The sequence below is a fragment of the Acinetobacter sp. CIP 101934 genome (assembly GCF_000369585.1).
Lineage (GTDB): Bacteria > Pseudomonadota > Gammaproteobacteria > Pseudomonadales > Moraxellaceae > Acinetobacter > Acinetobacter schindleri.
In genome coordinates this window covers 621,352-679,022 of the sequence record NZ_KB850094.1, presented here as the reverse complement: position 1 = coordinate 679,022, position 57,671 = coordinate 621,352, and the positions used below count along the sequence as shown (strand labels likewise).

Annotated in this window: 43 protein-coding genes (2 of these 43 only partly in view); 26 read left to right on the top strand and 17 right to left on the bottom strand. The window is 43.5% G+C overall.

The window, feature by feature from the left end; translation table 11 throughout:
• The 6 genes from leuS to F899_RS03625 all read left to right on the top strand — a co-directional run.
• Positions 1–2,200: the 3' portion of a leucine--tRNA ligase gene (gene leuS / locus F899_RS03650; protein ID WP_005220939.1), read on the top strand. Its footprint begins 422 nt before the window's first position; only the last 2,200 of its 2,622 coding nucleotides appear in the window; the start codon falls outside the window, past its left edge; its stop codon occupies positions 2,198–2,200.
• Between the two features lie 307 nt (positions 2,201–2,507).
• Positions 2,508–3,041, top strand: a complete 534-nt coding sequence (locus F899_RS03645; protein WP_004813132.1) for an LPS-assembly lipoprotein LptE — start codon at positions 2,508–2,510, stop codon at positions 3,039–3,041.
• A gap of 9 nt (positions 3,042–3,050) precedes the next feature.
• Positions 3,051–4,037 (top strand): DNA polymerase III subunit delta, encoded by a 987-nt coding sequence (gene holA, locus F899_RS03640; protein ID WP_005220938.1) that lies wholly within the window; start codon positions 3,051–3,053, stop codon positions 4,035–4,037.
• A gap of 117 nt (positions 4,038–4,154) precedes the next feature.
• A complete protein-coding gene (locus tag F899_RS03635) occupies positions 4,155–5,528 on the top strand; it encodes a MacA family efflux pump subunit (RefSeq protein WP_005220935.1) in 1,374 nt (457 codons plus the stop codon).
• Between the two features lie 2 nt (positions 5,529–5,530).
• Positions 5,531–7,507: a MacB family efflux pump subunit gene (locus tag F899_RS03630; RefSeq protein WP_005220934.1), complete on the top strand. Its 1,977-nt coding sequence runs from the start codon at positions 5,531–5,533 to the stop codon at positions 7,505–7,507.
• A gap of 10 nt (positions 7,508–7,517) precedes the next feature.
• Positions 7,518–8,936: an efflux transporter outer membrane subunit gene (locus F899_RS03625; protein ID WP_005220933.1), complete on the top strand. Its 1,419-nt coding sequence runs from the start codon at positions 7,518–7,520 to the stop codon at positions 8,934–8,936.
• A gap of 41 nt (positions 8,937–8,977) precedes the next feature.
• On the opposite strand, the gene F899_RS03620 is transcribed toward F899_RS03625, so the two are convergent.
• A complete protein-coding gene (locus F899_RS03620) occupies positions 8,978–10,810 on the bottom strand; it encodes a tetratricopeptide repeat protein (RefSeq protein ID WP_005220932.1) in 1,833 nt (610 codons plus the stop codon).
• Positions 10,811–10,909: 99 nt separating this feature from the next.
• A complete protein-coding gene (locus tag F899_RS03615) occupies positions 10,910–11,680 on the bottom strand; it encodes a tRNA threonylcarbamoyladenosine dehydratase (protein WP_005220931.1) in 771 nt (256 codons plus the stop codon).
• Positions 11,681–12,106: 426 nt separating this feature from the next.
• Between F899_RS03615 and F899_RS03610 the strand changes: the two genes are divergently transcribed.
• Positions 12,107–12,355, top strand: coding sequence for a hypothetical protein (locus F899_RS03610; protein WP_005220930.1), 249 nt, complete (start codon positions 12,107–12,109; stop codon positions 12,353–12,355).
• Positions 12,356–12,390: 35 nt separating this feature from the next.
• Here F899_RS03610 and orn read toward each other — a convergent pair whose 3' ends face one another.
• A complete protein-coding gene (gene orn / locus F899_RS03605) occupies positions 12,391–12,945 on the bottom strand; it encodes an oligoribonuclease (protein WP_004813140.1) in 555 nt (184 codons plus the stop codon).
• 124 nt (positions 12,946–13,069) lie between these two features.
• On the opposite strand from orn, the gene rsgA reads away from it, so the two are divergent.
• The 4 genes from rsgA (at position 13,070) to secB (ending at position 15,403) form a co-directional block, all read left to right on the top strand.
• Positions 13,070–14,128 (top strand): small ribosomal subunit biogenesis GTPase RsgA, encoded by a 1,059-nt coding sequence (rsgA, locus tag F899_RS03600; protein WP_005220929.1) that lies wholly within the window; start codon positions 13,070–13,072, stop codon positions 14,126–14,128.
• A 93-nt stretch (positions 14,129–14,221) separates the two neighbouring features.
• Positions 14,222–14,629, top strand: coding sequence for a rhodanese-like domain-containing protein (locus F899_RS03595; protein ID WP_004813143.1), 408 nt, complete (start codon positions 14,222–14,224; stop codon positions 14,627–14,629).
• Positions 14,630–14,651: 22 nt separating this feature from the next.
• Positions 14,652–14,906: a glutaredoxin 3 gene (gene grxC, locus F899_RS03590; protein WP_004813145.1), complete on the top strand. Its 255-nt coding sequence runs from the start codon at positions 14,652–14,654 to the stop codon at positions 14,904–14,906.
• A gap of 38 nt (positions 14,907–14,944) precedes the next feature.
• Entirely contained in the window at positions 14,945–15,403 is a 459-nt protein-coding gene (gene secB, locus F899_RS03585) for a protein-export chaperone SecB (RefSeq protein WP_004813149.1), read from the top strand.
• A 61-nt stretch (positions 15,404–15,464) separates the two neighbouring features.
• Here secB and F899_RS03580 read toward each other — a convergent pair whose 3' ends face one another.
• From F899_RS03580 to F899_RS03555, 6 genes are all read right to left on the bottom strand, one after another.
• On the bottom strand, positions 15,465–15,860 hold the full coding sequence (locus tag F899_RS03580) for a cytochrome b562 (RefSeq protein WP_005220927.1): 396 nt from the start codon (positions 15,858–15,860) through the stop codon (positions 15,465–15,467).
• Positions 15,861–16,039: 179 nt separating this feature from the next.
• The gene (locus tag F899_RS03575) at positions 16,040–16,846 is read right to left on the bottom strand and encodes an enoyl-ACP reductase FabI (protein ID WP_004890043.1); all 807 of its coding nucleotides are present in this window, start codon (positions 16,844–16,846) and stop codon (positions 16,040–16,042) included.
• A gap of 129 nt (positions 16,847–16,975) precedes the next feature.
• Positions 16,976–17,797, bottom strand: a complete 822-nt coding sequence (locus F899_RS03570) for a TatD family hydrolase (protein ID WP_005220925.1) — start codon at positions 17,795–17,797, stop codon at positions 16,976–16,978.
• On the bottom strand, positions 17,794–18,747 hold the full coding sequence (locus F899_RS03565) for an RsiV family protein (RefSeq protein ID WP_005220923.1): 954 nt from the start codon (positions 18,745–18,747) through the stop codon (positions 17,794–17,796). Before F899_RS03565 ends, F899_RS03570 begins: the two co-directional genes overlap by 4 nt.
• 51 nt (positions 18,748–18,798) lie before the next feature.
• A complete protein-coding gene (locus F899_RS03560; RefSeq protein WP_005220921.1) occupies positions 18,799–19,635 on the bottom strand; it encodes a hypothetical protein in 837 nt (278 codons plus the stop codon).
• Positions 19,636–19,725: 90 nt separating this feature from the next.
• Positions 19,726–21,318: a peptide chain release factor 3 gene (locus tag F899_RS03555; protein WP_004813164.1), complete on the bottom strand. Its 1,593-nt coding sequence runs from the start codon at positions 21,316–21,318 to the stop codon at positions 19,726–19,728.
• Positions 21,319–21,621: 303 nt separating this feature from the next.
• On the opposite strand from F899_RS03555, the gene F899_RS03550 reads away from it, so the two are divergent.
• The gene (locus tag F899_RS03550; RefSeq protein WP_004890119.1) at positions 21,622–22,086 is read left to right on the top strand and encodes a PaaI family thioesterase; all 465 of its coding nucleotides are present in this window, start codon (positions 21,622–21,624) and stop codon (positions 22,084–22,086) included.
• Positions 22,087–22,124: 38 nt separating this feature from the next.
• Here F899_RS03550 and F899_RS03545 read toward each other — a convergent pair whose 3' ends face one another.
• Together F899_RS03545 and F899_RS03540 are read right to left on the bottom strand one after the other, a co-directional pair.
• A complete protein-coding gene (locus F899_RS03545; protein WP_005220918.1) occupies positions 22,125–24,185 on the bottom strand; it encodes a bifunctional diguanylate cyclase/phosphodiesterase in 2,061 nt (686 codons plus the stop codon).
• A gap of 450 nt (positions 24,186–24,635) precedes the next feature.
• Positions 24,636–26,825 (bottom strand): carboxy terminal-processing peptidase, encoded by a 2,190-nt coding sequence (locus tag F899_RS03540; protein WP_004890124.1) that lies wholly within the window; start codon positions 26,823–26,825, stop codon positions 24,636–24,638.
• Between the two features lie 200 nt (positions 26,826–27,025).
• Between F899_RS03540 and nagZ the strand changes: the two genes are divergently transcribed.
• Positions 27,026–28,051, top strand: coding sequence for a beta-N-acetylhexosaminidase (nagZ, locus tag F899_RS03535; protein ID WP_005220916.1), 1,026 nt, complete (start codon positions 27,026–27,028; stop codon positions 28,049–28,051).
• 115 nt (positions 28,052–28,166) lie between these two features.
• The gene (locus F899_RS03530; protein ID WP_005220914.1) at positions 28,167–29,033 is read left to right on the top strand and encodes a class I SAM-dependent methyltransferase; all 867 of its coding nucleotides are present in this window, start codon (positions 28,167–28,169) and stop codon (positions 29,031–29,033) included.
• A 53-nt stretch (positions 29,034–29,086) separates the two neighbouring features.
• Here F899_RS03530 and F899_RS03525 read toward each other — a convergent pair whose 3' ends face one another.
• Complete coding sequence (locus F899_RS03525; RefSeq protein ID WP_005220912.1) at positions 29,087–30,424, bottom strand: alpha/beta fold hydrolase; 1,338 nt, start codon at positions 30,422–30,424, stop codon at positions 29,087–29,089.
• 325 nt (positions 30,425–30,749) lie between these two features.
• Between F899_RS03525 and F899_RS03520 the strand changes: the two genes are divergently transcribed.
• The 3 genes from F899_RS03520 (at position 30,750) to pta (ending at position 35,892) form a co-directional block, all read left to right on the top strand.
• Positions 30,750–32,012: a glutamate-5-semialdehyde dehydrogenase gene (locus tag F899_RS03520; RefSeq protein WP_004890133.1), complete on the top strand. Its 1,263-nt coding sequence runs from the start codon at positions 30,750–30,752 to the stop codon at positions 32,010–32,012.
• A 461-nt stretch (positions 32,013–32,473) separates the two neighbouring features.
• Positions 32,474–33,697 carry an acetate/propionate family kinase gene (locus F899_RS03515; RefSeq protein WP_005220910.1) on the top strand — a complete coding sequence of 408 codons (1,224 nt, stop codon included), beginning with the start codon at positions 32,474–32,476 and terminating at the stop codon, positions 33,695–33,697.
• Positions 33,698–33,750: 53 nt separating this feature from the next.
• Positions 33,751–35,892 carry a phosphate acetyltransferase gene (pta, locus tag F899_RS03510; RefSeq protein WP_005220908.1) on the top strand — a complete coding sequence of 714 codons (2,142 nt, stop codon included), beginning with the start codon at positions 33,751–33,753 and terminating at the stop codon, positions 35,890–35,892.
• A gap of 188 nt (positions 35,893–36,080) precedes the next feature.
• On the opposite strand, the gene F899_RS03505 is transcribed toward pta, so the two are convergent.
• Positions 36,081–36,320, bottom strand: coding sequence for a DUF2171 domain-containing protein (locus tag F899_RS03505; protein ID WP_004890153.1), 240 nt, complete (start codon positions 36,318–36,320; stop codon positions 36,081–36,083).
• Between the two features lie 656 nt (positions 36,321–36,976).
• On the opposite strand from F899_RS03505, the gene F899_RS03500 reads away from it, so the two are divergent.
• A complete protein-coding gene (locus F899_RS03500) occupies positions 36,977–38,503 on the top strand; it encodes a fumarate hydratase (RefSeq protein ID WP_004813196.1) in 1,527 nt (508 codons plus the stop codon).
• A gap of 70 nt (positions 38,504–38,573) precedes the next feature.
• On the opposite strand, the gene F899_RS03495 is transcribed toward F899_RS03500, so the two are convergent.
• The 4 genes from F899_RS03495 to tig form a co-directional block, all read right to left on the bottom strand.
• Positions 38,574–39,287: a DUF2846 domain-containing protein gene (locus F899_RS03495; RefSeq protein ID WP_005220906.1), complete on the bottom strand. Its 714-nt coding sequence runs from the start codon at positions 39,285–39,287 to the stop codon at positions 38,574–38,576.
• 164 nt (positions 39,288–39,451) lie between these two features.
• Positions 39,452–40,762 (bottom strand): ATP-dependent protease ATP-binding subunit ClpX, encoded by a 1,311-nt coding sequence (gene clpX, locus F899_RS03490; protein ID WP_005220905.1) that lies wholly within the window; start codon positions 40,760–40,762, stop codon positions 39,452–39,454.
• A 29-nt stretch (positions 40,763–40,791) separates the two neighbouring features.
• The gene (gene clpP, locus F899_RS03485) at positions 40,792–41,397 is read right to left on the bottom strand and encodes an ATP-dependent Clp endopeptidase proteolytic subunit ClpP (protein ID WP_004813202.1); all 606 of its coding nucleotides are present in this window, start codon (positions 41,395–41,397) and stop codon (positions 40,792–40,794) included.
• A 194-nt stretch (positions 41,398–41,591) separates the two neighbouring features.
• Positions 41,592–42,923 carry a trigger factor gene (gene tig, locus F899_RS03480; RefSeq protein ID WP_004890158.1) on the bottom strand — a complete coding sequence of 444 codons (1,332 nt, stop codon included), beginning with the start codon at positions 42,921–42,923 and terminating at the stop codon, positions 41,592–41,594.
• A gap of 263 nt (positions 42,924–43,186) precedes the next feature.
• Between tig and F899_RS03475 the strand changes: the two genes are divergently transcribed.
• The 8 genes from F899_RS03475 to metX all read left to right on the top strand — a co-directional run.
• Entirely contained in the window at positions 43,187–45,364 is a 2,178-nt protein-coding gene (locus tag F899_RS03475) for a TonB-dependent receptor domain-containing protein (protein ID WP_005220904.1), read from the top strand.
• A 291-nt stretch (positions 45,365–45,655) separates the two neighbouring features.
• Positions 45,656–47,986, top strand: coding sequence for a TonB-dependent receptor (locus tag F899_RS03470; RefSeq protein WP_005220903.1), 2,331 nt, complete (start codon positions 45,656–45,658; stop codon positions 47,984–47,986).
• Between the two features lie 383 nt (positions 47,987–48,369).
• The gene (locus F899_RS03465) at positions 48,370–50,625 is read left to right on the top strand and encodes a catecholate siderophore receptor Fiu (RefSeq protein ID WP_005220902.1); all 2,256 of its coding nucleotides are present in this window, start codon (positions 48,370–48,372) and stop codon (positions 50,623–50,625) included.
• Positions 50,626–50,704: 79 nt separating this feature from the next.
• Entirely contained in the window at positions 50,705–51,388 is a 684-nt protein-coding gene (locus tag F899_RS03460; RefSeq protein WP_005220901.1) for a Fe2+-dependent dioxygenase, read from the top strand.
• Entirely contained in the window at positions 51,388–52,494 is a 1,107-nt protein-coding gene (locus F899_RS03455; RefSeq protein ID WP_005220900.1) for an alpha-hydroxy acid oxidase, read from the top strand. The genes F899_RS03460 and F899_RS03455 overlap by 1 nt, the downstream gene beginning before the upstream one ends.
• 314 nt (positions 52,495–52,808) lie before the next feature.
• On the top strand, positions 52,809–55,139 hold the full coding sequence (locus F899_RS03450; protein WP_034433876.1) for a TonB-dependent receptor: 2,331 nt from the start codon (positions 52,809–52,811) through the stop codon (positions 55,137–55,139).
• A 467-nt stretch (positions 55,140–55,606) separates the two neighbouring features.
• Entirely contained in the window at positions 55,607–57,304 is a 1,698-nt protein-coding gene (leuA, locus tag F899_RS03445) for a 2-isopropylmalate synthase (protein ID WP_034433873.1), read from the top strand.
• Between the two features lie 112 nt (positions 57,305–57,416).
• A protein-coding gene (gene metX / locus F899_RS03440; RefSeq protein ID WP_005220897.1) for a homoserine O-succinyltransferase MetX crosses the window boundary here: on the top strand, positions 57,417–57,671 show its 5' end (the start). The gene runs 906 nt beyond the window's last position; 255 of the gene's 1,161 nt are visible here — the first part of the coding sequence; its start codon is at positions 57,417–57,419; the stop codon falls past the right edge of the window.

The following is a 57,671-nucleotide window of genomic DNA, read 5'->3' as shown; positions in this document are numbered from 1 at the left end:
ATGGTTATTTGTTCAGCTTTATAAAAAAGGCCTGATCTACCGTAAACTTTCAACCGTGAACTGGGATCCAGTCGATCAAACAGTTCTTGCCAACGAACAAGTTGAAAATGGTCGCGGCTGGCGTTCAGGTGCATTGGTAGAAAAACGTGATATTCCAATGTACTACTTCCGCATCACAGACTATGCGCAAGAATTATTGGATGACCTAGACACACTTAAAGATGGTTGGCCACAACAAGTCTTGACCATGCAACGTAACTGGATTGGTCGCTCGCAAGGTATGGAAATTACCTTCCCTTCAGCAAATCCTGAAGTTTACTCAGATGGTCTAACTGTATTTACCACACGTGCCGACACCTTGATGGGTGTGACTTATGTTGCTGTTGCAGCAGAACACCCAATGGCGCTAAAAGCGGCTGAAACGAATCCTGAATTAAAAGCATTTATTGAAGAATGCCGTATGGGTTCTGTGGCAGAAGCGGATCTTGCCACTGCCGAGAAGAAAGGCATGGCAACAGGTTTGTCAGTTAAGCACCCTGTAACAGGTGAACAAGTTCCAGTTTGGATCGCAAACTATGTGTTGATGTCATACGGTTCAGGTGCGGTGATGGCAGTACCTTCACACGATGAACGTGACTTCGAATTTGCCAACAAATATGGCTTAACCATCAAGCAAGTGATTGATGCCAAAGGCGCAGATGATGCGGACTTTGATGCAACACAATGGCAAGAATGGTACGGTTCGAAAGAAGGCAAATTGGTCAATTCAGGCGAATTTGACGGTTTAGATTTCCAAGGCGCATTTGATGCATTCTTAGCGAAACTTGAGCCACAAGGTCTTGCAAATGTAAAAGTTCAATTCCGTTTACGTGACTGGGGTGTCTCTCGTCAGCGTTATTGGGGTTGTCCAATTCCAATGATCAACTGCCCAACGTGTGGTCAAGTGCCAGTGCCTGAAGATCAACTTCCTGTTGTACTTCCAACTGATGTGGTGCCAGACGGTTCAGGCAACCCATTGAACAAAATGCCTGAGTTCTACGAAACTAAATGTCCTTGCTGTGGTGGCGACGCACGTCGTGAAACCGATACGCTAGACACATTCGTAGAATCATCTTGGTACTATGCACGTTATGCATCTCCAGACTTTACAGATGGCATGGTGAAACCTGAAGCGGGTCAAACCTGGCTTCCTGTCAACCAATACATCGGTGGTGTTGAACACGCGATTCTGCATTTGCTTTATGCACGTTTCTTCCACAAATTGATGCGTGATGAAGGCGTGGTACAAGGTAACGAACCATTCACTAACCTTTTAACACAAGGTATGGTGCTTGCTGATACCTATTACCGTGAAGCAGAGTCAGGCAAGAAAACATGGTTTAACCCTGCGGACATCGAGCTTGAAAAAGACGAAAAAGGTCGTATCACTTCTGCGAAATACAAAGAAGATGGTCAAGACGTTATCGTTGGCGGTCAAGAGAAGATGTCGAAGTCGAAAAACAACGGGATCGACCCTCAAGCGATTATTGACCAATACGGCGCAGACACTGCACGTGTATTCATGATGTTTGCTGCTCCACCAGATCAATCTTTAGAATGGTCGGATGCAGGTGTGGAAGGTGCAAACCGCTTTTTGAAACGTGTATGGCGTTTGGCAACGGGCTTCCTTGAACAAGGTAATGCTGCTGTAACTATCGACAAAGCATCGCTTTCAACTGCTGCACAAGACTTACGCCGTAAGACGCATGAAACCATCCAAAAAGTGGGTGATGACATTGAACGTCGTCATGCATTTAACACTGCCATTGCAGCGATGATGGAACTTCTGAACGCAAACAACAAGTTTGAAGCGAAAGATGACAATGACGTGGCTGTTGCTCGTGAATCGATCATTACGCTTTTAACGTTGCTTGCACCGTTTGCACCACACTTAAGCCAGACTTTATTGGCGCAGTTTGGTATTGAGTTAACTTCTGCTCAATTCCCAAGCGTTGATGAATCTGCATTAACCCGTAATACGCAAACCATCGTGGTTCAGGTCAACGGTAAACTTCGTGGCAAGCTTGAGGTGTCTGTTGATGCATCTAAAGACGACATTCTTGCACAAGCGAAAGCATTGCCAGAAGTTCAACAATTCTTGACGGGTCCAACTAAGAAAGAAATTGTGGTACCGAATAAATTAGTGAATTTGGTGGTTTAAATCCTGAGGAATTGTTTAAGCACTGCTTTAAACAATTCCGCAAGGGGCGATGTGGGCAATTAAATCTATTAACCTCATCCTCTTGCGGAATATATTTCTCATCCCGAAAAAGAAAGTTTTAAAAGCCCCTCATCCTAACCTTCTCCCAGAGGGAGAAGGGACTTTAAGGAATAATCCCTCCTCACATAAAGGTAGAGATTAAAAAACAATTCCCAAACAAAGCCCGTTGCCAGTCAACGGGCTTTGACTTTACAATCCCCTACAGAATTTCAATATTTTCCCATTTTGGAAAAACAGAGGACAGCGCATGCATTTGGGCAAACGTTTAGCAGTAATTGTTTTAACTTGTGGCCTGAGTGCAGGCCTAGTCGGCTGTGGCTTCCATCTTAAAGGTAATAATCCAAGCTCAGTACCTGTGGCTTATTCAGTAATGAGTCTGGCTTTACCTGCCAATACCGAGGAGCTTCAGGAAAAACTGGCAATTTATCTGGGTGCGGCTGGCGTACAATTGTCAAATTCACCAAATGCCTATGTACTACGTGTGCTGGACTATACTCCGCGTCGTCTGGAATTAAACGGTAAACTGGTAGAAACATTATTACGTCTCAATGTGACCTTCCGTATTGAAGATGCACAAGGTAATCCTGTGACTGAACCGCGTACGATCGTCGCGACCCGCACCTATCAATATGATATCGAGACAGTAAATACTGATGACCAGGAACAGGTTTTCCTGAAACAGGTTCTCATTGATGATGTAGCACAACAGATTGCGCGTCAGATTTCGTCGAACCGTCTACCTTTGGCAAAACCTGAAACTCCTACTCAACCGGCACAATAAGACTGAACCATGAAACTTGATTACCTTCAGGCATTAAAACGTGTCTCCGATGCTCGCGGTGCCTGGGTGTTACATGGTCAGGAACCTCTGCTTGAGCAGAACCTGATGGATGCTTTTCGTGCTAGCTGGCAACAGCGGGAAGTTGAACGTCAGCGCTATGATGTCAGTTCGGTCAGTGACTGGAAAAATGTCTTTAATGCATTAAATAGTTTGTCTCTGTTTTCGACTCAATTAGCGGTTGAAGTACATGGCAACATCAAGCCGGACGCTAGTGGCATCAAGCTATTAAAAAGCTATTTGCAGCAGGACAGTGACAATTTATTGCTGATCATCATGCCTAAACAGGATAGTAGCAGCCTGAAATCCAGCTTTTTCCAGGTCATGGATGCCAATGGCGTCAATGTCTCTCTGACAGCCAATTATCCGCGCGACCGTCAGCAAATTTTGTCAGTTGAGGCAGAAAAGCTCGGCATTAAACTTGCCAATGATGCCTGGGTATGGCTGGAACAACACCATGAGCATAACCTGCTGGCAGCCAAAAATAGTCTGATGCGTGTTAGTGATACCTTTGCTGAGATCGATGTAATCCAGGTGGATCATCTGTATGCCTGCCTGCAAGATCAGTCGCGTTATAGTACCTATGACCTGAGTGATGCCCTGCTAAATGGTAATCTGGCACAATCGATTAAAATTTTTCAGTATCTGATTGCTTCTGGTGAGCCATTGAGCTTAATTCTGTGGAGTATCAGCAAGGAAATGCGTTTGTTAATGCAGCTGTTTGAACAGCCACAAAATGCGCTACAGATCGGTATCTGGAAAACCAAAGTTAGCCTATATCAACAGGCTTTACGTCGACTTAGCCCACAAACCTTTTTAGCTTGGCCGGCCCTGTTATTAAGAATTGATGCTTCTATCAAAGGGTTGGGGCATGAAAACCCTGAACATTTGGTGCAGCAAGCCATTGCCAGCATGTGTGGCAAAACTTTATTTCATTAATAGCTTAATCATCAGATAAATAAAATAATAATCATTCTTATTTGTTAAAAAATTCACGATTTATCCTTAATTCGCTTTTATAATCACTCACATATCTCTGACTTAAATCTGTGCACTATGCCAAAAATAAAACCGTCCAAACTGATCATGGCAGTAGTCATTGCCATTGCACTTATAGCCACCGGGTGGTATTTCCTCAAACCTGAAGAACAGCCAACACAATACATTACTGCTGAGGTGACTCAGGGAGATATTGAAAACTCGGTACTGGCAACAGGTGTACTGGAAGCCACCAAAATGGTCAGCGTCGGTGCGCAGGTTTCTGGTCAGGTGAAAAGAATGTATGTGCAACTGGGCGATCAGGTTAAACAGGGTCAGTTAATTGCTCAAATTGATTCTGTACGTCAGGAAAATGATTTAAAAACTGCTGAAGCCAGTATTAAAAACCAGATGGCACAACTTGCTGTGCGACAAGCAAATCTGGCCAAAGTTGAAGCGGAATATAACCGTCAGAAAGCCATGTATGCACAGGATGCGACTTCCCGTTCAGAGCTGGAATCAGCCTTGGCAAATTATAAGACAGCACAAGCGGACATTACTGCAATTAATGCTCAGATTGAACAGTCACGTTTAACTTTAGCCACTGCAAAAGAAGATCTGGGCTATACCCAAATCGTGGCACCGATGGATGGCACCATTGTGGCGATTGTGACTGAAGAAGGCCAGACCGTAAACGCGAACCAGAGTGCACCGACCATTGTGAAGCTGGCAAAACTTGACACCATGACCATCAAAGCCGAGATTTCTGAAGCAGATGTCATGAAAGTTGAAGAAGGCCAAACGGTTTATTTCACTACCCTAGGCAACAGTGAAAAGAAAATCTACGCGAAACTACGTCAGGTAGAACCAGCACCGAATTCAATTAATACCGATACCAATACTTCAAGTTCATCTTCTAGTTCTGCAGTGTATTACAACGCCTTGTTCGATGTACCGAATGAAGATGGCAAACTTCGTATTGATATGACGGCGCAAGTCTATATTGTGCTGGATGAAGCACGAAATGTATTGACCATTCCAGCCGCTGCGATTCAAACCTCTAACCGTCCACAACGTCCAAATCGTGGTGAAGGTACTCAAGAAACACGTGGCGAGGGTCGTTCACGCAGCGAAGAGTCTGCTGCTCGTGATGAAAGCCGTGCTGACAATGCAAAAGGTGAGCGCCCTGCCCGTCTGGAACTTTCTGATGCAGAACGTGCTTTGATTGAACAAGGGAAAGCTCAACGTGCCATGGTTCGTGTATTACAAGCGGACGGTACTGCAAAACCGACCCCAGTGCTGATTGGTCTGAATAACCGTGTGACAGCGCAAGTGATTAAAGGCTTGAAACGTGGTGATCAAGTGGTTATTGCCGATGGTTCAGACACTTCAAATGACAGTGCTAAACGAAGTGGTGGTGGTCGTAGTGGCGCCGGCCCAATGAGAATGTAAGCATGAATCAACAACAACAGCCTCTGTTAGAGGTCAAGAATCTGATTCGTGAATTCCCAGCGGGTGAAAGTACGGTTCAGATTCTCAAGGGTGTTAACCTCGAAATCTATCCCGGCGAGCTGGTTGCCATTGTTGGTCAGTCCGGTTCAGGTAAATCAACCTTAATGAACATTTTGGGTTGTCTGGATAAACCCACTGCTGGCAGCTATAAAGTCAAAGGGCGTGAAACCCGCGAACTGGAAGCGGACGAGCTGGCCCAGTTACGCCGTGAATACTTCGGCTTTATTTTCCAGCGTTATCATCTTCTTGGTGACTTGAATGCTGCAGGCAACGTTGAAGTGCCTGCCATTTACGCGGGAGCGGACTCAACTGAACGTCATGAGCGTGCTGTCAAATTGCTGACAGATTTGGGGCTAGGTGAAAAAACCGAAAACCGTCCAAGTCAGTTGTCTGGTGGTCAGCAGCAGCGTGTTTCAATTGCTCGGGCCTTAATGAATGGTGGTGACGTTATTCTTGCCGATGAACCAACAGGGGCATTGGACAAGAATAGCGGTATTGAAGTAATGCGCATTTTGCGCGAGCTGAATGCCAAAGGTCATACCATTATTCTGGTCACACATGATCATAATGTGGCCAAGAATGCGACCCGTATTATTGAGATTTCAGACGGTAATATTATTTCTGACCAGCAGAATGTACCTGAAGTCGATGATGGTTTTACAAAGCAAACACTAGAACGCAGTGAACAGAAGAAAATCTCCAGCTGTCGTTCAGCAGTAGATCGTCTCGGTGAAGCATTCCGTATGGCGCTACTGGCCATGAATGCCCACCGCATGCGAACCTTTCTGACCATGCTTGGGATTATTATCGGGATTGCCTCCGTGGTTTCCGTGGTTGCGCTGGGTAACGGCTCGCAAAAGCAGATTCTGGAAAATATTAGCAGTCTCGGGACCAATACTATTACTGTATTCCAGGGCCGTGGCTTCGGGGATAATTCACGGTCCTCGCAAGCCAAAACCCTGATTCCTGCGGATGCAGATGCTCTGGCAGAACAGCCGTATGTTGATGGTGTCAGTCCATCGGTCAACAGCAGTGTCACTGGACGGTATAAAGAGATTGAAGCTTCAACCACCGTCAACGGCGTCAGTGAAGACTTCTTCTATGTCAGAGGCATGACTTTTAAGTCCGGTCAGCCTTTTGATAAGGAAAGTGTTACGGAACAGGCCCAAGATGTGGTCATTGATACCAATACCCAAAACACTTTCTTCAAAGATGGCACCAATCCGGTTGGACAAGTGATTCTGCTCGGTAGTGTACCAACCCGAGTGATTGGGGTCATTGATGCGCAAAAAGGCATGATGGGCAACAATGATACGCTGAATGTATACCTGCCTTATTCAACTGTCATGAGCCGTATGCTGGGACAGTCAAATGTGCGTCAGATCATTGTACGTATTAAAGATGAGTACCCAAGTGCCGCGGCTGAAAATGCGATCCTGAACTTACTGGTACAGCGCCACGGTGCGCAGGATGTATTCACTCAGAATGCGGACAGTATTCGTGAAACCATTCAGCAGACAACCCAGACTATGACCTTGCTGATTTCTGCGATTGCAGTCATTTCTCTGGTCGTCGGCGGTATTGGCGTGATGAACATCATGCTGGTGTCGGTAACAGAACGTACCCAGGAAATTGGGGTACGTATGGCAGTCGGTGCCCGTCAAAGTGATATTCTGCAACAGTTCCTGATTGAAGCGGTACTGGTGTGTATCCTGGGCGGTATTTTGGGTGTGCTGCTATCCCTCGGTATTGGTCAACTCATTACCCATTTTGCTGGAGGTACTTTCCAGATGGCTTATTCGACCACTTCAATTGTGGCAGCTTTTATCTGCTCTAGTCTGATCGGTATTGTGTTCGGCTTTATCCCGGCGCGTAATGCAGCACGACTGAATCCTGTCGATGCTCTCTCTCGAGAATAAGGAATCTGATATGCAAATGAATTTAACCAAACTTGCCAGTGCCCTGCTCCTCGGGAGTTCGCTGGTGGGGTGCGCGGCTGTGGTAAAAACACCCTATGAGCAGCCAAGTATAGCTGTGCCTGGCAGTTTTCAGAATAATACTGTGCTAAGTAAGCAGATTTATGATGATGTCCTGGCTGATCAGTGGTGGACCTTATTTAAAGATCCTCAACTGAATACGCTTGTCGAGGATGTATTATCACGCAATAGCAACCTTGCAGTAGCCGGGATTAATCTGCAACAGGCACGTATTCAGGCCAGACAAACGCAAAGCCAGCAAGGTATACGCATTGGTGATGCACGTGTTTCAACTGGTCGTCAGTTTAGTCTGGATGGCGACGGTGACCGTTCTACTGGAATTTCAATAGGTTATCCTGGTCTTAGTTATGAGCTGGATCTATTTGGCAAGCTTGCCAATCAGACTGAAGCAGCCCGTTGGGAAGCTCGTGCTACTGAACAAGACTTGCAGGCAACGGCGCAAAGCCTGATTGGAACGACTGCACAGCTTTACTGGCAATTGGCTTATTTAAATGAGCGCTATAGTGTCGTACAGCAGAACCTGGCAACGGCCCAGAAGACTTATGACTTGGTACGGGTACAGTATCATGCTGGTGCAGTTTCCGGACTAGATCTGACCCAGGCTGAACAGGCAATCCAGAGCCAGCAAGCTACTTTAAGTCAGATCGAGCAACAACGCGTTGAAACACGTACCGCACTTGCAGTCCTCATGAATATGCCGGTGCAGCAGCTTTCTATTCAGGAACCACAACGTCTGCCGAATATTGCCTTACCTGCGATTGCAGCGGGTTTGCCTGCAAGTCTGCTGTCACGTCGCCCAGACTTAAATGCTGCTGAATTACGTTTACGTAAAGCGCTCGCCAATAAAGATGCTAACAAGGCCAGCTATTATCCATCAATTAGTCTGACCGGTAGCTTAAGTACGGGTATTGGTACCAGCACGTCTTTGTCAGATGCGCTAAAAAATCCGGTTGCAACATTGGGCGCAGGTCTCACCTTGCCCTTCCTGCAATGGAATGACATGAAGCGTGATCTACAAGTGAATGAACTGGAATATGAAAAAGCAATTCTGCAATATCGCCAAACCATTTATGAAGCTTTTGCCGATGTAGAAAATGCCCTGTCAAATCGTACTGAGCTGACGAAACAGGTCGAGCTACAGCGTCGCAATGTCGAGCTGGCAGAGAAAACAGAACGTTTGACTGAAGTACGTTATCGTAATGGTGCAGTTGCCTTGAAGAACTTACTTGATGCGCAGGAAACCACACGTAATGCGCGCCTCAGTCTGGTACAAACGCGTCAAAATCAATACAACGCTTATGTCACTTTGCTGCAGGCGCTAGGTGGTAGTCCAATCAAGCAATTACCATAATATCTTCAAATAAAAAAACCGCTGCCGAGGCAGCGGTTTTTTTATGCCAGTCTATTTTTCATTTGCAGATAGGCATTTAAATTGTTTAGCTGTTCCTGTGAAGCCGCATGTCCTAGCAGACTTCCCTTCTCTAGCCATGCTCGGGCAAGCGTTACATCACGATCTACACCAATGCCCTTAGTGTATACACGTCCCAGATGACTATAAGCGTCAGCATTTACCTGTGCAGCAGCTTTATGATAGAACTGGATCGCTTGATCCATATTAGCTTCAACGCCAATACCGTGTTCCATCACTTCCCCGAGCGCATTCAAGGCCATGGCATTCTGCTGGGCAGCTGCCTGCTTTAAATAATTCAGACCTAAAGCAATCTCCTGCTCTATGCCTTCACCTTTAAGATACATCACCCCAAGCTGTGCTTGTGCCTGTGCATGACCGAACTGAGCCGCTTGATGTAAATAGCGTTTAGCCTGATCTTCGTCAATAGTAAATACTGGATATTGACCTGACAGTACCTGATACAAATACCAGGCGGCATCAGCCGAACCTTTGCTTACGGCCTGATTCAGATATTGAATGGCCTTATCGCGGTTGGGCAATGGATACTCAGGCAGGCTATAGAAGCGTCCAACGATATAAATTAGATCCGCTTCAGATTGTGCACCGATATTCCAGTGCTGCTGCGCGTTCTGCTGAATGATTTGCGTGGCTTTAGCGGTATCTTTAACTGTACCAATACCATGCAGATAGCACAGTGCGAGACCCATCTGGCTATAGAAATAAGCTGGATCAATTCCGGCAGCAGCCTGATACAGGCTAAACGCTTTTTCAGGCTCATTTGCGACCAGATAAGACTCATAATATAATGCTGCAATCATGCACAAAGCTTGAGGAAACTGAGTATTCGCCGCTTCACTCCAATAGCGAAAAGCCATGGTTTCATTCTTATCGACAAACCAGCCATAAAAATAGGCTAAACCAAGTAAAGTTTTGGCTTGAGCATCTTTATGCTCATAAGACAGCTGTTGTAAATGCTGCAAGATTCGCTGCCGCTGATCAGCATCAATCGTACCTAGTAATACACCAGCATAATAATCATACAAACCATTCTGATCACCCAAATTAACGCTTTGTTTAATGAAGCGTAAGGCTTTTGACTGATCCTGTGGTAATAGCTCACCGCGTACATACAGTTGTGCAATCTGTTGGGTTGCTTCGAGATGATCTTGCTGCGCGGCCAGAAACAGATAATGGATTCCCAAGCTTAAATCTTGGGTGGTACCCTCTGCCAAATAGTATTGTGCCAACTGGTACTGTGAACCCGAGTGTCCCTGATCTGCATTCTGAATCAGCAGTTGTAGACGATGCTGTTCTGCTGCATCCTGAGTGGGTTCGGACAATTCGGTAATTCGATACTGGGCTTCCAGATTACCGCGTGCCACAGCATGACGATACCAATACAGTGCTTTTTCGCGATCTCGATGCTGATAACGGTCATCCTCAAAGACCTGTCCCAGATGGTAAGCAGCTTCATCACTGCCAAGACGGAATGCATTTTCAAACAGATTAATCGCATTTTCGGTACTTTGCGGACGCCCCAAACCTTTGAGTTGCATCAGCCCCATACCGACATAGGCCTGAGGGATTTCCTGCTGTTGAGCCAGATCCTGATAGATCTGATAGGCACGCGCATAACTCGACTGCTGCCCTTCAGTACTGAGACGAGCCGCGTGCTTGAGCTGGGCCTCAATCTGTTCAATCCATAGGTCATGTTGCACTGCCCTGGCTTGATCTCGTGTTACCGGGTCAGGACGCTTCCACATCCAGATCCCCAACGCCACGATTCCCAAAATCAGCACCAGTAAGAACCACATAGCTGCTCCCTGATATTGTTTTTTGTTATATAAATCTAGTCTTCATTCTAAACTCAGGCACAAAAAAAGCACAGTAACTGTGCTTTTTTATTTTGTATATCAGACTTTTGCTCGCTTCATATCCAACTTTTTCAACACTTCTGATACTGCAACCATGGCAAAACTGGAAGTCACCACTACCGCTGAACCATAGCCACCACAACGTAAGCCCGCGCTTGGACAGACATCGGCACTGGAGAAGGGATTGTCGATTGAATAAACACAGGTGATGCCAAATTTTTCTTTCGGTTTTTTACAGATACCTTTTGCACGTAATTGCGCACGTAATTTTGCCAGCATCGGGTCCTGTTCAGTTTTGGATAAATCAGCCACCCGGATTTTTAATGGGTCCAGTTTACCGCCTGCTCCACCCGAGACAATCAGAGGAATTTTATTGAAACGACAATGCAGCATCAAAGCAAATTTAGCTTTTACATCATCAATACAGTCCAGAATAATGTCAGGTTTTCCCGCTAGGATTTCTTTAACATTTTCAGGCGTGAGATAGTCATCAATCAAGTTTACTTTAATACGTGGGTTAATCGCACGGCAGCGTTCTGCCATGATTTCAATCTTTTCACGGCCTAAGGTGGTCGTCATCGCGGGTAACTGACGATTGATATTCGATGCCGCCACTACATCCATATCAACAATAGTTACTTCACCGATGCCGGTACGTGCCAGTGCTTCGACTGCCCATGAACCGACACCGCCAATTCCAATCACCATCACATGACTGTTTTCATAATGATAAAAGCTGTCATCGCCATAAATTTTGGCTACACCGGCAAAGCGGCGGTCATATTCATCATCTTGAAGCAGATCAGTCATAGGTCATCAATAGCAAGAAAAACATCGGGGCATTTTAGCAAATTCGCAGCCGGTTGACTGCCACTAAAATTCAGACACAAAATCAGTCAAAAAACTATTCTTTAACCATCCATAAAAAGCTTAAAATCGATCAAATTCTATTCACCATTAAAATCATCACAATAGATCTTTTTCATAAATCAAAACATGATCGTTATATTCATATTTAAATGGATATTGAAAGCTCCTTCTCCCTCTTGAATGAGAAGTATTACTTCGCAAGAGGAGGGAGATTTCTTAGATATAACCTTTTCCTTGCGCAGCAGTACTACTCATCTCCTACAAAGAGAGCAGAATTTCATTTTAATGATTAAAAAATGATTTATGAAAGAACCCTAATAACCAGAATATTTTAATCCTTCTCAGCTTATAGGGAGTCAGGTCAGTATGCTATTTAACGCCCTTTATGCACTCATGGTTGTTCTGTTCCTGCTTTATCTTTATGGCTTAGTTTTTAAAAAGCGGAAAAATTATTATTTCAGTATCATGATTCGCTTACTGACTTTGGGATTATTTGCTTTAATTGTCTTTGATCAACATGAAACCCAGTTCCATCTGGCTTTGGTCCTGCTCACCTGGGTACTGTTTGAAAGCAGCGACAATTTTTATAATAAAAGACTCTCTTCAAGTAAATAAAAAAGAGGCTTTACGCCTCTTTTTCAATGTCCGGATTATTTGTTCATAATGAAGAAATATTCACGATAGTATTTCAGTTCAGCAATTGAATCACGAATGTCATCCATCGCCAGATGGGAAGCATTTTTCTTGAGGCCACTCATGATTTCCGGACGCCAGCGTTTTGCCAACTCTTTCACTGAAGACACATCCAAGTTACGGTAATGGAAATATTGCTCCAGTTCTGGCATCAGACGGTGTAGGAAGCGACGATCCTGACAGATCGAATTACCACACATGGGTGATACTTTTGGATTGACCCATTTTTTCAGGAATTCAATGGTTTGTTGTTCAGCATCTTGTGCAGTAAGTTTGCTGCGACGCACACGCTCCACCAGACCCGATTGTCCATGTTGACGGGTATTCCATTCATCCATGGCATTGAGCACACGATCCGACTGATGAACTGCAAGGACAGGACCTTCGGCAAGAATATTTAAATTGTCATCGGTTACAATCGTTGCAACTTCAATAATCTGGTCATTGTCTGTATCCAGACCTGTCATTTCCAGGTCGATCCAAATCAGGCGGCTATCCGGGGTGCTGCTCATAAATGTGCAATCTTATTAGGCTATAAAACATTTATAGTAGCAAATTTATTACGTCGATGCTGTAACTGACACCCTGCTTCATGCTATTTTTGCCATCTCACTCCCATGGTTTTTTAGGATTTGAATGGCTTTAATACGTAAACGTCGTTTAACTGAACAACAACAACGTCGTATTCAAAAACAGCACAAAACGCGTCAGGAAGAGGCGGATACCTCTCAAGACCTGGAAGGACTGGTCGTGCAGCATTATGGTCGACAGCTAGAAGTCCAAGCTCTCTCGGTTCCTGAACTGCATCCTGAAAAACCGGTGGTGGCTGAAGGTGAACCTGAACCCTTCTGGAAAGAAATTGAAATGGGCAGTGTGTGGCGCTGTCATACCCGTACTAACCTTGAATTGCTGGTCACAGGTGACCGGGTCAAATGGCAGGCTGATCCAAATACTGGCTTGGGAATTATCACTGCGATTCATCCGCGTAAATCGCTGCTGACCCGACCTGACCGTTATCACAAGGTTAAACCGGTCGCAGCCAATATTTCCCTGATCGTGATTGTATTTGCACCATTGCCTGAGCCAGCACCAGGCCTGATTGATCGTTATCTGGTGGCTTGTGCCGATGCAGAGATTCCCGCATTAGTAGTCCTGAATAAATCAGACTTGCTCAAGGAAAATGATCCAATTCTGGACCTGCTCAAAGAATATAAAAATCTGGGTTATGAAGTCATGCAGACCCAGTCTGATGGAGATCTGACTGAACTTTCTGCGCGTCTCAATGATGAAACAGTCGCATTTGTGGGGCAGTCAGGTGTAGGCAAAAGCACTCTGATCAATGCCATCGTGCCGGATGCAGCTCAAAAAACCAATGTCATTTCTGAAAACTCGGCATTGGGTCAGCATACAACGACTTCAACACGCCTGATTTCCTTTGGTGATGGCGCAGCGCTGATTGACTCTCCGGGGATTCGTGAATTTGGCCTGTGGCATTTGACTTTAGACAAGGTACAAACCGGTTTTCCAGAGATTGAAAATCTGCTAGGGCACTGTCAGTTCCGTAACTGCACGCATAAACATGAAAAGCAATGTGCTTTACGTCAGGCAGCAGATTCAGGTGAAATTTTGCCACGTCGTTTGGACAGCTATCTGCGATTAATTGATGAAATCACGGAAGCTCAACAAAAAAATTGATATTCTTAAGCTTTAGCCCTTGAAGCGGTGATTTTGATCACCATATTTATGAGCTATACTCTTGGCAATTTTGAAATTGTAATTAGGTGAATTGTGGAACGTTGGTTCGAGTTTATGGGGAATCACCCCTTCTTGTTTGGTGCACTTGCAGCATTGGTGGTTTTGTTCTTCATTATCGAAGGTCAACGTAACGGTCGTAAAATTTCTCCGCAATCGCTGGGAATTTTGGTTAAGGCAAAAAATGCCATGCTGATTGACCTGCGTGATGCCAAAGATTTCCGTGAAGGTCATATCAGCGGTAGCCGTAATATTCCATACAGCCAAATTACCAAACATGTCGAAGAGTTAAAAACAGCAGATCGCCCATTGGTGTTCATTTGTAATCTTGGGCAAGTTGCAGGTACTGCGCTACAACAGGTCGGTCATGCAGATGCTTACCGTCTTGATGGCGGCATCAGCAACTGGAAAGCCCAAGGCTTACCTCTGGTGAAAAGTAAATAATTTACGATCAGGAGATTCATTCATGGCTGAAGTCATTATCTATTCAACGACTGTGTGTCCATACTGTGTCCGTGCAAAACAGCTCCTTGAGCGTAAGGGCGTAGAATATAAAGAAATCAATCTGTCTAAAGAAGATCCGCAGGTTCGTCTTGATTTGATGCAACGCACCAATCACCGTACCGTGCCACAGATTTTTATTAATGAACAATTCATCGGCGGTTTTGACCAGCTTTATGCTTTAGAGCGTGAAGGCAAACTCGACGAATTACTGGCTTAATTGCCCTTTAATTATCACCTCATATTAAGGATTAAAGAATGAGTGAAGAACAACAAGCTCAACCACAATTGGCATTAGAGCGTATTTATACCAAAGACATTTCTTTTGAAGTACCTGGGGCACAAGTTTTTACCAAGCAATGGCAACCTGAGCTGAACATTAACCTTTCTTCTTCTGCAGAAAAGATTGATCCAACTCATTTTGAAGTCGCTTTAAAAGTGGTAGTACAGGCAAACAACGAAGGTGATACAGCATTTATCGTTGATGTCACTCAAGCAGGTATCTTCCTGATTGATAGCGTTGAAGAAGAGCGTCTGCCTTACATTCTTGGTGCGTACTGTCCGAACATCCTGTTCCCATTCCTTCGTGAAGCAGTGAATGATCTGGTCACTAAAGGTAGCTTCCCACAGCTACTGCTTACACCAATCAACTTTGATGCTGAATTCGAAGCCAACATGCAACGTGCGCAAGCTACTGCTGTTGAAGGTCAAGCTTAATCGTTTGATCCTGAATCAAAAAAGACCGCAATTGCGGTCTTTTTTATGGTCTGCTTATAACTTATTTAAAGGCTTGATGTCCCTGCTTTTTAATCTCATCCATTTTCACGGACAAATTTTGGGCTTCCTGTAACTGCTTAGCAGCAACCAGCTGTTCTGCCTTTTTAATCTCTTTTAGCAAATCCTTTAGCAATCCCTGATAGGCCACTACATGTGCATCTTCGGCTTTCAGTTTTTGCAGCTTGGATGGTAAATGTTTCTGGTAGCTTTCTACAGTTTGCTGCATGATCTGTAATGCTGCTTGTGCCTCTTTAGAATCCTCTGCAGCTTTAAATTTTTTCAAATTTTTATCCAGGTCATGCATGCTGTAATGCTGGTGCTCTTCTACTGCCATAGCCGAAGTTCCCAGACCTAAGCCTATGATGAAAATGATGCTAATCCACAGTGATTTAAACATGGTTATTTTCCTGATTTTTTTGTTTTAAGCATCTTAATGGCAAAGTATTAAAAGATAAATTATCTTCATCCTATTTTTTAGACTTGATGTCATCAGATTTACATCATTGTCCATTAGCATAAAAAATAAAAACCCCTCAATTGAGGGGTTTTCTTTGCTTGAAATAAGTATTAAAAATCTTATTCTGCATCCAGCATCAGCTCTGCGCTCATGCCAACCGTATTATAACCGGCATCAACATACATGATTTCGCCAGTAATGCCATTCGCCCATGGTGAGCACAGGAATAATGCAGCATTACCAACATCTTCAATGGTGACATTACGTTTAAGCGGAGCCACTTTTTCATTCAGATCCAGCATTTTACGGAAAGATTTAATGCCAGACGCTGCAAGGGTACGGATTGGACCAGCTGAGATGGCATTAACGCGGATACCGTCTGCGCCCAAGCTAGATGCCAGGTAACGTACACCCGCTTCTAGTGATGCTTTCGCCAGACCCATCACGTTGTAGTTCGGCATCACGCGCTCAGAACCTTGATAAGTCAGAGTGAGTAGACAACCTTGGCGTGCAGCTAAAAGTGGCTTTGCAGCACGTGCCATCGCGATAAAGCTATAAGCACTGATGTCATGTGCAATCTTGAAACCTTCACGATCCGTCACATCTGTAAAATCACCGTCTAAGGTATGTGCAGGTGCAAAACCGATTGAATGCACGACTCCATCCAGACCATCCCAATGTTTTGCCAGTTCTGCAAATGCATGGTCAATTTCTGCATCTACCGCCACATCACAAGGAAATACCAATTCAGAACCGAATTGTGCAGCAAAATCATCTACACGTTTTTTCAGCTTTTCATTTGGATAGGTAAAAGCAAGTTCTGCACCTTCACGGTGTAATGCCTGAGCAATACCAAAAGCAATTGATAATTTACTTGCAATACCTGCGATCAGGAAGCGCTTACCCGCCAATAGTCCTTGTGCCATGTGAATCTCACTCAAAATAATTTATATGCATGATGCCAAGTCTAAAGCATTTTAGAAATTGCATAATGCGCCTTTTTTCATTGGATCATACATTGAAATACAGTTTCCGATTGATGCAAGGATTTTATATTAGATATCCAGATGCAAAGCCTGACGGGAATTTTTCCAGAGCTGGTCTGCCAGTTCCTCTTGATCCATATGCAAACTTTTAGCCAGTCCTTGCAGAACGTAGGGCAGATTTGCAGGCGTGTTGCGGGTACGCTGTTCAGTAGAATGCTGACAACATAAGGGTGTCATGTCTGGACAATCGGTTTCAAGGACCAGATGTTCTGGGCCCATCTGCTGTACCACCTGATGCAGTTTTCTGGCATTGGGATTGGTAATTTGTCCTGTCACCCCAATCTTGAAACCCAGTTTGACAAAAGCCTTGGCTTCTTCAATTCCCCCACCAAAGGCATGCGCAATACCGCCCTGTTGAAATTGATGCTCTTTCAGTATTTTGAGTACTTCCGCATGGGATTTACGGATATGCAGTAAAATCGGTTTGTCATACTGCTGTGCCAGTTCAATCTGAGCAGCAAAAAAGTCTTTCTGCTTCTGGAAAATTTCTGCTTGCTTATGCTGTTTCAGAAACGTATCCAGACCGATTTCACCAATGGCAATACAGTCTTCAGTTTGCAGGATCTGCTCTAAATCCTGCAAATGATCCTGCTGATGTTGCTCGATATAAAAAGGATGTAAGCCGGGGGCTAAATAGCTCCTTGGCGCATCGGCAAGATCATTTAAAAAATGCTGGGTTTGAATCAGGTCCTGAAAACGCTGCTGTAAAAAACCGATCAGGATTAGCCCTTCCACGCCTGCCTTTTTAGCAGCATAAGCTAACTGTTCCCGGTCATAATCAAAATCAGGAACATCGAAGTGGGTATGCGTATCAAACAGTTTCAGGCTCATTTTGCAACTTGGGCTTCTGAAGCAGCCTGTTCAGTTTTCGGCAGATACTCTGGTTTTAAGATTCCCTGTAAATCACTATAAGGAATATTTAAACGCGGTAAGCCGACCACATAAGGTCCAATTTCATATTCTGCATATTGCAGTGCCAGACCTTGTTTGGTCAGGAAGAAATTATCCGTTAACTTGAATTTCCAGGCCTGCTCGTATTCTGCAACATCAGTTGCCAGCTCTGAATCAATTACCCAGGTTTTAAAGGCTTCATGCGCTTTAGCTTCCAGCTGAGCCTTTTGTTTTGGCAGGACAATATCCTCCAGTTTGACCAGCTTTTTACTGTCCAGGTCAAAGTTATAATAGTTCTGTGCAGTAGAACCATGTGCCCCACCCAGATAATGTGTACTATTTAATACTACTGTTGCCAGCGGATTTCCAGGATTCAGGATCTTCGGCTTGATCATCAGGCTAATACTGTGATTGGCACTGAGTGCTTTTAGCTCCTTGTCCAGATTCAGGAAAGTCTGCATATAAGGAATAGTCTGCTTTTCCAGCTGCTGACGTGCACTGAGCTGGGGTTGAGTTACAGCTGCCTCTGAAGCTGCGGATTGAACAGGTGTTGGCTCACTGGCGGCCTGTACTTTCGCTGACGCAATCGCATCAACGTCAAGCATACCCTTCAGTCGGGCTAAAATCTGTTGATCAATAAATTCATCAATGAAACGCTGATTACTGTTCAGACGTTCAATGGTGATTTCAGGACAGCTTTTACCATCACATTCCGGAAGATCCAGGTTAAGCTTTTCGGTTTCACCCTTGAGCTGGACGATTTCAGGCTCTGCCTGAGTGACTTCCGGTGGATTAACCTCTTTGGCTTCCTTTTCTCGAGGTTGACAGGCAGTCAACAGAATCGCTGTCGCCAGTACAGACAGGCCGAATATCTTGTTATATTTTGGCATTCAATACCCTTTTGTGTTACATCACATTCCACCCGTTTTCGGGCATCAATCCTAAAACATATGCTGATACACTTCAGCTTTCAAGACCTGTTGTGTTTGTTCTTGACTAAGATAAATATCAAGTTGTTTAGCATCCTTGACAATTTCCCCACCACGATAATGCAGCCCAATCCCCTCCTGATCAAAGAACCAGTCAGCTTGCCCCCAATACAGTTTTTTCGGAGCAGTTTGTCGGACTTCTTTACTATTTTCTTTTAGCCATTTTGCATAAGCATTTTGCACGATCTTGTCCATCGTGACCCGTTTTTGTGGATCAATAATTTCTAAGGCCGTCAGATTTTTTTGACTGCGGCGGTCTGCCACATAAAAATAATAGCGTTCCTTCACCGTAACATTTTCCTGCTCTGTATCCACCCCAATCTGCATTAGCACATACTGATTATGCTGATAAGGGATGCGGGTATACATGGATAGTTGATAGGCTTTATTGATTTTAATCTGTTCCTGCCAGGCATCTGACTTTTTTACATAGGCATTGACGGCCTGCTGTAAGCTCATATCCTGCTGCTGATCTTTATCCCGAATCTGATCCTGAATCACCAGTGCCTGTTTACGTTCCATCCACTGGTTCAGCCATGGATCTACCGTATCTAGGGTCTGAATATCCAGTTCGATACAGTTTTTGGTTTCACAAAATGGGAGTGCAATCTTGGCCGGCTGTTCCTGAATATTTAGATAAGGCAATACATCTGCCTTTTCTACTTGCTCAATTTCGACTACCCTATCCTGAGTTTTTGTTTCTGGTTCTGATTTTTTTTGATCGCAGGCGCCCAGCAATAGTCCTAAACTGATTGCTGAACTCAGCATGACTGCATTGCTAAGTTTCATATTCCAAGCAGATTTGAAAAGATAAGTGAATGTAGCACAAAATAAAACAGCTTCCTGAGAAGCTGTTTTATTTTTAAATCATTTTATTAGTTAATGTTCACGGGTATTGCGGAACACGATGTCAGGGTAACGTTCCTGCATCAGTTGCAAATTGACACGGCTTGGTGCCAGATAAGTCAGATGACCGCCACCATCCACGGACAACTGGTCATGGGCTTTTTTCTTGAATTCATTAAATTTCTTTTCATCATCACAAGAAACCCAACGCACAGTATTAATACTCACTGGCTCGTACACGCAGTCTACTTTGTATTCTTCTTTCAGACGATACGCTACCACTTCAAATTGCAGCACACCCACCGCACCAACGATCAGGTCATTATTATGTTGCGGCATGAAGACCTGGGTTGCGCCTTCTTCAGAAAGCTCTTTAAGACCTTTTTGTAACTGCTTAGATTTCAATGGATCTTTCAGACGTACACGGCGGAACATTTCCGGCGCAAAGTGTGGAATACCTGTGAACTGCAGATCTTCACCTGAAGTAAAAGTATCACCAATCTGAATAGTGCCGTGGTTATGCAGGCCAATAATATCGCCTGGCCATGCTTCTTCCAGATGCTGACGGTCACCCGCCAGGAAGGTCAATGCATCACTAATACGTACATCTTTACCCAGACGCACATGCTTCATTTTCAGGCCTTTTTCATACTTACCTGAACAGATCCGCATGAAGGCAATACGGTCACGGTGCTTCGGATCCATATTGGCCTGGATCTTGAAGACGAAACCACTAAAACCTTCTTCAGTTGCTTCAACTTTACGGTTTTGTGTTGGATGCGCTTTCGGCTCTGGTGCATATTCACTAAATGCATTCAGGACATGGTCTACACCAAAGTTACCCAATGCCGTACCGAACAACACTGGTGTTTGGCGACCTGCCAGGAATTCTTCACGGTCTAATGGCTCATTGGCCATTTGAACCAGTTCAAGAGATTCTTCAAATGCTGCCCATGCCAGCTCACCTACTTTTTCACGCAGGTCTGCATGGTCATAACCATCCCGTACTTCGATGTCAGTAATCACTGAACCGAAACCCGCCTTATAGACATAGAATTTTTCTTCGATCAGGTTGTATACGCCAGCGAAGTCACGACCAGTACCCAGCGGCCAGGTAATTGGCACACATTTAATTTTCAGGACGTTTTCGATCTCGTCCAGAAGCTCAAGCGGCTCACGGATTTCACGGTCCATTTTGTTGACGAAAGAGATGATTGGTGTATCGCGCATACGACACACTTCCATCAATTTAATGGTACGGTCCTCGACACCTTTTGCACCATCAATCACCATCAGCGCCGAGTCCACAGCAGTCAGGGTACGGTAGGTATCTTCCGAGAAGTCTTCATGCCCCGGGGTATCGAGCAGGTTGATCATCTTGTCTTTAAACGGGAACTGCATGACCGAGGTCGTGATCGAAATACCACGTTCCTTTTCCATTTCCATCCAGTCCGAAGTCGCCGCACGGTCAGACTTACGGCTTTTTACCATACCGGCAACCTGGATTGCCTGCCCCCATAACAGCAGTTTTTCTGTCATGGTCGTTTTACCGGCATCAGGGTGGGAAATAATCGCGAATGTACGTCGCTGAGCGACCTGCGCCGCTAACTCTTGTTTAAAACTCATGGAAAATACCTACTGCAGATCCGCAGTGCAAAAGATCAAGCACGATCAATATGAAAAATTGGCGATATTGTAGCAGAATTTCTAAATGCAGTACTCATTCCTCAATGCCCACCCTCTCCTGTACTTTTTGTTTATAGAATGGACAGGTTTTAGAAGAATACCGTCTTCAGGTTGAAATTTCGGGAGAAATATCGACTTTTATCTCATGGTGAAACCTATTTAAATAGATTTATATTTTAAGAGATCATTTAACCTTTATAAATTTATTGAAGCAACTGATCGCATTTAAATAAGGATAAAAAAATGACAAGGATTGCCTTTCAGGATCTGTATGCTGAACCCTACACCCACTGTTATGGCTGTGGACGTGACAATCCACATGGTCATCAACTGAAAAGTTACTGGGACGTCCCTTTTGTACAGACTATTGCACATATTTGCCCCGCCTCTCATTATACCGGCGGTGTACCCGATCATCTGTATGGTGGCTTGATTGCATCTCTTCTGGACTGTCATGGTACAGCTTCTGCAGCAGCATTTAAAAGCCATACAGCTGGCATCGCCTTTGACGGTGGTGAAGCCTTAATTCGATGTGTCACTGGTAGTCTGAATATTCAGTTTATTCGACCGGTACCTGTGAATACTGAATTGGTGTTGACGGGTCGATTACTGAAAATTGAAGGCCGAAAAATCCAGATTGTACTTTCTCTGTCTGCCGATCAGATTGAATGTGCAAAAGCTGAAATGCTCGCTATTCAAATTAAGTAGCTCCTGAATTCAGAGGCTGATTGATAAAATTAAACAGATTAAGAAACGATAGCGGCTTCAGGTAAATCCTTCACACTAACTGGTCTACTAAATAGGAATCCTTGTAACTGCTGACAACCCAAACGGGTCAGGATGTCTGCCTGTAACTGAGTTTCCACCCCTTCAGCAGTAACCTGCAAACCCAGCTTAATTGCAAGATGGATAATACTTTCCAGGATCATCTCTTCCTTGGAACCTGCGGTCAGGTCTGCAATAAATTCTTTATCGATTTTTAGCTCATTCACTGGCAGGTTCTTCAGATACAAGAAACTGGAATGCCCTGTACCAAAGTCATCAATTGCCAGCTGAATCCCCATATCACGCAAGCGTTCCAGGGTACGCACACTGCTATCAATATGATGCATGGCTGTAGATTCAGTAATCTCAATCATCAGGTGATTCGGATTAATCTGGTAACGTGCTAACAGTTCTTCCAGATTTTTAAACAGGTTCTTATGTTCAAACTGCACGGCAGACAAATTAACAGCAATCGGGAAGAAATTCGTTCCTTCCGTTTCCCATTGATGAATCTGTTTGCAGGCCTGCTCCAGTGCCCAATACCCCATCTGGATAATCAGGCCGGTTTTTTCCGCACCCCGGATAAACATTACTGGTGATAACAAGCCCAGTGCCGGGTGCCGCCAGCGGATCAAGGCTTCAACCCCACAAATCTGCAAATCTTCGGTACGATATTTAGGCTGGTAATACAGCTCAAACTGGTGTTCTTCAACCGCTTTATACAGGTCATTAATCAGCTTGCTCTGACTTCTGGATTCCTTTTCATCATTGCTGAAATTGAACAATGAATAGGTATTACGCCCCTGATTTTTGGAAGTCAGCATGGCTGAATCGGCATTGATCAGAAGATCCTGAACATTTTGACCATGTTCCGGGTACATTGAAATACCAATACTCCCTGAAACATTAATCACCTTGCCAGCAATCATAAAGCTTTCCTGAATCATGCTTAAAATTTTTTCAGCGACTTCAGCAGCCTGTTGCGGTTCTGCATTTTCCAGAATCAACAAGAATTCGTCACCCCCAATTCGCAGCAGTCTGGAGTGCTCATTGAGTAAACTATGAATCCGGTTAGCCAGCTGGATCAGGAGCTGGTCACCCACATGATGCCCAAAGACATCATTTACTGCTTTGAAGCGGTCAAGATCAATATACAGAAAGGCAAACTGTGCATTACGGTAATGATGATCATTAAACAGAAAGTGAGAATATTCTGCCAGATAAAAACGATTGGGTAACTTGGTTAGATTATCCTGTACAGCCAGATTGGCCAGCTCTTTATTGGCCTCAGCCAGCTGACGATTGCGATGCTCAAGACGCTGTTCCAGCATGGCTACACAGAAACCGGCAACAAGAACCAGACAGGTAATGAAAACTACAGTAATCAGTAATTCGCGCTCAAGCGTGGACATTTCGGCCAAGCCTTCACCCACTATGGAATGAAAACTGGTCGCTGCCATCCCGGTATAGTGCATCCCGACAATGGAGAAAGTTAGCATCAATGCCACACCGGCTTTCAGCCAGAAACTACGGCGAGCAATACTGCGATTCTTAAACAGCATCCAGAAGCCTAAACTAGCCCCGCTAATCGCAATGAGTACCGAGCAGATCACCAGTACCGGATCATAGCGGATCACATAACCCTGCACCACCATACTCATCATGCCGGTATAGTGCATGCCGGAAATTCCCAGCCCCATTAATACCGCGCCGAGTACCAGACGGGAGAAAGGCAGGGTTTGTCGTGTCGTCAGCCAGATAGCAAAGGTCGAAGCGATAAAAGCAATAATGTAAGAGGTAACAGTCAGTCCGGAATCAAAATAGGTATTGTCTGGCAAATGACTGGCGGTCATGCCGACAAAGTGCATACACCAGATAGAGAATCCTAAAATCGCACCACTTGTAACCAGAATCAGCTTTTCATATTTGGGAGGAGCTTTATCAAATAACAGCTGTTCAATTGAAATGGCGAGAAAACAAACCACCAAAGCTACAATGAGCGAGCCTATAACCAGATTAATGTCATAATGAACATGAATCATATAAGAGTCCTGTAGAAGCTTGCTTTCCCGAACTGCTTAAGCCCACATTGCATCTTTACCTGCCTAACTCGAGGGCACCCAAGAACATTGCTCAACCCATACACCCTTGGTCATACTTGACCCATAAAAAATTTTTAATTTATCGATACTTGAACCGCAATATTTAAAGCACAACAAAAACTATAATTTTACTGACTTAAATCCAAATCTGACAAAAATAAGAAATATGTGACATATATTAAAAGTGTTTCAAGTTTCAGCAAATGGTTAAATTCATTCATTGACTAGAATTTAGCAGATCTAGATCACAACATTATGAATTTCAACAAAACAGATAGCATTTTTAACACTTATCAACTTTTTTCTTGTTTACTATTTTTCAACAAAAAATAGAAAAACAGCCTGCATATGCAGGCTGTTAGTCAAATTAAATTCTTCAATTCTGAATAATTATTTCGCTTTTCCTTGTAAACGGGCATAGTCATGCAAAACATTGGCAGCTTCTACAACAAATACTTCCTCTTCAGGGAGCTGCGGACGATCTTTAGCTTTCATCTTGGCACGTGCTTCAATCAATGCATCCATTGAGGCCTGATAGCTTTCCCAGTTTGGATAAGGTTTCTGACCCGTTGCTGCACGACGTGCATTTTCAGATTCCAAGGTCTTACGTTCAAGTTCCAGCAATTCCGCTTTACGCTGATTCAGATCCAATACTAGACGCTTTTTCTCGTCAGTTTTCTTGGCAATCGCTGTACGTTGCTCAAGATACTTGAATTGTGGATCCAGATTGACACGAACCTGTGAGCTCTTGATCAGATCAGGTACATATTTCTGTACTTCACCTTCACGTTTAAAGGGTGCTGTCGGAATGGTATCCCACTGCAAGGCATTTTTAGCCTTACGCTCACCAAACTCTTCATTGTAAATATCGACCAGTTTGATATCCGGGACCACACCCTTGTTCTGGGTACTGCCACCAGTGATACGATAGAACTTACGTTGTGTCAGTGTAGCCTGTCCATGTGCCAAGGTATCCAGCTGTACTTGTGCCGTACCTTTACCTGTCGTGGTGCTACCAATGACAATACCACGTTCATAATCCTGAATTGCAGCAGAGTAGATTTCACTTGCCGATGCAGAAGCGAGGTTGACCATGACCGCCAGTGGACCAGCATAGGTCTGTGCACCGCCATCATCATCTTCAAAGACACTGACATTGCCATTGCCATCACGAATCTGTACCACTGGACCAGACTTGATCACTTGCCCCAGCATACGTGCAACTTCTTCTAATGAACCACCTGGATTATTGCGTAAATCGACAATAATCCCTTCAACATTTTTGGCCGAAAGTTCTTTCAGGGCATTGTTGGTATCTTCAGATACAGAACGATAATCTGTACCTGCACGTCGTGCACGATAGTTCAGGTAAAATGATGGAATTTCTATCACGCCATATTGATACTTCTTGCCATCTCGCTGAATCTCGACCACACGGGTACGTACGCCAGCATCTTCTTCCTGGATCACATCACGGGTAATAGTGACATTACGCGCCTGTCCTAGTGTTGCGCCAGCGCCCAGCAATTTCAAAGTAACTTTAGTACCACGTTTACCACGAATCAGACCGACAATTTCATTACTCGGCCAACCAATGACATCGACCATTGGTCCGCCATCCTGAGCGACCCCAATAATACGGTCACCGGATTTCACTTGACCTGATTTACTCGCCGGACCACCTTCCACAATAGTTTCAATCTTGGTGTAGTCTTCATTGCCACGCTCTGGACGAATTGAAACACCGACACCTTCAAGCTGTAAAGTCGTTTGGCGGTTTAGTTCCATCGCATCCACAGGCGGGAAATAATTGCTATGTGGATCATAGGTCAGCATCATGGCATTCAGCGTTTTATCCAGCACATCATCGCTCTTGATGCGACTTAAACGTTCAAGCTGACGGGTATAACGCTTGGTTAAGGTTTGTGCCGGTGTCAAATCCTCTGGACCACTCAGATCCTGACCATTGGCCAGTTCTGGGTTGTCTTTTAATGCTTTCTGTTTGGCCTGCTCTTCTTCTTTACTGATGGTCAGATTAATCAGCTGAGAAACCAGCATTTTTGACCAGTAAGCGCGTTGTTCTTCTGGTGTCTTGAAGAATGGTGCTTTCTCACGGTCAGTCTCAATATAAACATTACTTTGATTCAGGTTTTGAGGCTTTTTCAGTTCATCCAGCATAAAGGTATAGAACTGCTTGAGGCGTTCACTATAATGTGCATGAATCTCAAATGGACCAGCCAGATTGCCTGCTTTCAAGTTGGCACCAAAACTAGCACCATAACGTTTTTTATAGTTATCAATTTCAGGTGCCAGGAACAGGCTATGCTCCGGATCCAGACTATCAATATAAAAATCAAAAATGCGCTGTGAAGTTTGAGCATCCAGACGCATATTTAAATAGTGCTGACGATCCACTAAAGTAGCCAGCTGTCTAGATACGAGCGCTTGTTCTTGAGATGGTTGAAGGGCTTTGCTTACGACTTCTGATTTTTCAGCAGCAATCGCGTCGCTCACCACATGGGTAAAAAAGAATCCGCCTGTCGCAACTGCAACTGCGCAAGCTACTGTTTGAAGTTTCATAAATAATTCGTACTTCCTTGGTCTTTTGACCAATTTAACCGTGTCGTTTTCCGATCTGAAATAAACGTATCCGCGATCTTAAACAACTTAATAAGTTTATGTTGTGTAGTTTTATCATATTCTGTGCAGTCAAAGTGTAGCAAAAGATTGCAGAAATCAGGTATTGTTTTCGCTGAAAAATTCTAATATGGACACCGCATATGATTGGCGCATTGATGCTCGACATCGCTGGCACTCACCTTACCCAGGAAGATATTGAACTGCTACAGGCTCCGCAGGTTGGCGGGGTCATTCTGTTTGGCCGTAATATTGAAACACCTGCACAGGTTCGCGCCCTAACGGATCATATGCGTCAAATTCGTCCGGATATTCTGATTGCAGTCGATCAGGAAGGTGGTCGCGTTCAGCGCTTGAAACAGGGTTTTACTTTACTCCCGGCCATGGGTCGTTTTGGAGAACTTTACCAAAGCGAACCTGAACGTGCATTACAACTGTCAGAGAAATGTGGCTGGTTAATGGCGATTGAAGTGCTGGCAGTCGGCATTGATTTTAGTTTTGCTCCTGTGCTGGATCTGAATGACATCAGCGATGTTATTGGTGACCGTAGTTTTGCCACAAATATTCAGGACATCACTCCACTGGCAAGCGCTTTCCTGAAAGGTATGAAACGTGCTGGCATGGCATCGACCGGCAAACACTTCCCGGGTCATGGTTCTGTAAAAGCTGATTCTCATGTGGCAGCGGCCGTAGATCCACGCAGCTATGAAGAAATCCAGCAAAAAGACATGCAGACCTTTATTCAGCTACAGTCACAACTGGATGCCTTGATGCCAGCGCATGTGATCTATAGTCAGGTCGATCCCAATCCAGCCGGTTTTTCAGAATTCTGGATTCAAAAGGTTTTGCGTCAGGAACTTGGTTTTGACGGTGTATTGTTCTCGGATGATTTGAGTATGCAAGCCGCCTGTGTCGCAGGTGGCGCTGATGCCCGTATTCAGGCAGCGCTGAAGGCAGGTTGTGATATGGGTCTGGTCTGTAACGACCGGGCAGCACAATGCTTGGCCCTTGAGGGAATTGTAGATTTACCATTACCGAATCAGGAACGTTTAGAGCGTATGCGCGGTCGTATTCCTCAGATTCAGATTGATGACGTTTTAGATCTTGGTGAAGAATGGGGTCAGGTTCGTGATGAAATTACAGGATTTAGAAATCAGGTGACTTCATAAGCATATTTAGCTAGTACGATTTAGGAATACGATAAAAGGAACACTATAAGTGTTCCTTTTTGTTTATGATGTAAAAATACAAAAACTTATACAATAACAATAAGGTCAGGAAGACATGACACAACCACTCTCGCAACATCGACATATCTCTTTTACTGCGCACTATACCGGCTATATCTGGTACCAAATGGGAATTTCTCATCCAGTGTTTGCGACTGGGCGAGGTAAATTTCTCGCTGCATTGGTCCATCCCTTGGAAACCTGGGCTGAAAAGCACGTGGGCGGCAGTATGCGTACTACCTTAAAACAGCGCCACCAGATGATTGATGAACATCTCTGTCAGCTCATTACTCAGCACCCACAGCTACAAGTACTGGAAATTGCTTGCGGACTATCTCCGCGTAGCTGGAATTTCAGACAAAAATTTCCTGAAATCAATTACCGCGAACTTGATCTGCCAGATATGGCCAAGATCAAAACTCAGGCGCTGAAAATTCTGGATCAGGATGCACCAGAAGTCTTGACTGCTGATATTTTTAGTGAAGAGCTGGCTAATATTTTTCAGGTTTTTGATTCTGAACGACCACTAGTGGTCATTAGCGAAGGACTGATCAACTACTTTGACAAGGACATGCTGCACACCTTATTAAAAGGTATTGCCGAGTATGGACAACGCTTTCCGGAAATTCATTACCTCAGCGATATTTACCCTGAACCGGTGAAGAACCGATTAGCCAGCTTTATCTGGACATGCAGCCGTTTACTGAAGTTTATGTCACGTAGTGCTTTTACTTTCCACTTTAAGTCCCCCCAAGAATTACAGCAGTTTTGTCAGCAGACCGGTTTTATAGCGGTAGAAGTAAAACAGCCGCAGCGCTATTTTGCCCAACCTCAGCAGTCCAATCCAGCATCTGAGCAAGATGAGCATTTAGGTGATCTAGTCTGGATGATTCATGCGACCAAAAAAAACAGCGTTGAATAACGCTGTTTTTTTCAAAGTATCTATTTAACTTTCAAATTCAGGCCGGGAGCATTCTAAACGACTGCATCCAGCACTTGTGCTTCAAGTAGAGCTTTTTGAGTCTGCACAAAACCTAGCAAACGTTCCGCCACTTCAAAACTACCGTGCTTAAACAAGGCACGAATCTGCGTTTCATCATGCTGGAAAATCAGGCATTCAATTTTGAACTCACCTTCTTCATCTTCCAGATGCAAAGCCAAATCCCTTGGATACTGGATGGCCTGCTGCACCTGCGCTTCTTCCATTTCAAATAAGACACCAAAGAAACTTAAATCCACAATAGTGGTAGGCAAACGCAGATCCGAGTGTCGATGGCTCAGGAAACGTTCTGGCTCTTGTACCGGAATACGGTCTTCACCACGACGTTCAAGTTTCAGCATCTGTTCCCGAGTAAAGGGAATAATCCCTTCCAGCTGATCTACGGGTTCATCACGCAGGAAAGTGGCGAACAGATGCATGGTTTCTTTACGGCGCTGCAGCTGTGGTACATGGTCGGCACTGGCAATCTGTACATACTGCATGTCTGGACACTGTAGGGCAAAGCCAGCATTTTCATGCGGCAGGGTAAAACTGTCATATTGGCCGCAAGCAACGAGTACTTTACATTGTGGAATGGGCACATGTTTCAGGCGTAATAGACGGTTGCAGTTAACATCATAACGATCCTGCTCAGTTGCGGTAAACTCTGCCATCTGTCTAAAAAACAGACGCTTGGCCGTCGGTGACATACGGGTTTCTTTTAAACGGGCATGATTGACCAGATACAAAATGACAGCTTGACCAAACTCATCCATACGCCCTTCTTTCATCAGGTGCAGGGATTCTTCCAGCAACATCCGCCAGCTCTTGCGGGTTTTTTGCATCACCCCCATCAGGATCATGCGATCCACCAGCTCAGGACGCTGATCCGCCAGACAGGAAGCGACGACAGACCCTAATGACATGCCCAATACTGCAACCTTAGGCAAGCGCATTTGCTCTAGCCAGCGCCCTAGCATGCCTGCCAGATCTTCCAGTTCCAGAGAGCCAGCAGAGATGCCAGTATCCACATTGGTGATCTGCTGGTTAGCGCCCATTGAAGGCAAGTCAATCAGGATGATTGGACCTGCAGCGAACAGCTGCTCTACACAGTATTTATAGGAATTAAAGTTCTGAAATGCCCCACCAATAATAACCATCGGTGTCATATGCAGGGTTTCAGGGCGGGCGATTGCCATATATTCAATTTTCCAGCCATCCATCCAGGTCGTACGTGGTGGCTGTTTAAAACTGTTTTTATCGTATAGATCAAAAAACGCATAGTGGCTATGTTGCTCAATGCGGTGGTGGTCCATCTGGATAATGGAATTCATCTTCCTTTCCTCCATCCTTGCCTTATTTTTATTGTGCAAGCAATTATTGAGAGATTTCATGCTTCAAGATCAAATGTGAAAGACCTGAATACGCGTCCTACTCTTTATTTATTATTGAATTCGACATCAATGTCGCTGTCATTCATTCTATACAGAGGTTCTTTTTACAAGCAACTAATCTTGCAACCGCTTGTCTGCTTTTAAAGATAAAACGATTTCAAAATGTTTAACGATTGTAAAAGCACATGAAATTTAGCCAGCAGACTTCATTGTATCGGCTCAGGCTGTTAATATCAGAAGGATATTTCTAAGTGATCGAACCGCTATGCAAGAGTCTATTGAACAATATATGCAAACGGTAGGACAGCAGGCTCGTCAGGCTTCACGCATCTTGGCGCGTGCGTCCACCCAAACAAAAAATGATGCATTGTCAGCAATTTATACTGCTTTAAAAAACAGTGAAGCTGCGATTTTGGCCGCCAATCAGATTGATATGACCAAAGCGCATAGCAATAATCTGGACAGTGCTCTCCTCGATCGCTTAGAACTGACTCCCGCACGCTTCAAAGGCATGCTACAGGGCTTAAATGATGTGATTAGCCTGGTCGATCCGATTGGTGAAATTACCGATATGGCCTATCGTCCATCTGGTATTCAGCTGGGCAAAATGCGCGTACCTCTTGGCGTAGTCGGCATGATCTATGAATCACGTCCAAACGTGACCCTGGAAGCAGCATCTTTAGCACTGAAATCTGGTAATGCCATTATTTTACGTGGCGGTTCGGAAGCACTTGAATCTAACCAGGCCATTGCCAAAGCGATTCAGCACGGCTTGCAGGTTTCAGGCCTACCAGAAGCAGCCGTGCAAGTGATCAATACCACAGACCGTGCAGCAGTGGGTCAGCTGATTACCATGTCTGAATATGTTGATGTGATTGTGCCTCGTGGTGGTAAGGGCCTGATTGAACGCATTACCAATGATGCGCGTGTACCAGTAATCAAGCATCTTGACGGTAATTGTCATGTTTATGTAGAAGCACAGGCAGACTTGCTCAAAGCCTTACCTATTGCCCTGAATGCTAAAACTCATCGCTACGGCGTATGTAATGCCATGGAAACTTTGCTGGTCGATGAAAAAGTTGCGGAAGAGTTCCTGCCACGTATTGCCGAACTGTATGAAGAAAAGCAGGTAGAACTGCGTGGTTGTCCTGCAACTCGCCGCATTCTGGAAAATGCAGTACCTGCTTCAGAAGAAGACTGGTATACCGAATATCTTGGTCCGATCCTGGCAGTCAAGGTGGTTTCTGGCGTTGAGGAAGCGATTGAACATATTAATAAATATGGTTCACATCATACCGATTCAATCATCACTGAAAACTACAGTATTGCGCGCGAATTTTTAGCTGGTGTGGATTCAAGCTCGGTAATGATTAACGCCTCTACCCGCTTTGCTGATGGCTTTGAATATGGTCTCGGTGCGGAAATTGGTATTTCAACCGACAAGATTCATGCCCGCGGTCCGGTTGGTCTTGAAGGTCTGACTTCACAGAAATGGATCGTATTTGGTGACGGTCAGATTCGTCAATAACAATGCGGTAAAAAATCATTTTCAGCTCTGTTCGCAGGGCTGATTTTTTATAGAACTAAATGAAGAAAATAAAAATCCAGCTCAGTGAACCTTTAGGTCACCTTTTATGAAGATTATCTTTGGAAATTTGTAGCTTGTTTAAATTTCCAGCAATTCAATGTATAAACTATAAAAAGTGAATCTGTTTAGCATGCTTTATAAGGTTTATTGGCTCAACACTATTTTGAATGAGGTCTGCTTTTACTACTATTTCATTGATAAATGAAAACGATGAACTGATAAATTTTAATTATAACTGACAAAATGATCGATAGTGCTTAAGTCTAATCACCTAAAGTCTATCTAGGACAGAAAAATATCGCATGTTACAACTGCATCACTGATCTAAATTGCATCGCCTAGGCGCACAAAATAGATCAATCAAATGGATGAGAATTTTAATTAGAATCGGGTAAACAATCGTGTCTAAATCAGTATTAGTTATTAATTGTGGCTCTTCTTCAATCAAGTTTGCCTTATTACTTGAAGAACAGAATTTCCGTATTCACGGCTTAGCTGAGAACTTAGGCACAGAAAATGCCCGTATTAAAGGTGTGACTGTCGGTAATGAACCGGTAGACATCCATATCCCATTTGCAGATCATAAAAAAGCACTGGAAGTTGGTCTGGAGCGTCTAGCCAATTATAAACCAGATGCGATTGGTCACCGTGTGGTCCACGGCGGCAGCTTGACTAAAGCCGAACTGATCAATGATGAAATTATTGAAAAAATTCGTGAAGCTACCCCGCTTGCACCACTACATAATCCAGCACACCTGATTGGAATTGAAGCAACGCAACGCCTGTTCCCGGATCTGCCACAGGTTGCAGTATTCGATACCGCGTTCCATCAAACCATGCCAGCACAAGCTTACCGTTATGCCGTACCTAAATTCCTGTACACTGACTTTGGTGTACGCCGTTACGGTTTCCATGGTACCAGCCATGCTTATGTATCCGAGCGCGGTTCTGAACTGGCTGGCAGCTTCAAACAAGGTGGCTGGTTAACAGCACATTTGGGTAATGGAAGTTCGACCTGTGCCGTATGGAATGGGCAAAGTGTCGATACTTCTATGGGCCTGACTCCACTGGAAGGTCTGGTAATGGGTACCCGTAGTGGTGATGTTGACCCAAGTCTGCATAGCTTCCTGGCAGCGAATCTGGGCTGGGACGTCTATAAAATTGACAGAATGCTAAACAAAGAAAGTGGTTTGCTCGGTTTATCAGACAATCTGTCTAATGACATGCGTACGCTGATCGAAGCTTCAGAAAATGGCAATGAAGATGCAACGCTTGCGATTGAAGTATTCTGCTACCGTCTAGCGAAATCATTGGCCGCTTTAAGCTGTGGTCTACCGCGTCTTGATGGTCTGTTCTTTACAGGTGGTATCGGTGAAAACTCCGCTTATATCCGTGAAAAAACCATGGCTTACCTGCCACATTTTGGCTTTAACCTCGATAAAGATGCTAATAATGTATTAAAGCGTGGTACTGAAGGTCGCATCGATAATGGTACAGGCCCACAAATCTGGGTCGTACCAACCGATGAAGAAGGCCGTATCGCCAAAGAAACCCACAGCGTGGTTGAGCAGGAAGTGGAGAACACCACTGCAAAAAAGTCTGAACCTGAGGCTACGCTTGCTTAAGCAAGCGTAGGATTCCTATACCTTCTATTTGATTTTAGATATTTGAATACGCTATGAAGACCATTCTATTAGTTCCGACTGGGGAAGGCGTTGGTTTGACGTCAGCATGCTTAGGCCTGATTTACGCACTGGAATGCCAAGGTGTAAAAGCTGGTTTTGTCAAACCATTTTCTCAGGAAATTACGGATACGGCAGACCGTACCACTGCCCTGTATCGTCATATCTCCAATGCAAAAACTGTGGAACCCATCAACTATAACGCAATGATGCAACGCCTCAGTCATGGCGAGCAGGATGAACTTCTAGAGGATGCCGTGCGTCTGCATCGTGAAATTGCCCGCAATCACGACCTGATTATTGTAGAAGGTGTAGTGCCAAATGGTCGTGACAGCTTTGTCGATGAACTGAATGCTTCCCTGGCTCAGGCACTCGATGCCAAAGTTGTTATTGTCAGCAATGCCGATATCCGTCATCCAGTGCAAACAGCAGAAAAAGTTGAAAATCAGATTCGCAATTTTGGTGGTGCAAGCTCAACACGCCTGTCTAGTATCCTGTTCATGCGTACCAAAGGCTTACCTGAAGAATCTGCCCAGATTCCAGTGACCATTGATCCAGAATTGCGTCTGACTGTTGAAACTGAACAGTTTGTACAAGTTATTCAGAAAACCCATCCATATATCGGCTCTGAAAAGCTTCCAGTGATTGGCTTGGTTCCGTTTAGTAAAACCCTGAGCGTGCCACGTATGTCCGATCTGGCTGCACATATTTCTGCGCTATGGATCCATCAAGGTGAAGCGGCTCAACGCCGTGTTCAGCACAGCAGCCTGATTGCATCCAGCATTGAACATGAACTGCATAAATTTGTCGCGGGTGAACTGATCATTACTGCCTCTGACCGTGTCGATGTGCTGCTGGCAAGTAGCCTGGCGAGCTGTAATGGTATTCCACTGGCGGGGTTAGTTCTGACTGAGCAACATCAGCCAAACGAACAGGTGTTAGGTTTCTGCCAGTCTGCAATTAAACATGGCCTGCCAATTTTACATACCCCATTAAGCACATTTGAAACTGCGCAGAAGCTGGCCAATCTTGGCAATGAAATTCCAGTTGATGATACAGAACGTGCTGATCAGGTTACCCGTTTTGTATCTAGCCATATCAATCCAGACTGGCTGATTCAGATGCTAAATGGCACCTACAAGCCACGCCTGTCTCCTTCTGCTTTCCGTCATGAGCTGGTACAGAAATCGATTGCAGCAAAAAAACGTATTGTGCTACCTGAAGGTGATGAGCCACGTACTATTCAAGCCGCAGCTATCTGTCAGTCACGTGGTATTGCGCATTGTATTCTGCTGGCTAAGCCTGAAGCCGTACTGGAAGTTGCCAAAGCACGTGGCATTGAATTGCCAGAAGGTTTAGAAATTGTCGATCCTGACCTGATTCGAGACGACTATGTCGAAAAAATGGTAACGCTGCGTAAAGGTAAACTGAATGAACTGCAAGCCAAAGAACAACTGCAGGATACTGTTGTTTTAGGTACGATGATGCTGGCACTTGATCAGGTGGATGGCCTGGTATCTGGTGCAGTTCACACTACTGCGAATACTGTGCGTCCAGCCTTCCAGCTGATTAAGACTGCGCCAGATTATTCACTGGTTTCTTCGGTGTTCTTTATGCTGTTACCAGATGAAGTATATGTATACGGTGACTGCGCGATTAATCCGGATCCGGATGCTGCGCAACTGGCAGAAATTGCCATCCAGTCTGCTGACTCGGCAAAAGCTTTTGGTATTGACCCACGTATTGCTATGATTTCTTACTCTACCGGAACTTCTGGTGCCGGTGCTGATGTAGAGAAAGTGGCAGAAGCTACCCGTATTGCCAAGGAACGTCGTCCTGACTTGTTGATTGATGGTCCATTGCAATATGACGCTGCATCGGTTGAAAGTGTAGGTCGTCAAAAAGCACCGGATTCCCAAGTAGCTGGTCGTGCCAATGTCTTTATCTTCCCGGATTTGAATACGGGTAACACTACTTATAAAGCGGTGCAACGTGCAGCAAATGTGGTGAGTGTTGGTCCAATGCTGCAAGGCCTGAATAAGCCAGTAAATGACTTGTCACGTGGTGCCTTGGTAGATGATATCGTATTTACTATTGCACTCACTGCGATTCAGGCGGATCAGCAGGCAGCCCACTAACCTGCCAACCCCATTCTCTATCTGTGTTTTCATCATTCAATGGACACAGTGGATGGTTTTTGTTTTCAGTTCTTAAAAATTGCATATATAAGAATGCCAGTCAATTTGACTGGCATTCTTTGATAAATCATTTGCTTTTCTTATCACTCTTATAGAAAGAGATATCAGTTCAAGAAAAGTAGTTGGACTTACATCGTGGTCCATTCATTACGGACATCATCTGCCGCTTTATTCAAAATGACCTGATCACCTTTCACTTCACTGACCCAGCTTAACGGAATCAGATGATGCTCATTATTTTCGTCGTCACTTCTTGTTAATTTAATTGAATCTTGGCCTTCTAAATGGTCCACTTTTCCAACTTGTGTTCCGTCTGAAGCAATTACTGATGCATGTTCCTTGATGTCATTTGGATTTACTGTAGTCATTACAATTGCCCTATTATTAATAGAAGTTGAGAGAAATCAGTCTAGGCAATAAAAATTCGACTGTGTGTAAGGGTTATCAGACTTTAAGTATTACTGGGTTAATAGTGTAATGATAAAAATACAGTGTGTTTCAACAAGTGAGTAGCGTAACGAATTGATGGAAAGATTTAGGGGATTGTCTGTTTAGAGAAATATGGGAATAATATTTTTATAAATTTTTTGGCATAAAAAAGAAGATTAAGCTTAGGCTTGATCTTCTTTTTGACCGTACATCCAAGTTGCCGCGATATATACACAAAAACCGCTAGCCATCAAAATACCTGTAACCATTGTCTTAGGATCTCTTCGTTTCGATGTGTGCATTATGCGAAAGTTTTATGACAGTTATATGACAATATAAAAAGTATTTTATTTTAAAAATAATTATAAATTTCAAATATTTAAAAAAATAAGTACTATTTTTTGAGTTTTATAACATGAAATATGACAGTTATTATGACATTTTTTATTCAAATTATGACGCGATAGACTTTATCTCTAGATAGATAAGCGCACATTAAACTTTCGCCCAAAAGCCCTGTAAAACGTCCCACAACTTTTATGTTTTGTCATATAATTTAGCCCGCTAGCTATCAGCCCGCTCAAGAGATTTTTGTATGACAACTATTATCAAGCAAGATGACTTGATCACATCGGTTAAAGATGCGCTTCAGTTCATTTCTTACTACCATCCACAAGATTTCATCCAGGCGATGAGTCGTGCGTATGACCGTGAAGAAAACAAAGCGGCTAAAGATGCGATCGCGCAAATCTTAATTAACTCTCGTATGTGTGCAGAAGGCCACCGCCCAATCTGCCAGGATACCGGTATCGTAAACGTATTCGTTGAAGTGGGCATGGACGTTAAATTCGATTTAACGATGAGCTTGGACGATGCGATCAACGAAGGTGTACGTCAAGGTTACCTAGAAAATTCTAATGTCCTGCGTGCGTCTGTACTTGCTGACCCTGCATTCGGTCGTAAGAATACGAAAGACAACACCCCTGCTGTGATCTACCACAAACTTGTTCCAGGTAATAAAGTTGACATCACTGTTGCAGCGAAAGGTGGCGGTTCAGAAAACAAATCTAAACTGGCAATGCTTAACCCATCTGACTCAATCGTGGATTGGGTACTGAAAACTGTTCCAACAATGGGTGCAGGCTGGTGTCCACCAGGTATGCTGGGTATTGGTATCGGTGGTACGGCTGAAAAAGCCATGATGCTTGCAAAAGAAGCATTGATGGAAGAGATCAACATGGACGAACTTCTTCGTCGTGGTCCACAAAATAAACTTGAAGAACTTCGTATCGAAATCTTCGAAAAAGTAAATGCTCTGGGTATCGGTGCACAAGGTCTTGGCGGTTTAACCACTGTTCTCGACATCAAAATCAAAGATTACCCATGTCACGCTGCGGGCAAACCAGTCGGCATGATTCCAAACTGTGCTGCAACGCGTCATGCACACTTCACGCTTGATGGTTCAGGTGTTGCAAATATTATTGCACCGAAACTTGAAGACTATCCTGAAGTAACTTGGGATTCATCTTCTTCTAAACGTGTTGACCTAGACACGATTACTCAAGAAGAAATGAACGCTTGGAAACCAGGCGATACTCTACTTCTTAACGGTACAATCTATACAGGTCGCGACGCGGCTCACAAACGTATGGTCGACATGTTGAACAACGGTGAAGAGCTTCCTGTCGATCTTAAAGGCAAGTTCATCTACTACGTAGGTCCTGTAGATCCAGTAGGCGACGAAGTTGTAGGTCCTGCTGGTCCAACCACGGCTACACGTATGGATAAATTTACACGTCAAGTCCTTGAAGCAACTGGCATGTTTGGCATGATTGGTAAAGCGGATCGTGGTCCTGCTGCTGTTGAAGCCATCAAAGATAACAAAGCAACTTACCTCATGGCTGTGGGTGGTGCTGCTTACTTGGTATCGAAAGCCATTCGTGAAGCTGAAGTGGTTGCATTTGCTGACCTTGGTATGGAAGCAATCTACAAGTTCGTGGTGAAAGACATGCCTGTATCTGTTGCGGTTGACGTAAACGGTACTTCTGTACACGCAACTGCACCAAAAATCTGGCAAGCTAAAATTGGCAAGATTCCAGTAGTTGACGCTGCTGCAGGCTAATTTAATCTGCAATAAAAAAGCATCCTTGATGGGTGCTTTTTTATTGCGCTCTTTTCCTATAAAGGTTTAATTACCAAGTACGCGGATCCCATAACTTAAATGGCGTAGTCAATTGTACGTCTTCAGTTGGATCATATTCGATGGCTTTAATTTTCTGGGCTTTCTTGCGAAGTTTCCCCGTTTCCTGATCTTGGGCAACAAAGTTAAAACTATCCGACTTAAGCTGGGTAAATGCAATTTCATTTAAACCTACAGTTTCAGGCATCAGCATTAATGGGCCTGTAGCTGTACGGCGAGTTGTTATATTTTCTTCATCATATTTAATGAAGTAAGATCTGCCGGATTCCACGCTAAAATCCAGATATTTCGGTTTCTGGAAATGCAGTGCACCGAGCGGACGGCTGGTACTCAGACGATACGTACCTGGTGGCAGCTCAACCCAGTAATAATGATTATGCAACAGACTTGGAATACGTTCCTGATTGATAAAGATACTGGCAGCCACAATTTCCTGGCGGTTCCATTTCGAATCTGGACGATATAAGTAAACCATTGCCGCCTGTTCATGCTGCGGCTTCACTGGTGAAAAACGTTGACCCAGCTTTTGATTGACCCATCCACCAATCGTGAACATGCCTACCTTATGCTGCTCGACAAAACCCGGTTTTTTGTTCAGATCGATATTTTTCAGTGTTGATGTCAGTTGCTGTTCCTGAACGGCGTGCTTCGAATGACACCCCATTAAAGCTAAACTGCTGATGAGTACAATTGCGGCTCCACGCATGCTTATCCCTCACTGCGTCTTTATTATTTTATGCACATTTTTATAAATTTATATGAATGATCAGGCGTCCACGCCTAAGAAACGAGATTAACATTGTGATTTATTTTTGAAAATAAAAAACGTGCGAAAACAGTTCATTTTCGCACGTTTCAGACGAACAGCAGTTAAGCAGACTTACTATTTACTACCTTTAAATCAGCCTTGGGAGTAGCAGTCGGTTCAATAGCGGCCTGACGTTCCGGGCGGAATTCCGGTTTAGCCTCGCCATTGATCACAGCCTCACTCACTACCACAGTACCAACATCGGTACGGCTTGGCAGGTCATACATGGTTTCAAGCAATGAGTTCTCAAGAATAGAACGCAGACCACGTGCACCTGTATTACGTTCCAGGGCTTTTTTCGCCACAGCGCGTAATGCAGAATCTTCAAAGACCAAGTCTACATTTTCCATATCGAACAGATGCTTATACTGACGAGTTAAAGCATTCTTCGGCTCAGTCAGGATTTGCATCAAAGCTTCTTCATCCAGCTCATCCAGCGTTGCGATCACTGGCAGACGGCCAATGAATTCTGGAATCAGACCGAATTTCACCAGGTCAGTTGCTTCAACTTGGCGGAACAGGTCAGATAGCTTCTTGGTTTCCTCTTTATTGCGTACTTCTGCAGTAAAGCCGATACCACCCTTCTCCTGACGTTGCTGCACAATTTTCTCAAGTCCTGAGAATGCACCACCACAGATAAATAGGATATTTGAAGTATCAATCTGAATGAATTCCTGCTGCGGATGCTTACGGCCACCTTGTGGCGGGATTGAAGCAACCGTACCTTCGATCATTTTTAATAATGCTTGCTGTACGCCTTCACCCGATACATCACGTGTAATGGATGGGTTTTCAGACTTACGGGTAATCTTGTCGATTTCATCGATATAGATAATACCCTTTTGCGCTTTCTCGACATCATAATCAGCTTTTTGCAGTAGCTTCTGTACGATATTTTCAACATCTTCACCGACATAACCTGCTTCGGTAAGTGTAGTGGCATCAGCCATGGCAAAAGGTACATCTAAAAGACGTGCAAGGGTTTGTGCCAGTAAGGTTTTACCCGAGCCTGTTGGACCGACCAGCAAAATATTACTTTTGGCAATTTCAACGCTGTCATCAGCTTTTTTACCATTGGTCTGCACTTTTAAACGCTTGTAATGGTTATATACTGCAACAGATAACGTCTTTTTCGCTACGTCCTGACCAATTACATATTGATCTAGCGCCGCACGGATCTCATGCGGTTTCGGCAAAGGACGATTCGCCCAGTCATTGGTTTCTACCTGTTGACTGGTCTGAACCAGATCCAAGCATACGTCTACACATTCATTACAGATGTAGGCGTCTTCGCCAGCAATCAGCTTGCCGACTTCAGACTGCGTTTTACCGCAGAATGAACAATGCTTTTGTCCTTGAGTATGTTCGGACATAGTCTCTCCAATATCTCAATCTTTCAAACTTATGGACGTTTCGTTAAAACTTCGTCCACGAGACCATATTCTTTCGCTTGCTGAGCAGTCATGAAGTTATCACGGTCAGTATCACGCGCGACTTTATCAAAGTCCTGGCCACTGTGTTCTGCCATCAGACGGTTTAAACGCTCTCTGATAAACAGAATTTCACGGGCATGGATTTCAATATCAGATGCCTGACCCTTAAAACCACCCAATGGCTGGTGAATCATGACACGGGCATTTTCAAGGCAATAACGTTTACCTTTTGCGCCCGCATTTAGCAGAAATGCACCCATTGATGCAGCCTGACCCATACAATAAGTCACAACATCCGGCTTAATAAATTGCATGGTATCGTAAATCGCCATACCTGCAGTCACCGAACCACCTGGCGAGTTAATATATAGATGAATATCCTTGTCAGGATTTTCAGCTTCTAAAAACAGCATTTGCGCAACAATCAAGTTGGCCATGTTGTCTTCAACTTCACCAGTCAAGAAAATTACCCGCTCACGTAAAAGACGTGAATAAATATCAAAAGAACGCTCACCACGAGATGATTGTTCTACCACCATTGGAACTAAAGCGTTTTCAATCGCTGGAACATACATACGTTTATTTATTCCTAAATTTTTTGTGACTTAACCCATAATTACAATATGAGGGATAATGATCTAAATTGCAAAATATTCGCCATGAATTCCATGATATTTTTTGCATTAGTTTTGTGAAAACTGATTAGGTCATAGAAAGCTAAAGTATTAAAAAAAGGCGCTTAAAGCGCCTTTTTTATGACCAGCTAAACTTAGCCTTGTTGGCGAGCTTGCTGAGCTTTTAATAGGTCTTCATAGCTAACCTTAGTGTCAGTCACTTTAGCAGCAGCTAGGATGTGATCAACAACTTGGTCTTCAAGAACAACTGCTTCGATTTGAGCACGTTGTTGCTTGTCATTTTTGAAGTATTCAATCACTTCAGCAGGATCTTCATAAGAAGAAGCCATGTCTTCGATGTAAGCTTCTACACGTGCTTGATCAACTTCGATTTTCGCGTCAGCAAGTACTTTACTTACCAACACGCCAAGTTTCACTGATTTTTCAGCTTGTTCTTTAAACAGTTCATCTGGAAGCATGCTTGAATCAAATGCTTTCGCGCCTTGAGCACCAAACTGTTGAGTGAACTGCTGGATCATTTGTTGACGTTGACGGTCAACTTCTTGAGCAAGCATTGCAGCTGGAATTTCAACTTCGTTTGCAGCTACAAGTGCATCAAAAGTTGCGCCTTTCACCTGGTTGCGAAGACCGTTTTTCACTTCACGTTCCATGTTTTTACGAACGTCAGCTTTAAGTTTTTCAACGCCTTCTTCTTCAGTTAAACCGAAAATTTTCAGGAATTCAGCATCAATTTCTGGAAGTTTTTGCTTTTCAACAAGTTTCACAGTGATTTTGAATTGAGCTTGTTTACCAGCAAGGTTTTCAGCTTGGTAGTCTTCTGGGAAAGTTACATCGATAACTTTCTCTTCGCCTTTCTTCATGCCGATGATGCCATCTTCGAAGCCAGGGATCATACGACCAGAACCTAAAACAAGTTTAAAGTCTTCTGCAGAACCGCCTTCAAATTTTTCGCCATCAACTGAACCTTCGAAATCGAAAGTTACTTGCATGTCTTTTTTCGCCATGCCTTTAGTTTCAGCCCAAGCAGCACGTTGTTTTTGAAGATTTTCGATCATCTTCTCAACGTCTTTGTCGTTTACTTCAGCTTCGTTGCGCTCAACTTCAAGGCCTTCAAACTTCACTTCAACTTCTGGGTAAACTTCAACAGTTGCTTCATAAACTAAAGCATCATCTTTCATTTCAGTTTTTTCGATGTTTGGCATACCAACAGCGTTGATTTTCTCTTGTTGGATTGCTTCAAAAACTGTATCACGAATGATGTCGTTAACAACTTCTTGGTAAATACCAGCGCCGTATTCACGACGAATAACGTTCAAAGGCACTTTACCAGGACGGAAGCCGTTGATCTTCGCAGTTTTAGCAGTGCGTTTTAAACGAGCTTCAAATTGCTCATTAATTCGGCTCGTCGGTACAGAAACATTTAAACGACGGGCAACGCCCGAAACCGCTTCAGAAGTTACTTGCATGGCTTCCTCTATATATTTGGTAATAACAGGTTATAAAAAAATGTGCCACATTATATGACATCATTTAAAGATATACAAAACATACAGCCTTGTTACAGTTTTTAGAAACGATTTCTTCACATTATTCCTATTTATGCGATGAATTATTCATTTGATTAAAATATCTATATACACCTTGTTGCAAATGATAAATATTATCATTAATATTGCAAAAATTTGATACACAACTCTAATTTTATCTCCATTATTCTGGAATCTTGGTTATGCGCACTTTCAATCTTCGCCCTCTTGCAGTGGCTATCCTTGGGGTCACATCATCCTCAGTATTTGCTGAAACAACATTAACGCCTACAACAACACATCAAATGTCGACTATTGTCGTTTCTGCAGCAGGTTTTGAACAAGAGCTAAAAAATGCGCCTGCTTCTATTAGTGTGGTAACCAAAGAAGATATTGAAAAGAAAAATGCGACCAGCATTGCTGATTTGCTCGTTGATGTTCCTGGCGTAGACATTCGTGATGGTGTCGGCAAGACATCAGGTCTAAATATTAAGATGCGTGGTTTAGGTAATGATTACACGCTTATTCTCATTGATGGTCGTCGCCAAACGACGTCCTCTGATGTTGCGCCTAATGGTTTTGGTGAATCATCGAATACTTATTTACCGCCATTAGCCTCTATTGAACGCATTGAAGTGATTCGTGGTCCAATGGCAACACGTTATGGCTCAGAAGCTATGGGTGGTGTCATTAATATCATCACTAAAAAAGTTAGCGATGAATGGAATGGTAACGTTACCCTAAGTGGTAATGCCATGGAACACAGCGGTGAAGCAGATGCATGGAAGACAAGTTTTGCCTTAAATGGTCCTGTTATTAATGACCGCTTAGGCTTACAGTTACGTGGTTCTTATCTGGATCGCCAAAGATCTGAACGTATTGCCGAATCAGGACGTGACCCTCGTCCAAGTAAAGCAGATATTTATGATGTAGGTGGAAAACTCAATTTAACAGTTGATGACGCCAATACTCTCTGGATTGATGCATTTCATTCAAGCCAAACTTATCTCAATGAAGATAACCGCCTAGGTAACATCGACACCCCTACTCGTGCAAATGGTTATAAAGATGAACTCGAGTTTAATCGTGAACAATATGCTCTTGGTCATGATGGAGACTACAGCTTTGGTACCTGGAAAAGTTATATAAGCCAAACAAAAACTGAAACATTAGGTCGTACCATTCCACGTAATACTTTCCCTAATAATGCCTTCGCAGGAAATGATCGTACCCTTAAAAATACAGACTTGGTCTTAGATTCTCATATCATTGCCCCTATTGCCAATCACAAGATTACTGCGGGTGTAGAATATAAAGATTTAAAAGTTGCTGATGATATTGCGGGTATTGGAAAAGAATTTTCTAAAGACTCATGGTCATTCTATGCTGAAGATGAATGGAGCTTATTAGATAACCTTCGCTTTACTTTCGGTGGCCGTTATGAAGATCATTCAGGGTTCGGTGGACAATTCAGTCCTCGTGCTTATTTAGTCTGGAATACCAATGATGTTCTTACGCTAAAAGGTGGTGTAAGTACAGGTTATAAGGTTCCTTCTGCGAAAGCTTTACATGACGGGATTATTAACTACAGCGGTCAGGGTACAACACCAACTTTAGGAAATTCTGATTTAAAACCAGAGACCTCTACCAACTATGAACTCGGTTTAAATTTCCAACCAAACGATCGACTTAACTTGACTGCTACGGCATTCTTTAACCAAATTGAAGACAAAATTATGTCTTCAACTTATCAATGCCCAGCTTCACCAGAATGTTCAAGTTTGGCGTCTAGCGTGACAGAATATAGCAAAAGTTCAAATGCAGATGAAGCTGAAACTCAAGGCTTAGAACTTAGTCTTCATTACTCCATCCTGCCAGAATGGGATATCAAGACCGCCTATACATTTATGGAAACCGAAATTACGAAAGGTGACAAAAAGGGTCAATATTTTAGTAATGTACCGAAACATGCATTAAATACAACGTCTACATGGCACATTAATCCTGCCCTAGATATCTGGTTACAGTATGAGTATCGCTCGAGCAAAGACCGTTTCCAATCTAATCCAACTGCACCAGCAGCAGGCCTTGGTTCAAGTGATTATGAAGAGTCTTTGATTTTTGGTGATAAGTTTAGTGGTTATAACCTCTTTAACTTAGGTGCAAGCTATAGCTACTCTGATGCATTGCGTTTTAATTTTGCTGTAAACAACCTCTTAGATAAAGACTTCACCGAAGGTAGCACCACCTATTCTTATATTAATAACGATGGCGAAACTGTATCTGCCACTGGGTATAAATATCTTGATGTAGGTTCTTCTATCTCTGGTACTTACTTATCAGGCCGTAACTACTGGTTATCTGTTTCATATGATTTCTAACGATATCTGGTCAATAAAAAAACCTGCTACGGCAGGTTTTTTATATTTTGAAAATTCTTATGAAATCCCTACTTCATCTACATAAAAAATCCCCATCAAAGAGACTTGAAACACTTATTTCTCCGATATTTATTAAATTCATTAGCTTAGATATATTTTGTTACACTATTACATTTATATTTCCAAGTTTAGCCTAGCTAAACATTGCCAAAACCAATAACAAAAACAAACATTAAACAAATAAGAATAATTATTATTCGCACATCACAAATTACACGATTCAAGTATTCCATGTCATTCATCAAGTCACGTAAAAAAATCGTTTCTTCTGCGATCGCTTCTTCCCTCTCCATGATCGCAGTGAACGCTGTTGCTGAAGAAAAAGTTGTTCAACTTGAAACTATTCATCAAGAAATTACTGCTGAAAAACAACAAAGCTTAAAAGTAGATAATTCTGCCAATAAAAAATTTGTTGCACCTTTATTAGATACCCCGAAATCAGTATCTGTCATTTCTAAACAAATGATTGAGGATACTCAAGTTACTACTCTTGCTGACGCTTTACGTACTGTACCAGGTATTACCCTTGGTGCCGGTGAAGGTGGCAACCCGAATGGTGATCGTCCATTTATCCGTGGTTATAACTCTGAAAGCTCAATGTATGTAGATGGAATTCGTAGTGCAACTTCGCAAAATCGTGAAATGTTTGCTGTAGAACAGGTTGAAGTCACCAAAGGTTCGGCTTCTGCTATGGGCGGTGCAGGGACCACTGGTGGTAGCATTAACATGATTTCTAAAGTTGCCAAAGCAGGGGATTCTTTAGAAGGTTCTGTTGCTGGAGGCACTGACAGCTACGCACGTATTACCTTAGATGGTAATAAAGATTTTGGTAATGGTGTTGCAGCACGTGTGGCGGTGATGGGTCATCATAATGAAAAAGCCGGTCAAAAAGACGGTACTGAATATAAACGTGCAGGTATTGCGCCAAGTATTACTTTTGGCCTGGATACCCCTACCCGTGCAACCTTAAGTTATTACTACTTAAAAACTGATGACACGCCAGATTCAGGTGTACCTTATAACAATCCATTTGGTGCCCCAGCTGCTGGTGCGACAGACAATAGACCTTTAAATGGCAATGGTAAACCAATTAATGTTAAACAAGGCGTTTACTATGGTTGGGAAGATCGCGACTTCCAAAAACAGGAAAATCAAATCGGTACGATCAAACTTGAACATGATTTAACCGACAATCTGACAATTTCCAATACTGCTAGCTACAGTAAATCTAAAAATGATTACCTGTGGACCAATCCTGATGACTCAAAAGGTAACATTTATCTAAATAATAGTGTTTTTGCACGTGCAAATTCACGTGTAGCTGATACAGATACTTTTACGGATCAATTAGCACTTACAGGTAAATTCAATACTGGCTCACTACAACATAGCTTTAACTTGGGTGCCGAATATTCTGACCAAGAAAATGACCGTACTCAGTACATTATCAATGGCTTAAATGCTACTGGTAGTGCCTATCAAACATGTCCTGATAGTGCACCAGCTGGTTGGTGTACTCCAGTTCAAAATCCCAACCGAGGCCCATGGACTGGCACAATTAGTACAGAGGGTGCTGATCAATACAACACAAGAACCAAATCTACCTCGATCTATTTCTTAGACAGTATTGAATTTAATCCTCAATGGATTTTGGATCTAGGTCTTCGTTGGGATAAATTTGATACAGAGCAAACCATGACTTATGGCGCGAATAACGCTGCAACAAAGCCAACAACCGTAGATGGTGTTGTCATTCCTCCTAAGAAGAATGTTGGTGACCAAGACACGGTAACAAGCGATACCGACTTTTTCACCTACCAAGCAGGGGTAACTTTCAAACCTGTTGAAAATGGTTCAATCTATGCAAGCTATGCAACTTCAGCTAACCCAGTTGGTGTTGATGCAGGTGATGGCTCTGAAGGTATCGGAGAGGCTTACAGTAACCTTGACCCAGAAGAAAGCCGTACTTTTGAAGTGGGTACAAAATGGGATTTATTCGATGATCGCTTGAATTTAACCGCTGCGATTTTCCGTACTGAAAAACAGAATGCCCGTATCCAGCTTGATTCAACCACCTATGCAAATATCGGCGAAAGTAAAGTAGACGGTTTTGAACTTGGTTTGAACGGTAACATCACGGATAAATGGGCAGCTTCTCTAGGTTACACCTACTTAGATAGTGAACAAACAGATCCAGGTCCATCTTGTACACGTGCTGGTGTGTGCACCTACCCGAATGCTGCAAAAGGCAAACGCTTACCAAATGTTCCTGAAAACAGTGCAACTCTTTGGACGACTTATGACCTAACCCCTGCTTTCACAGTTGGTGCGGGTGCAGTTGCCATGGATAAAGTTTACGGTAATGCCGACAATACTAGATACGTTCCAGGTTATGTTCGCTACGATGCAATGGCGCGTTATAACGTGAATCAAAATGTTGACCTGCAGTTGAATGTAAACAATCTGACTGATCAACGTTATTTCACTAAAGCTTATGCATCTCACTATGCAACTGAAGCAGAAGGTCGCAATGCAGTCCTTTCTCTAAACTTTAAATACTAAATTTTCGCTTCTTCCCTATTTAAAGATAGCCTCATTCATGAGGCTATCTTTATTTCTGTCCTATACATCAAGGACTACTTGAACATATTGTTTTTAACACCTGTTAGTTATCTTATTTAAGTCATGGCTTAAAACCTCAAGAAAATATAGACCTTACCTTTTTTCTATAGAAATCCTGAATCAAATTCTAAAATTTAAACAGTAATTCCATGCACAAAGTTATAACAATGACTAAATTCAATATTGTTAATGATAATTATTATCACTACAATTCGCAAAATTGTTAAAGGCCATAACAATAACTCCATAATTGCTGCTATTTGATGAACTCGAGCATATCAAGGTGGTAAGGGAAATATTATTCAATTCAGGAATTCTGTCACATGGCGCATATCAAAAGCCGGAAACATCATTACAAGACTTCATTGGTCGCACTTGCTGCAACTTTGCCACTGATCACTCATGCAGATAACATCACCAATGAAGGCGTTATTCAGCTTCCAGAAATTACAGTTAAGAATAAAACTGCAAATGAATATAAAGTAGATCAATTGAGTTCTGCTAAATCTAGCCAAGCTTTAGTAGATACGCCTCAGACTGTTTCGATTATCAACAAGAACTTATTAAAAGAACAAGGTGCAACCACCCTGGTTGAAGCCTTACGTAATACGCCAGGAATTACCCTACAACTCGGTGAGAATGGGAATACCAGTGCTGGCGATGCCTTCCAGATGCGCGGCTTTTCAACTCAAAGCTCCACCTATCTGGATGGCATTCGTGACCTCGGCGCTGTAAGTCGTGATGTGTTTAACCTGGAACAGGTGGAAGTCGTAAAAGGCCCTGCGGGTGCCGAAGGTGGGCGTGGTACGGCGTCTGGTTATGTGAATCTGGTCAGCAAATTGCCTCATTTGGAAAACAGTCGTGAAGTCTCTGCCACCTACAATACGGCTGAACATACGCGTCTTGCCACTGACATTAATCAGGCGATCAATGACAGCGTTGCTGTCCGTTTAAATGCAATGGGTCAAGATGGCGGTGTAGAAGGCCGCGACTTTATCCAGAATCAAGGCTGGGCTGTTGCCCCTTCTATCGCCTTTGGTCTGGATAGTGATACTCGCCTGTATCTTTATTCCCAGCATATCCGCCAACGTAACATTCCGGATGGCGGTATTCCAACGATTGGCATGAAAGGTTTCTGGAATGCTGACCCACTGATTGCCAGTGCACCTAAAGTAGACCGTGAAAATTATTATGGCCATACCGATGACCATGAAGATGTTGATGCTGACATGTATACAGCCAAAATCGAAAGTGACTGGTCTGAAAATCTGAAATTTACCAATATTACCCGTCTGGGCAATACCCATATGCAGCGTACTTTGACGGGGATTAATAGCCTTTCAAGAAATGACTCTATCAATCCTCAAGACTGGACAGTAAGCCGTTCACGCCAGGGTGTGGATCAGGAAAATAAAATTCTGGCTAATCAGAGCACGGTGAACTGGAATGTCAAAACCGGTTCAGTGGAGCATGATCTGGTCGCTGGTGTAGAACTATTAAAAGAGCAGCAACATTCCAGAACACTGGCTACACAAATGCCAGGGCAGCCTACTAACAGTACGCCACCCGCAAATCTATATCATCCTGACCGTCACCAGAATCTGCCTGATCCTGTGTATACGGGCGCTTATTCAGATGGTGAAACCCAGACGGCGGCTGCTTATCTTTTTGATACGCTCAAGTTCGGTGAACGTTTTCAACTCAATGGTGGCGTCCGTGTCGATTATTACGATACCAACTACGATGCACTGGGTTATTCAACCGACAGTACGACACTAGCAGTGACTGAAACCAAAACAGATTTAAAAGCCCATGACAATTTATTCAGCTGGAAGCTCGGTGGTTTATATAAGCCAACTGCCTACAGCAGTGTCTATGCATCTTATGCCAAATCCCTGACACCGCCGGGTAGCAGTAACTTTAGCCTTTCAACCACAGGAATTAACAGCTCGGCTGCTGCCCCTCAAGAAACTCATCATTATGAAATTGGCACCAAATGGGACTTGCTGGATGGCGATCTGGCTTTAAATGCTGCTGCATACTACACCGAAAATGAAAACCAGTTTACCCAAGATCCGATTACCCGAGAGTCTGTTCAGGAAGGTAAAACTACAGTTAAAGGAATCGAATTGGGTGCTGTTGGTAAAATTACCGATGCCTGGAATATTTCAGCTGGCGTAGCTCATATGAAAACCGAACAAAAAGACCAGTTCAGTGTCAACTCAAACACGGGTGCAGTAACCCAGACCAATAGCGTACGCTGGTCACCTGAATGGACCGCTTCACTATGGACAACCTATAACATTGCTGGTTTAAAACTGGGCTTGGGGGCACGTTATGTGGATGAGCAAAAACGTGTGATCACCGACAGTACTGCAGCAGCGAATATGCCAAGTATTCCAAGCTATGTGGTGTTTGATGCCATGGCCGGGTATACCTTCAACGACCAGACTTCTTTAAACCTGAATGTTTATAATCTGGCAGACAAAGAGTACATCAGCACGCTGAATAATGGAGGTGGCCGTGTGATCTTGGGTCAACCACGTTCAGCAGCCTTAACCCTGAACTATAAATTTTAATTTAGCTTTTATCTCTATCTATCAATATCGTGTATTCTCTTGAATGCACAATATTTTCAATTGCAGGAATGCTTTTAAAATGATGTTACATATCCCGGCAGTATTAAGCAAAGCACAAGTTGCCGAACTGAGACAACAACTAGATCGTTCAGAACACTGGATGAATGGGCAACTCAGCGCCGGGAGTCAGGCACAGAAAATCAAAAAGAACCTGCAGCTGGATTCTTCTTCTGTCCTGTATCAGCAGATTAGCCCTATCATTTTACAAGCGCTTAAAAGTCATCATTTAATTACCTCTGCTGCCCTACCGAAACATATCCTGCCGCCCCTGTTTAACTGCTATCAGGATTCTGGCACCTATGGCAATCATGTCGATAATGCCATTCATTACTCTCCTCTACTCGGACAGGCCATTCGTACCGATGTGTCACTGACTTTATTCTTATCTGAAATCGATGAATATAAAGGTGGCGAGCTGGTCGTTGAAGACCAGTATGGTTGCCATGAAGTGAAACTGGATGCTGGTGATGTGATTGTTTATCCATCGACCAGCCTGCATCGGGTTGAACCTGTGACTCAAGGCAAACGTATTGCGGCTGTGACCTGGATTCAAAGTATGGTTCGCGAAGATGCCAAACGCAGCATGCTGTTTGATCTGGATATGACCATTATCAAACTACGCCAACAGATTGGCGATACTGAAGAAGTCCTGCAGCTTACCCATCATTATCACAACCTGATTCGTCAGTGGGGTAATTTATAATGTCACGTGAACCGATGGCGCCATTAACCCAGATCCCGGCCTACCTACAAACCATTGCCGACTATGAAATGGAGACAAAAAAACATCTGTCCAGTATGGTCTGGGATTATCTGCAAGGTGGTTCTATGGATGAAGTCAGTCTCCGGGATAATTTACAGCAGTTTCAGGATATTCAGTTATTACCTCGAATGTTGAAAGACCTGAGTCAAGGCAGTACTGAAATTGAAATTTTTGGACAGAAATTTCCGCATCCGATTTTCCTGGCACCGATTGGACACCAGCAGCAATTTCATTCTGAGGCTGAAACAGCTTCAGCGCTTGCTGCAGAAGTCATGGGCAGCAATATCATTCTCAGTACTTTTACTAATACCGATATGCGGACACTCAAGCAGGATAATCCTCGCAAATGGTTCCAGCTTTACTGGCAAGGTGATCGGGAAAAATCTTTGGCTTTGGTGAAAATGGCTGAAGCACATCATTACACGGCGCTGGTGATTACCGTGGATTCACCACATACCGGCATCCGTGATCGTGAACGTCGCGCTTTTTTCCATTTACCGAAAGACATGCAGCACCCGCATACACCAGCACATATTCCCCTGCCAGAATTAAAAGAAGGTGATCATCCGGTCTTTCATGGGCTGATGAAAATTGCTCCGACCTGGGAAGATATTGCCTGGATGGTAAAGCAGACCTATTTACCGGTCATTCTAAAAGGCATCGTGCATCCTCAGGATGCCCAGCTGGCGATTCAGCATGGGGTAAAAGGCCTGATCATTTCCAATCATGGCGGCCGGGTACTGGATACCTGTATTTCTCCACTGATTGCCCTACAACTGATTAAAAAGGTGGTGCCAGCAGATTTTCCTCTGCTTTATGATGGCGGTATTCGCCGTGGATCTGATGTATTCAAGGCGATTGCCTTAGGTGCTTCTGCGGTGCTGATTGGCCGTCCTTATATTTATGGACTGGCGACTGCCGGAGCTTTAGGCGTAGCACATGTGATTAAAATCCTCAAAGAAGAATTTGAAATCACCATGGTGCTAATGGGAATAGCAACAGTAGCTGAAATTCAGCCGGGCTGTGTGTTGAATAGAATTGAATGATGATATTTATTTGAAAATAAAGATGAAGTTTCAAGAAGTCGGAAGTGCTATGTTCTGCTTCTTGAACTATTATTTAAGACCATCTTAAATATTTTATATCTCGATAATTATTATCAATTAAAACTAAACTAGACCCATATTTTATCAATTTATAGCAAAAACATAGAGTTAATCCTCCACCCTCTGATCCTTTCATCTATTTTTAAAATTGATTAAATTTTATTCATCGCCAATATCAATTCAGAAAGGATAGCAACGATAACAATAATAATTATTATTTGCGAATCCAAACTTAAAAATAAAAAAGAACTATGATGAGCCAGATAAAATCTCGTAAAAAAATCGTTTCTTCAGCAATCGTTTCTTCCCTTTCTCTTGCATCCGCACATGCAATTGCCCAAGAAAACGTGGTGCAGCTTGAAACCATCCGTCAGGAAGTGCAAGTGGAATCTGTGCCAAGTTTAAAAATCGATCAGTCGGCAAATAGCAAATTTGTTGCCCCTCTCCTGGATACCCCGAAATCTGTGGTTGTGATCCCTCAGCAACTGATTGAAGATACGCAGGTTACGACCTTGGCAGATGCTTTGCGTACTGTGCCGGGGATTACCCTAGGCGCGGGAGAAGGTGGTAATCCAAATGGGGATCGACCTTTTATTCGGGGTTATAACTCGGAAAGTTCGATGTATGTGGATGGTGTACGGAATTCGACTTCACAAAACCGGGAAATGTTTGCCGTTGAGCAGGTCGAAGTCACCAAAGGTTCTGCCTCTGCCATGGGCGGCGCTGGCACCACTGGCGGCAGTATTAACCTGATTTCAAAAGTGGCGAAACAGGGAAATGCGCTGGAAGGCACGATCACAGGTGGCACAGACATGTATGCACGTATCACTTTAGATGCTAACAAGGACTTTGATAATGGTATGGCGGCTCGTATAGCTGTCATGGGCCATCAAAATGAAAAAGCGGGACAGCATGACGGTACAGAATACCAACGTGCGGGTATTGCACCTAGCTTCAGTTTTGGTCTGGATAGTGCAACACGTGGCACTTTGAGTTATTACTATCTAAAAACAGATGATATTCCAGACTCAGGCATTCCCTATAACAATCCGTTTGGGGCACCTACTGGAAATAACCCTGATAACCGGCCATTAAATGGCAATGGTAAACCGATTAACGTCAAACAAGGGCAGTATTATGGCTGGAAAGATCGTGATTTCCAGAAACAGGAAAACCAGATTGGCACCCTCAAGCTGGAACATGATCTAAATGACAATTTAACCTTTAGCAATACTGCGGTATTTAACCGTTCTAAAAATGACTACCTATGGACCAATCCTGACGATTCACGCGGAAACTTTATTTTAAATGGTAATGTCTGGGCTCGGGCCAATTCACGTATCGCAGATACCGATACCTTTACTGATTTGCTAGCTTTAACCGGTAAATTCAACACCGGTATCATCCAGCATAGCTTTAATCTGGGTGCAGAATATTCGGATCAGGATACTGAGCGTACTCAATATATTATTAACGGTCTGAATGCGACTGGCAGTTCCTATGCAGCCTGTGGTACTCCTACAAATGTTGCTTTAGGCTGGTGTACCTCTGTAGACAATCCAAATCGGAGTACCTGGACGGGGACGATTAGTACGGATGGTGCAGACAGTTATAATATTGAGACCAAATCCCAATCGATCTACTTCCTGGACAGCATCGAACTGCATCCGCAATGGATTGTGGATCTGGGTGTGCGCTGGGATGACTATAAGACCCAGCAAATCTTGACCTATGGAAGATTCAATAATGCGGTGACAGGCGCTAACAATACGCCAATTACAGCCGTTCCAGGTGATCAGCTCACCCTTGAAAATGAAGATGACTTTATTAACTATCAGGCCGGTCTGGTCTTTAAGCCAAGAGAAAATGGCAGTATTTATATCAGCTATGCCACTTCCTCAAATCCGGTTGGCATCGATGGCGGTGATGGTTCCGAAAGTATTACTGTAGCTATTGAAAATTTAAAACCGGAAAAAGTCCGTACCATGGAACTGGGGACTAAATGGGACATTCTGGAAGACAAACTCAATTTGACCGCCGCCATTTTCCGTACTGAAAAGACCAATACCCGCTCCACCGATTCAGATGGCACCACCCGTAATATTGGTGAGACCCGTGTCGATGGGATTGAGCTGGGTATCAATGGAAATGTCACCGAGAAATGGGCAATTTCCGCAGGCTATACCTATTTGGATAGTGAACTGATTGATGGTGGCTTTGAAAATATTGGAACTACAGCAGATCCCATCTATGTACCAAGCTCGAACAATGGCAATCGGGTTCAGAACGTAGCAGAAAACAGTGCAACCTTATGGACGACCTATCAGGTCATGCCTCAACTGACATTGGGTGCCGGTGCTGTGGCAATGGATAAAGTTTATGGCAATGCCGCCAATACCAAATTTGTTCCCGGTTATGTGCGTTACGATGCCATGGCACGTTATCAGGTGAACCCAAATGTAGATCTACAGTTGAATATCAATAACCTGTCCGATACACGTTATTTTACCAAAGCCTATTCTTCCCACTATGCCACTGAAGCAGAAGGCATCAGTGGTGTTTTAGGCCTGCATTTTAAATACTGAGCTAGCCAATTATCATCAGATTCAGGGATAGTCTGAATTCATCAGGCTGTTCCTTATTTTTTCACCAGAATAATCTCATTTATAGATTGTTCAAAACTTCTCAACAAAGTTATCATATAAAGAAATATTTTAGCCCTATTGCTTAATCACAGAAAAAATCCAACAAATTTAAAATAGATCAAAGAAATATTTTCCCAATTAATAACTTTATAAGAAAATCTTTTTTAAGATACGACTAAAATCCATAGAAAAAGCAAAAACTTTTCACGTTTTCTGGTCTAAAATTAATCTTATAGGTTCACCATGCAGGTGTCTGTTCGATCCTGATGATCAAGACTTTAAAAAATACAGGATTGATCTTATTTATCCACACCTGCCTGTAAACGAATATATAGACAAAATCTATACTGTAGACTGAGCAACTGCTGCACCAAGCGAGTCTGCCAGGCTACCTAAGGAGCTCTCTCATGATGTTGGCTGATCCAAGTAAAAAATACCGTCGCATGTATCAACGTGTGGACTTACCAGACCGTCAATGGCCGAACAATGAAATCACTAAAGCGCCAATCTGGATGAGTACTGATCTGCGTGATGGTAACCAGGCGATCTTTGAGCCAATGAACATCGAGCAGAAGTTCAAAATGTTCCAGATGTTGGTGAAAATCGGTTTCAAACATATTGAAATTGGCTTCCCGTCTGCATCTCAAATTGATTTCGACTTCACCCGTAAATTGATCGAAGAAGGTCATATTCCAGATGATGTTTACATTGAAGTATTGGTTCAGGCACGTGATCATTTGATTGCACGTACCTTCGAATCTTTACAAGGTGCAAAACGCGCAATTGTGCATATCTATAACTCGAACTCACCGACCTTCCGTCAAAAAGTGTTAAATGTGGATGTTGAAGGTGCGAAACAGTTAGCGATCAATGCAGCGCAAAAAGTAAAAGAATACGCAGCGAAACAGCCTGAAACTGAATTTATCTTCCAGTACAGTCCTGAATGTTTCTCTGCAACCGAATTAGAAGTCGCGAAAGATGTCTGTGATGCAGTGACTGAAATCTGGGAAGCTTCTCCTGAAAACAAAGTCATCTTGAACTTGCCGGCCACTGTCGAAGTGTCTACACCAAACGTGTATGCCGACCAGGTGGAATGGATGCACCGCAACATTGAGCGTCGCGACGGCGTGATCATTTCTGTTCACTGTCATAATGACCGTGGCTGTGGCATTGCAGCGTCTGAATTAGCGATTATGGCGGGTGCTGACCGTGTCGAAGGTTGTGTATTCGGCAATGGTGAACGTACCGGTAATGTGGACGTAGCGGCAATTGCCTTAAACATGTATACCCAGGGTGTTGCACCAGAATTAGATTTCTCGAACATTAACGAAATCATCGCGACTGTTGAAGAATGTACCGGTTTGCCTGTACACCCACGTCATCCATATGCGGGCGATTTGGTGTTTACAGCATTCTCGGGTTCACATCAGGATGCGATCAAAAAAGGCTTCGAATTCCAGAAAAGCCAAGAAATCTGGGATATGCCGTACTTGCCAATCGATCCGAAAGACCTAGGCCGTGACTACGACGCCGTGATTCGCGTGAATTCACAGTCAGGTAAAGGTGGTATCGCTTACTTGTTAGAATCGAACTATAACGTGACTTTACCACGTCGTTTACAGATCGAATTCTCGCAAATCGTGCAGCAAAAAACCGATGAAGACGGTACTGAGATTTCAGCACAAGCGATCTGGACATTGTTTAAAGACACCTATGTTGATGCCAAAGATGCACATTACGCTGCCAAGAACTATAAATTGTCAGATGAAAATGGCAACCAGGTGATTGAGCTAGATGTTGAAGTCAATGGTGAAACTCAGCGCTTACGTGGTGAAGGTAACGGTCCAATCTCTGCAATTTTGGATGCATTACAATTGCCAATTGACGTGTTGAACTATGAAGAACGTAGCATTAGTTCTGGTGCACATGCCAAAGCCTTAGCATTGGTTGAACTTCAAGTGAAAGGTACCGGTAAATCCGCCTTTGGTGCTGGTGTCCACGACAACATTGTGACCTCTTCAATTGAAGCGATTATCGCATGTACCAACCGCCTGATTGACCAGGGTGTGTTAAGCACTGAACAGGTGATTGCTGCTGCCGTCTAGACACGGTATTAGAATTAGCGATAATTCATAGCACTAAAAAGACTTTAGAAGGATACCTGCAAATGGTATCCTTTTATTTATTCATACTAAAGATTTAAGGCGAATCATTCCCGTGTCTTTTCCAGCTGACTCAGTGGGCCTTGTTGTCCCACAAAAGTTCCAATTCGAACAGCCGTTAGAGCTTGAATGCGGTCGCATCCTCCCCCGTTTTGAACTGATGGTTGAAACTTATGGCGAACTCAATGCCGATAAGTCCAATGCCATTCTGATTTGTCATGCCCTTTCCGGTCATCATCATGCTGCTGGCTATCATCATGAAGATGATAAAAAACCAGGCTGGTGGGATGCCTGTATTGGTCCAAACAAG

What these genes read in the sequence shown, in the direction of transcription:
- F899_RS03455 (WP_005220900.1), top strand. Translation starts at nt 51,388, where the DNA reads ATGTCACGTGAACCGATGGCGCCATTAACCCAGATCCCGGCCTACCTA.
- F899_RS03505 (WP_004890153.1), bottom strand. Translation starts at nt 36,320, where the DNA reads ATGACTACAGTAAATCCAAATGACATCAAGGAACATGCATCAGTAATT.
- F899_RS03450 (WP_034433876.1), top strand. Translation starts at nt 52,809, where the DNA reads ATGAGCCAGATAAAATCTCGTAAAAAAATCGTTTCTTCAGCAATCGTT.
- pta (WP_005220908.1), top strand. Translation starts at nt 33,751, where the DNA reads ATGAAGACCATTCTATTAGTTCCGACTGGGGAAGGCGTTGGTTTGACG.
- F899_RS03495 (WP_005220906.1), bottom strand. Translation starts at nt 39,287, where the DNA reads ATGCGTGGAGCCGCAATTGTACTCATCAGCAGTTTAGCTTTAATGGGG.
- clpP (WP_004813202.1), bottom strand. Translation starts at nt 41,397, where the DNA reads ATGTATGTTCCAGCGATTGAAAACGCTTTAGTTCCAATGGTGGTAGAA.
- F899_RS03520 (WP_004890133.1), top strand. Translation starts at nt 30,750, where the DNA reads ATGCAAGAGTCTATTGAACAATATATGCAAACGGTAGGACAGCAGGCT.
- F899_RS03620 (WP_005220932.1), bottom strand. Translation starts at nt 10,810, where the DNA reads ATGTGGTTCTTACTGGTGCTGATTTTGGGAATCGTGGCGTTGGGGATC.
- clpX (WP_005220905.1), bottom strand. Translation starts at nt 40,762, where the DNA reads ATGTCCGAACATACTCAAGGACAAAAGCATTGTTCATTCTGCGGTAAA.
- F899_RS03565 (WP_005220923.1), bottom strand. Translation starts at nt 18,747, where the DNA reads ATGCCAAAATATAACAAGATATTCGGCCTGTCTGTACTGGCGACAGCG.
- F899_RS03470 (WP_005220903.1), top strand. Translation starts at nt 45,656, where the DNA reads ATGTCATTCATCAAGTCACGTAAAAAAATCGTTTCTTCTGCGATCGCT.
- holA (WP_005220938.1), top strand. Translation starts at nt 3,051, where the DNA reads ATGAAACTTGATTACCTTCAGGCATTAAAACGTGTCTCCGATGCTCGC.
- orn (WP_004813140.1), bottom strand. Translation starts at nt 12,945, where the DNA reads ATGAGCAGCACCCCGGATAGCCGCCTGATTTGGATCGACCTGGAAATG.
- F899_RS03580 (WP_005220927.1), bottom strand. Translation starts at nt 15,860, where the DNA reads ATGTTTAAATCACTGTGGATTAGCATCATTTTCATCATAGGCTTAGGT.
- F899_RS03475 (WP_005220904.1), top strand. Translation starts at nt 43,187, where the DNA reads ATGCGCACTTTCAATCTTCGCCCTCTTGCAGTGGCTATCCTTGGGGTC.
- F899_RS03625 (WP_005220933.1), top strand. Translation starts at nt 7,518, where the DNA reads ATGCAAATGAATTTAACCAAACTTGCCAGTGCCCTGCTCCTCGGGAGT.
- rsgA (WP_005220929.1), top strand. Translation starts at nt 13,070, where the DNA reads ATGGCTTTAATACGTAAACGTCGTTTAACTGAACAACAACAACGTCGT.
- F899_RS03630 (WP_005220934.1), top strand. Translation starts at nt 5,531, where the DNA reads ATGAATCAACAACAACAGCCTCTGTTAGAGGTCAAGAATCTGATTCGT.
- F899_RS03610 (WP_005220930.1), top strand. Translation starts at nt 12,107, where the DNA reads ATGCTATTTAACGCCCTTTATGCACTCATGGTTGTTCTGTTCCTGCTT.
- F899_RS03540 (WP_004890124.1), bottom strand. Translation starts at nt 26,825, where the DNA reads ATGAAACTTCAAACAGTAGCTTGCGCAGTTGCAGTTGCGACAGGCGGA.
- F899_RS03615 (WP_005220931.1), bottom strand. Translation starts at nt 11,680, where the DNA reads ATGACTGATCTGCTTCAAGATGATGAATATGACCGCCGCTTTGCCGGT.
- F899_RS03460 (WP_005220901.1), top strand. Translation starts at nt 50,705, where the DNA reads ATGATGTTACATATCCCGGCAGTATTAAGCAAAGCACAAGTTGCCGAA.
- F899_RS03500 (WP_004813196.1), top strand. Translation starts at nt 36,977, where the DNA reads ATGACAACTATTATCAAGCAAGATGACTTGATCACATCGGTTAAAGAT.
- F899_RS03525 (WP_005220912.1), bottom strand. Translation starts at nt 30,424, where the DNA reads ATGAATTCCATTATCCAGATGGACCACCACCGCATTGAGCAACATAGC.
- F899_RS03645 (WP_004813132.1), top strand. Translation starts at nt 2,508, where the DNA reads ATGCATTTGGGCAAACGTTTAGCAGTAATTGTTTTAACTTGTGGCCTG.
- tig (WP_004890158.1), bottom strand. Translation starts at nt 42,923, where the DNA reads ATGCAAGTAACTTCTGAAGCGGTTTCGGGCGTTGCCCGTCGTTTAAAT.
- F899_RS03555 (WP_004813164.1), bottom strand. Translation starts at nt 21,318, where the DNA reads ATGAGTTTTAAACAAGAGTTAGCGGCGCAGGTCGCTCAGCGACGTACA.
- nagZ (WP_005220916.1), top strand. Translation starts at nt 27,026, where the DNA reads ATGATTGGCGCATTGATGCTCGACATCGCTGGCACTCACCTTACCCAG.
- F899_RS03635 (WP_005220935.1), top strand. Translation starts at nt 4,155, where the DNA reads ATGCCAAAAATAAAACCGTCCAAACTGATCATGGCAGTAGTCATTGCC.
- F899_RS03570 (WP_005220925.1), bottom strand. Translation starts at nt 17,797, where the DNA reads ATGAGCCTGAAACTGTTTGATACGCATACCCACTTCGATGTTCCTGAT.
- leuA (WP_034433873.1), top strand. Translation starts at nt 55,607, where the DNA reads ATGATGTTGGCTGATCCAAGTAAAAAATACCGTCGCATGTATCAACGT.
- grxC (WP_004813145.1), top strand. Translation starts at nt 14,652, where the DNA reads ATGGCTGAAGTCATTATCTATTCAACGACTGTGTGTCCATACTGTGTC.
- F899_RS03575 (WP_004890043.1), bottom strand. Translation starts at nt 16,846, where the DNA reads ATGGCACAAGGACTATTGGCGGGTAAGCGCTTCCTGATCGCAGGTATT.
- F899_RS03545 (WP_005220918.1), bottom strand. Translation starts at nt 24,185, where the DNA reads ATGATTCATGTTCATTATGACATTAATCTGGTTATAGGCTCGCTCATT.
- F899_RS03465 (WP_005220902.1), top strand. Translation starts at nt 48,370, where the DNA reads ATGGCGCATATCAAAAGCCGGAAACATCATTACAAGACTTCATTGGTC.
- secB (WP_004813149.1), top strand. Translation starts at nt 14,945, where the DNA reads ATGAGTGAAGAACAACAAGCTCAACCACAATTGGCATTAGAGCGTATT.
- F899_RS03550 (WP_004890119.1), top strand. Translation starts at nt 21,622, where the DNA reads ATGACAAGGATTGCCTTTCAGGATCTGTATGCTGAACCCTACACCCAC.
- F899_RS03530 (WP_005220914.1), top strand. Translation starts at nt 28,167, where the DNA reads ATGACACAACCACTCTCGCAACATCGACATATCTCTTTTACTGCGCAC.
- F899_RS03560 (WP_005220921.1), bottom strand. Translation starts at nt 19,635, where the DNA reads ATGAAACTTAGCAATGCAGTCATGCTGAGTTCAGCAATCAGTTTAGGA.